We start from the raw sequence: 56,857 nt of genomic DNA on the forward strand, positions 1-56,857 counted from the left end.
GCGCATCTTCGTGCCGATGCTGCGGGTCACCTCGATCGAGCCGAACGCCGTGACGCTCGCCACCGGGTCGGTCAACCTGCGCCAGTTCCACCAGCGCGCCAACGAGGTGCTGGTCGTCGGCGAGCTGCTCGACGCGCGCGTCACGCTCGCCTCCGGCGCGCCGGCGGTGCTGGTCGACGCCGCGATGGAGCCCAGCCGCACCCGGGACTGGCGGATGACGCGGGTCGCGGTCCGGGAGCGCACCGGCCGGCTGGCCCGCCGCGGGCCGGTGCAGGTGCTGCACTGGGAGGACCTGACCGGGCTGTCGGTGACGGAGCTCGCGGGCCAGCCGCAGGGCGCGCAGCACCTGGTCGCGATCTTCGAGACGATGCGGGCGGCGGACGTGGCGCTGGCCCTGCACAGCCTGCCGTTCAAGCGGCGCTACGAGGTGGCCGAGGCGCTGGACGACGAACGGCTCGCCGACGTGATCGAGGAGATGGCCGAGGAGGACCAGAAGGACCTGCTGGCCTACCTCGACGAGGAGCGCGCGGCGGACATCCTGGAGGCGATGGACCCCGACGACGCGGCCGACCTGCTCTCGGAGCTGCCCGAGGGCGAGAAGGACCGGCTGCTGGAGCTGATGGAGCCGGAGGAGTCCGAGCCGGTGCGGCGGCTGCTGGAGTACAGCTTCGACACCGCGGGCGGCCTGATGACGCCGGAGCCGGTGGTGCTCGCGCCGGACGCGACCGTGGCCGAGGCGCTGGCGCACGTGCGCAACCCGGACCTGACGCCCGCGCTGGCCAGCATGGTGTTCGTGTGCCGGGCGCCGACGGCCACGCCGACCGGCCGCTACCTGGGCTGCGTGCACATCCAGCGGCTGCTGCGGGAGCCGCCGTCCGACCTGGTCGCGGGCGTGCTGGACACGGACCTGGCGACGTTGTCGCCGACGGCGTCGCTCAGCGACGTGACCCGCTACTTCGCCGCCTACAACCTGGTGTGCGGGCCGGTGGTGGACGAGAGCGACCACCTGCTCGGCGCGGTCACCGTGGACGACGTGCTCGACCACCTGCTGCCGGCCAACTGGCGCGAAACGGGGCTGTCCCATGCCTGAGCTGCTGCCGCGTCGACGGCTCGACCAGCCGCGCACGGAGGGCCGGTTCCGGCTGTCGCTCGACCCGGAGGCGTTCGGCCGGTTCTCCGAGCGGCTCGCCCGGTTCCTCGGCACCGGCAAGTTCCTGTTCTGGCAGACGCTGCTGGTGATCGTGTGGATCACGCTGAACCTGTTCGCGGTGACGCTGCGCTGGGACCCGTACCCGTTCATCCTGCTCAACCTGGCGTTCTCCACGCAGGCCGCGTACGCCGCGCCGCTGATCCTGCTGGCGCAGAACCGGCAGGACGACCGCGACCGGGTGTCGTTGGAGGAGGACCGGGCGCGCGCCGCGCAGACCAAGGCCGACACCGAGTACCTGGCCCGCGAGCTGGCCGCGCTGCGGCTCGCCGTGGGCGAGGTGGTGACCCGCGACTACCTGCGCAGCGAGCTGGAACGCGTGTTCCGCGAGCGCAAGCGGCCCGGCAAGGACAACCCCGGCAAGGACGGCGCCGGCAGGGACAGCCCTGCCGCGGACGTCAAGGACGACGTGCCGTCCTCGTGACGCTCAGGGCTCGTCGGCGCCCAGCCGGTCGCACGTGCGGCCGAACGCCTCCAGCTCGGCGTGGTCGAACGTCTCCGTGAAGTGGCGCACCACGCCCGTGAGGTGGGTGCCGGACGCCACCCGCAGCCGTTCGAGGCCCTGCGAGGTGAGCACGGCCACCACGCCGCGCCCGTCGCCGTCGGCGCGTTCCCGCAGCACCAGGCCCGCGCGTTCCAGGCGGTCGACGAGTCTGGTGACGCCGGAGCGGGACAGCAGCACGGCCTCGGCCAGCTCGGTCATCCGCAATCGGTACTGCGGCGCCTCGGCGAGCTGGACCAGGACGTCGTAGGCCGCGAGCGACAGGCGTTGCTCGGCGATCAGTTCGGCTTCCAGGATCCGTGTGAGCCTCGCGTGCGCCCGGAGGAAGGATCGCCACACCCCCAGCTCGCTACGGGTGGGCAACCGGGCAGATCCGGTTTCCGGCACGGATACCAATGTTACGGAAAGCACGCAACCGGGTGCGCGCTGCCCCCGGATCCGAGGTGACCAACCGGTAGCTTGGAGGTGCACGGCCCGCCGTAGCATGGCGGTCCCACCACCTCTCGCGAAGGCGTTCCCGTGACTCTTCCTACCGTTGACGACGTGCAGAAGGCGTTGGCCGGTGTCCAGGACCCGGAGATCCGGCGTCCGATCACCGACCTCGGCATGGTCAAGGGCGTCGTGGTCGGCGACGACGGGGTCGTGGACGTGGCGGTCTTCCTCACCGTGTCCGGCTGCCCGCTGCGCGACAAGATCACCGCCGACGTGACCGGCGCCGTGTCCGCGCTCGACGGCGTGACCGGCGTCCGCGTCGAGCTGGACGTGATGAGCGACGCGCAGCGCACCGAGCTGCGCAAGACGCTGCGCGGCGGCGTCGAGGAGCCGGTGATCCCGTTCGCCCAGCCCGGTTCGCTGACGCGGGTCTACTGCGTCGCGTCGGGCAAGGGCGGCGTCGGCAAGTCGTCGGTGACGGTGAACCTGGCCGTCGCGATGGCCGCGCGCGGGCTGTCCGTCGGCGTGGTGGACGCCGACATCTACGGCCACTCCATCCCCCGCATGCTGGGCACGGACGCGCGGCCCACGCAGGTCGAGAAGATGATCATGCCGCCGCAGTCGCACGGCGTGAAGCTGATCTCGATCGGCATGTTCACGCCGGGCAACACGCCGGTCGTGTGGCGCGGCCCGATGCTGCACCGCGCGTTGCAGCAGTTCCTGGCCGACGTGTTCTGGGGCGACCTGGACGTGCTGCTGCTCGACCTGCCCCCGGGCACCGGCGACATCGCCATCTCGGTGGCGCAGCTCGTGCCGAACGCCGAGATCCTGGTCGTGACGACGCCGCAGCAGGCGGCGGCCGAGGTGGCGGAGCGGGCCGGGTCGATCGCGTTGCAGACGCGGCAGCGGATCGCCGGCGTGATCGAGAACATGTCGTGGCTGGAGCTGCCGGACGGCACCCGGATGGACGTGTTCGGCGAGGGCGGCGGGCAGGTCGTGGCCGACTCGCTGACCCAGGCGGTCGGCGCGGACGTGCCGCTGCTGGGCCAGGTCCCGCTCGACCCGCGGCTGCGCGAGCAGGGCGACGCGGGCACGCCGATCGTGCTGGCGCACCCGGAGTCGGCCGCCGGACAGGTGCTGACGACCGTGGCCGGCAAGTTGTCGACGCGGTCGCGCGGGCTCGCCGGCCGCCTGCTGAACGTCTCGCCCGCCGGCCGCTGACGGCCTGAACCCCACGACAGGGGCTCCCGATCCGGGGGCCCCTGTTTCGTGCTGCCCGCGTCCGGTCGGCCGTTGACGAACCGCCGCCCGTCTGAAACCTTTGTACTCAACCCCGCAAGAAATTGACAGTCCCAGCTCAAAATCTCCATATCGACTCGCAACTTAGCGGCAGGCGCTCCGCCGCAGTCTGCCGTCAGCGCACCGTCGTCCCCAACGAAGAGGACACCGATGACACGGAAGCAGCGCAGCCGGCGACTGATCGGCGGCATCCTCGCGGTCGGCTTGACCGCGCTCGGCCTCTCCCCCGCCTCGGGAGCGCCCGGCGACGTCACCGCCATCGCGGTCGACCTGGCCGCGGGCAAGAGCACGTCGGCGAGCGGCTCGCAGGCCGGCTACCCCGCGGCCAACGCCACCGACGGCAACCAGGCCTCCTACTGGGAGAGCGCGAACCACGCGTTCCCGCAGTGGCTCCAGGTCGACCTCGGCGCGACCGCCGGCGTGAGCCGGGTCGTGCTGAAGCTGCCGACCGGCTGGGGCGAGCGCACGCAGACGCTCGCCGTCCAGGGCAGCACGGACGGCGCCACGTTCACCGACCTCTCGCCGTCCGCCGCACGGGTGTTCACCCCGGCGAGCGGCAACACGGCCACCATCGACTTCGCCGCCAGGGCCGCCCGGCACGTGCGGCTGCACGTCACCGGCAACACCGGCTGGCCCGCCGCCCAGGTCTCGGAGTTCGAGGTCTACGGCGCCGCCACCGGCGACGGGCAGGCCCCGACCGCGCCGGGCGGGCTGTCGCTGACCGAGCCCGCCGCCGGGCAGGTCCGGCTGAGCTGGACCGCGTCCACCGACGACACCGGCGTGACCGGGTACACCGTCTTCGCCAACGGCGCGGCGCGCGCCACCGTGCCGGGCACGACGTTGACCTACACCGACAGCCAACCGGCCACCGCCACCGTGACCTACACCGTGCGGGCGCGTGACGCGGCGGGCAACGTGTCCGGCGACAGCAACGCGGTGACGCGCGTCGGCCAGGGCGGCGGCACGAACCTCGCGGCCGGCAAGCTGATCGAGGCGTCGTCGTCGACGTTCGGGTTCGTCGCCACCAACGCCAACGACGGCAACGTCGCCACGTACTGGGAGGCGGGCGGCCAGTCGGCCACCCTGACCGTGAAGCTCGGCGCGAACGCCGACGTGAGCGCGGTCGTGGTCAAGCTCAACCCCGACCCGGTGTGGGGGCCGCGCACGCAGAGCTTCCAGGTGCTGGGCCGCGAGCAGGGCGCGACCGGCTTCACGTCGCTGGCCCCCCGCGCCGAGCACGCGTTCAGCCCGGCCGGCAACCAGAACTCGGTGACGGTCGCGGTCGCCGGCCGGGTCGCGGACGTGCGGCTGGAGTTCTTCGGCAACACCGGCGCGCCCGGCGGGCAGGTGGCCGAGTTCCAGGTCGTCGGCACGCCGGCGCCGAACCCGGACCTGACCGTCGCGGCGGTGTCGTGGACGCCGGCCAGTCCGTCGGAGCTCGACGCCGTCACCCTCACGGCCACGGTCCGCAACACGGGCACGGCCGCCGCCGGCGCGACCTCGGTCGACTTCAGCCTCGGCGGCACGGTCGTCGGCAGCGCGCCGGTCGCCGGGCTGGCCGCGGGCGCGTCGGCCGCGGTGTCGGTGAACGCGGGCAGGCGGGCGACGGGCAGCTACCCGGTGAGGGCGGTGGTCGACCCGACCGACGCCGTCGTCGAGCAGGACAACGGCAACAACGCGCACACCGCGCTGGCACCGCTGGTGGTGGCGCAGGCGCCCGGCCCGGACCTGACCGTCGTCGGCATCACGCCCACCCCGCCGAACCCGGCCGTCGGCGCGCCGGTGTCGTTCACCGTGTCGGTGCACAACCGCGGCACGGCGGTGGTCGGCGCGGGCACCGTCACGCGGGTCGCGGTCGGCGGCGTCACGCTCACCGGGCAGAGCCCGGCCATCGCGGCGGGCGCGACGGTGACCGTGCCGGTCGGCGGCACGTGGACGGCCACCGCGGGCGGCGCGACGATCACCGCCACCGCCGACGCGACCGGCGTCGTCGCCGAGACGAACGAGACCAACAACGCGACGTCGCAGCCGATCGTGGTCGGTCGCGGCGCGGCGGTGCCGTACGTCGAGCACGAGGCGGAAGCCGCCCGGTACCAGGGCACCCTGCTGGAAGCCGACCCGCTGCGGCGGTTCGGGCACACCAACTTCGCCACCGAGTCGTCGGGCCGCAAGTCCGTGCGGCTGGACGGCACCGGCCAGTTCGTGGAGTTCACGTCGACGATCGCGTCGAACTCGATCGTGGTGCGCAACTCGATCCCGGACGCGCCCGGAGGCGGCGGCATCGAGGCGACCATCAGCCTGTACGCCGACGACGTGTTCGTGCGGAAGTTGACGTTGTCGTCCAAGCACAGCTGGCTCTACGGCAACACCGACGACCCCGAAGGGTTGACCAACACGCCGCAGGCCGACGCGCGGCGGCTGTTCGACGAGGCGAACGCCCTGCTGGCGCGGACCTACCCGGCCGGCACCCGGTTCAAGCTGCAACGCGACGCGGGTGACGCGGCGGCGTTCTACGTCATCGACCTGATCGACCTGGAGCAGGTGGCGCCGCCGACCGATCAGCCCGCCGGCTGCACGTCCATCACCGCTTACGGCGCCGTGCCGGGTGACGGCGGCGACGACACGGACGCCATCCAGCGCGCCGTGACCGACGACCAGAACGGCGTGATCGGCTGCGTGTGGATCCCGGCCGGGCAGTGGCGGCAGGAGAGGAAGATCCTGACCGACGACCCGCTCGACCGGGGGCAGCACAACCAGGTGGGCATCCGCGACGTCACCATCCGCGGTGCGGGCATGTGGCACTCACAGCTGTACACGCTCACCGAGCCGCACCTGGCCCAGGGCGGCATCAACCACCCGCACGAGGGCAACTTCGGGTTCGACATCGACGCCAACACGAAGATCTCGGACATCGCGATCTTCGGCTCGGGCCGGATCCGCGGCGGCGCGGGCGGTGCCGAGGGCGGCGTGGGCCTCAACGGGCGGTTCGGCGCCGGGACGAAGATCACGAACGTGTGGATCGAGCACGCCAACGTCGGCGTGTGGGTCGGTCGTGACTACGACAACATCCCGGAGCTGTGGGGTCCCGCCGACGGGGTCGAGTTCAGCGGCATGAGGATCCGCGACACCTACGCCGACGGCATCAACTTCACCAACGGCACGCGCAACTCGCGGGTGTTCAACTCGTCGTTCCGGACGACCGGCGACGACTCGTTGGCGGTGTGGGCCAACCGGTACGTCAAGGACCAGGCGGTCGACGTCGCGCACGACAACGCGTTCGTGAACAACACGATCCAGCTGCCGTGGCGGGCCAACGGCGTCGCGATCTACGGCGGCTACGGCAACAGGGTCGAGAACAACCTGATCCACGACACCATGAACTACCCCGGGGTCATGCTGGCGACCGACCACGACCCGTTGCCGTTCTCCGGGCAGACGTTGATCGCCAACAACGCCCTGTTCCGGACGGGTGGCGCGTTCTGGGGCGAGGCGCAGGAGTTCGGCGCGATCACGTTGTTCGCGCAGAGCCGCGACATCACCGGCGTGACGATCCGCGACACCGAGATCCACGACTCGACCTACGACGGCATCCAGTTCAAGACGGGCGGCGGCAACGTGCCGGGCGTGGTGATCGGCAACGTCCTCATCGACCGCTCGAACAACGGGGCGGGCATCCTGGCCATGGGCGGCGCCCGCGGCAGCGCGACCCTGACCAACGTGCGGATCACCAACTCCGCCGCCGGCGCGGTCGTCGTCGAACCGGGCTCGCAGTTCACCATCACCGGCACCCCGACCACCACCACCCACCGCGGCCGGGGCGTCGCCTGACCGACCCGCTCCCCCTCGAACGCATCGCAGGGGTCCCCGCCAAGGGGACCCCTGCTTTGATTCTGCCGGCCGGGTACGACAATTCCGGGCCGTGACAGTGCGGACAGCCCGTTCGGCACACCGCGGTCAGCGGCGGCCCGGGTGCGTGTCAGGTGGCGTCCGGGTCGTACGGGGGACGCTCGCCGCGCTCCAGGGGACGGTCCCGGCTCGTCGTGTCGCGCACCGGCGGCACGGTGGGGTGGCCGTTCGGCTTCTCGCTCGGCTCGTCCTCCCACAAGTGCTTGGTGATCGCGCGCTTGGGGTCGAAGTTGCGCAGTTCCCGGAGGTCCTCGAGCGGCTTGCGCAGCTGCTCGAACTCCGGTCCCATCTCCTGCTTCAACTGCTCCCGCGCGCCGGTCGCGTAGTCGCGCACCCGGCGGACCGTCTTGCCGACCCACGCGGCCGCGTCGGGCAGTCGTTCCGGGCCCAGGATGAACAGGCCCGCCACGACGATGACGAGGATCTCAAGCCACCCGATGCTGTCGAACACCCTCGTGCCCCACCTTCCGCGCCCCAAGCCCTGACCGCCAGCGTAGCCGTCAGTCGGACCGCAAAGTCACCTGCACGGTCAGCTCGCGACCCTGCCTGGCCAGCACGACCGGCACCGTCTCGCCGATTTCATGGTCCCTTACCGCAACGGTCAGCTCCGCGGCGTTGCGCACCATCCGGTCGCCGACGCGCGTGATCACGTCGCCCTCCTCGATGCCCGCCGCGTCGGCCGCGCCGCCCTCGGGCACGTTCTGCACCTGCGCGCCCTCCGCGGTCTCCGCCGACGCCGACCGCACGTTGATGTTCATGTCCGCGTGCTTGACCTCGCCGTCGCGGATCAACGCCTGCGACACCTTGCGCGCGTAGTTGCCGGAGATCGCGAACCCGAGGCCGACCGAGCCGCCGGTCTCGGTGCGGATCGACGAGTTGATGCCGACCAGCGCGCCGGACGAGTCGACCAGCGCGCCACCGGAGTTGCCGGGGTTGATGGCCGCGTCGGTCTGGATCGCGTCGTAGGTGACCTGCGGCCCGCCGTTCTCGCCCGCCGCCGTCACGGGCCGGTGCAGGGCGCTGACGATGCCCTCGGTCACGGTGTTCGACAGCGACAGCGGCGAGCCGATCGCGAGCACGGTGTCGCCGACCGCCAGCTCGTCGGAGTCGCCGAACTGCAGCACGGTCGGGTTGTCCACCTCGACCTTGATCACCGCGAGGTCGGTCTTGGAGTCGCGGCCGACGACCTGCGCCACGGCCCGCTTGCCGTCGGTGAAGACCACGGTCAGCTTCGCCGACGTGTCCTGCACCGCCGGGGCGACCACGTGGTCGTTGGTCAGCACGTAGCCCTCGCCGTCGATGACCACGCCGGAGCCGACGCCGGCCACGTTCGCGCCCTTGAACTCGATCGACACGACGCTGGGCGTGACGCGCTGGGCGATCTCGGCGACCGACCCGACCGGGCGCTCCTTGCCCGGCTTGACCTCGGCGAGCGTGACGCCGCCGTCGGTGAGCGGGTTGCCGACCCGGCCCAGCAGCCAGCCGACCACGCCGCCGCCCGCGCCGATCACCAGCGCCGCCACCATCAGCAGCACCAGGGCCATCGGCTTGACGCGCCGCCCGAACAGCAGTTCGGGCACGCTGAGCTGCGGCCCGGCCGGCGGCTCCGGCTTGGGTTCGGTGTCGGGCTGCTCCGTGACGGCGGGCGGGCCGATGACGGCCGACGCGCCCGGGTCGCGCCACGAGTCGCCCGCCGGCTTGCCCTCCCAGAAGACGGGCTCCACCTCGGGCTCGCCGTTCAGGTCGACCGGCGGGCGTTGCAGCAGCGTGTCGTCCTCGCCGCGGGGCCGGCCGAACGCCGTGCTCAGCGCTTCCGGTGGCGGCGGCGCGAGTCGCACGGACGAGTTGCCGTTCGGGCTCGGGCGGTCGGCGGAGAACGCGCCCGCCACGCCCCGCGGTCGACCGAACACGGCCTGTTGACCGGGGTCGACGGCCGGGCGGTTCAGCGGACGGGGTGCGAGCCTGCGGTGCGCCCCGTCGTCCACGCCCGACCTGGGGGTCCCGTTGCCCTGCTCTGGCTCGCTCATCGCTCCCCGCACGTCGTCACACCATGGTTGTCGCGGGGCAATCGTGCCGGGTGACCGGTGAAGTTGCCGTCAGCGGGCCGGTCAGCGGCCCGGCAGGCCGGTGTCCGCGGCCGGGCGCAGCACGCCGACGGGCTCGCGGTCGTCGGTCAACGACGGCGCGACCACGGGCGAGGGCTGCGGCGAGTTGCCCTGGGCGGGCGGCGGCGCGTTGTCCTCGCTGCCCGGTGCGACCAGGGCGAGCGCGCCGAGCATGAGACCGGAGACGACGACGCCGGCGCCTTGGCGGGCGCGTCGTCCCCCGAACAGACCGGCTCCGAAGCGGCTACCGCCGCCGGTTCCGAAAGGGCGGCCGGACCCCAGCACGGGACCGCTGCCGAACGCGACCCGGTCGGGCCGCTGGACCGTGACGAGCTGGCCGTCCTCGCTGACCGCGAGGCCGTCCGGCGCGCTGGGCAGCTCCACTTCCTGCGGGATCGCGCCCAGCCTGGCCAGCAGGCTCGCGGGCGCGCACGGCGCGTCGGCGGCGCGCACCGCGGAGCGGGCCTGCTGCTGCGAGTACGCCTCGGCCGCGCAGAACGGGCAGCGCTGCAGGTGCGCGGACGCCCTGTTGTGCGCCGAGGCGGACAGCTCGCCGTCGACGAAGGCGACGACCGCGTCGGGCAGCAGGTGCTGCTCGGGCAGTTGCCAACCTCGCAGGTCGGTCATGCAGAGTCCTCCTGGGCCAGACCCCGACGGCGTTCCAGTGCGACCCGCAGGGCCTGGCGGCCCCGGTGGATCCTGCTTCTCACGGTACCGAGTTTGACGCCGAGGGTGGCGCCGATCTCCTCGTAGGAGAGCCCTTCCACGTCACACAGGACGACGGCGGCGCGGAACTCGGGCGGCAGCTCGTCCAGCGCGGCCTGCAGCTCCGGGTCGAGGTGCGTGTCGTCGTAGATCTCCTCCGGCGTCGGGTCGTCGCCGGGGATGCGGTCGGTCTCCTCGGGCAGGGCCTCCATGCGCACGCGCGAGCGGCGGCGGGCCATGTCGAGGAAGAGGTTCGTGGTGATGCGGTGCAGCCAGCCCTCGAACGTGCCGGGCTTGTACGACGCGAGCGAGCGGAACACCCGGATGAAGGTCTCCTGGGTGAGGTCCTCGGCGTCGTGCTGGTTGCCGGACAGGCGGTAGGCCAGCCGGTACACCCGGTCGGCGTGCTCGCGCACAACTTGGTCCCACGAGGGCGCGATCCAGTCCGCGTCCTCGATGGGCGCGGTCAGTGCGGCGGTCGGCTGCTTTGGCATCGGGCGGTTAAGCACCTCCACTGGGCTGGCTGCCCTGCTGCACGGGTCAACGCTCGGCTCCCCTGACGTGTTCCCGTTGGTCCTGCTCGTCATGCGTTGGAGCCAGTCTGACCTTCTCCCTTATAACCATCGTGAGAGGCGGCTGAGAGCAGGCTGAGAATCCGGGTTGTCGGCGAGATTCACCCGAACCGCCGCCGGCGGCGTTAGCCTTCGTGCTGTGGATGCGCCGACGCGCGAGTACGTGGAGCGCTACCTGCCCGAGGACGCCGTCATCACGGCCGCCAGGGCTCGTGGCGCCGAGTTGGGGTGCGTGCCGATCGGGTCCGGCGGCGGGGCGGCGTTGCGGTTCCTCGCGGCGGCGTTGCAGGCCAAGGCCGTGGTGGAGATCGGCACCGGGGCCGGTGTCGGCGCGTTGTACCTGCTCGGCGGCATGCCCGCGGCGGGGGTGCTGACGTCGATCGACGTGGAGCCGGAGCACCAGCGCGCGGCGCGGGTGGCGTTCGCGGAGGCGGGCATCGCGGTGTCGCGGACCCGGTTGATCATGGGTCGGGCGCTGGACGTGCTGCCCAGGCTCACCGACGGCGCGTACGACCTGGTGTTCGTGGACGCGGCGAAGTCGGAGTACCCGAAGTACCTGGCGGAGGGCGTGCGGCTGCTGCGGCCGGGTGGCGTGATCGCGTTCGACAACGTGCTGTGGCACGGCCGGGTGGTCGACCCGTCGCACCGCGACCCGGACACGGTCGCGATGCGGGAGGTGGCGCGCTCGGTCCGCGAGGACGACCGCCTGGTGCCGGTGATCCTGCCGCTGGGCGACGGCCTGCTGGTCGCCGCGAAGGTCGGCTGAGGCTTCGCAGGGGTCCTCGCCGAGGGGACCCCTGCTTTGATCTTGCCACCGGGGTACGACGATGTGGAGCGCGCGGAACCGGGCTGTGGACAACTCCGCAACCTCACCCGGCCGGGGTCACCCGTGTGGGTGAAAGCGGGGACCGTCGCGAGGACGGTCCCCGACCGGGTCAGTGCGCCGTGACGCCCTTCCCGAGCACCGTCACCCCGCCGGACGACACGGTGTAGCGCTGCCGGTCCGTCGCCGGGTCCACGCCGATCAGCGCACCGTCGGGCACGACGACGTTCTTGTCGAGGATCGCCCGCCGCACGACCGCGCCGCGCCCGATCCGCACGCCGGGCAGCAGCACGCTCCCCTGCACCACCGACCCGGACTCCACGACCACGTCCGAGCTGATCACCGACCCGTGGATGGTGCCGGAGATGATCGAACCCGGCCCCACCATCGAGTCCTCCGCGCTGCCTCCCGCGATGAACTTCGCGGGCGGCAGCGGCGGGGTCGCCGTCCGGATCGGCCACGCCTGGTTGTAGAGGTTGAACACCGGCCGCACCGACACCAGGTCCATGTGCGCCTCGTAGTAGGCGTCGATGGTCCCCACGTCGCGCCAGTAGCCCCGGTCGCGGTCGGTCTCGCCCGGCACCTTGTTGTCGGCGAAGTCGTAGACGTGCGCCTGCCCCTGGTCGACGAGCATCGGGATGATGTCGCCGCCCATGTCGTGGTCGGAGTCGGGGTTCGACGCGTCCGCCCGCAACGCGTCGATCAGCGCCTCGGTGGTGAACACGTAGTTGCCCATCGACGCGAAGGTGACCTCCGGGTCGTCCGGCACGTGCGGCGGCTCGGCCGGCTTCTCCAGGAAACGGGTGATCAGCCCGGTCGCGTCGGAGTCGATGCAGCCGAACGCCTTGGCCTCCGCCCGCGGCACCCGGATGCCCGCCACCGTGACGCCCGCGCCGGTCTCCACGTGCTGCTCCACCATCTGGCCGGGGTCCATCCGGTAGACGTGGTCGGCGCCGAAGATGATCACGTGCTCGGGTTTCTCGTCGTTGACGAGGTTCAGCGACTGGAAGATGGCGTCGGCGCTGCCGGTGTACCAGCGCGGCCCGAGCCGCTGCTGCGCCGGGACCGGCGTGACGTACTGGCCGAGCACATTGGACAGTCGCCACGTCGTGGAGATGTGCCGGTCCAGGGAATGGGATTTGTACTGGGTGAGCACGCAGAGCTTGACGAAACCCGCGTTCACCAGGTTGGACAGGACGAAGTCCACCAGCCGGTAGTTACCGCCGAAGGGCACCGCCGGCTTTGCCCGGTCGGCGGTCAACGGCCACAACCGTTTGCCTTCGCCACCGGCGAGGACAATTCCTAGAACGTGCGGTTGCCCTTTCACGACAACGACCCTAACCGGGTGAGCACCGCCCCACCAACGGCGAAGTAACGCAAACTCCGCTCGTTCACCCGGCTGACCCCGGCAACCGGGTTACGGTGAGCGTCGTGCGAATTGGACTGCTCACACGGGAGTACCCGCCGGAGGTCTACGGCGGCGCTGGGGTGCACGTCGGCTTCCTCGTGCCGAGGTTGCGCGAGCTGGTGGACGTGGACGTGCACGCCTTCGGCGGGCCGCGCGCGGACGCCAGGGCGCACAACCCGGCGCACGGCCTGGAGCAGGCGAACGCCGCGCTGGCCACCTTGTCGGTCGACCTGGAGATGGCCGCCGCGCTGGGCGACGTGCAGCTGGCGCACTCGCACACCTGGTACGCCAACATGGCCGGTCACCTGGCGAAACTGCTGCACGGCATCCCGCACGTGGTGACCGCGCACTCGCTGGAGCCGCGCCGGCCGTGGAAGGCCGAGCAGCTCGGCGGCGGCTACCGGGTGTCCTCCTGGGTGGAGCGGACCGCGTACGAGGCGGCGGACGCGGTGATCGCGGTCAGCGAGGGCATGCGCGCCGACGTGCTGGACTGCTACCCGGCGCTGGACCCGGCCCGCGTGCACGTGGTGCGCAACGGGATCGACACGTCGGCCTACCACCCCGTGCCCGAGACCGACGCCCTGCTCCGGCACGGCATCGACCCCGCGCGGCCCATCGTGACGTTCGTCGGGCGGATCACCCGGCAGAAGGGCGTCGGGCACCTGGTCGCCGCCGCGCACCGGATCTCGCCGGACGCGCAGGTCGTGCTGTGCGCGGGCGCGCCGGACACGCCGGAGATCGCCGAGGAGACGCGCCTGGCGGTGGCGGAGCTGGCGGCGTCGCGGCCGGGGGTGTTCTGGATCCAGCAGATGCTCCAGCCGGCCGAGGTGCGGCAGATCCTGAGCCACTCGACGGTGTTCGTGTGCCCGTCGGTGTACGAGCCGCTGGGCATCGTGAACCTGGAGGCGATGGCGTGCGGCACGGCGGTGGTGGCCTCCGACGTGGGCGGCATCCCGGAGGTCGTGGACCACGGGAGGACCGGGCTGCTGGTGCACTACGACGAGAAGGACGTCGAGGCGTACCGGGTGGCGCTGGCCGACGCGGTGAACGAGGTGCTCGGGGACCCGGCGCGGGCGGCGGCGTTCGGCGAGGCCGGGCGGGCGCGGGCGATCGAGGAGTTCTCGTGGGCGACGGTGGCCGAGCAGACCGTGGCGGTGTACTCGGCGGCGCTCAACGGCTCCCGGTGATCACCTGACCGCACGGTGTGATGTGCGCCACTCGATCGTGATGCAACGGTATGGGGTGCCGACCGCCTTTAACCAGTAGGGGCGACTACTGGGAGCGGTATGCGGTGGCTTGTGCTCCTGCTCGCGCTGGTGGCCGGTGGGTGCGCCACGCCCGCGTTCAGCGCGGAGCAGGTCAGGTTGACGATCGAGGGAGAGGCGGTGCTGGACGCGCCCGCCCTGCAGGCGCGAGCCGAGGCGGAGCTGAGCTACACGCTGTCGTTCGGGTACGTCGCCCGGACCGGTCTGGACGCGGTGAGCTGCTGGTTCGCGCGCACCGGTGAGGCGTTCGAGGTCGACACGCGGTTGTGGTGCGGTCCCGTGCAGGTGCCCGGCACGGCCGCGGCCACCGACTGGGTGCCGGTGCCGTTGAAGCAGGTCGAGCGCAGCGCGGCCGGGATCCGGCTCGAGGTCCAGCCGCCGCAGGTGCCCGCGCAGGGCGCCCGGAGCACGCCGGTGGGGAAGTTGGTGCGCACCGACGGGCGGGAGGCCGACGCCGACCAGGGCGTCGGGCAGGCGGGGCCGGACTTCCTGGCCGTGCTGCCCGACGACGGGCAGGTGCTCGACGCGGCGTCCGCGATGGTGCGCGACGACCAGCTCGAAGTGCACGTGACGGGGTACGCGTCACCGTCGGTGTGGCCGACCGCGGAGGGTGACCTGCGGGCCGAGCACGGGGTGGCGCTGCGGGTGCTGCGGGTGCGGGTGACGCGGCACAGCGAGGTCGACTCGGCGTTCGGGCAGACGCCGTGGCGCGGGTGGCTGCCGCAGCCGCCGGAGCTGTCGCTGGACGTGCCGGGTCGGCGGCACCGCCTGCCGGCCGACCGGCTGCCGGACAACGGGTCGGCGCTGATCGTCTACACCGTGCCGGTGGCGGGCGGGCAGGAGTCGCTGGTGCTCGACACCGTGGGGGCCAAGTCGCTGCAGCAGCGGGTCGAGGTGCCGACCGGGGTGGTCGTCGGCGAGGCGCCGAAGGTGCTGCGGCGCGCGCCGGGGCCGGAGGCGATCTCGGTGTCGACGCCCATGGCGGTGGGCGCGTCCGCCGGGTCGGTGGAGGTCGTGCGGGCGAAGGTGGGTCGGCAGCGGCCGGTGTCGGCGGGCGGGCAGTACGAGCTGGCGACGGCCGGCGCCGGGATGGCGCTGGTGGAGCTGCGGATGGTCGGGCACGGCCTGCCGAGCGTGGTCGGCGCGGGGCAGACGTCGCCGCTGCTGACCTTGACGGTGCCGGGCGGGCAGGCGGCGCGGCAGGTCGGCGCGCGTTACGGCGGCGACACGGTGCCGGTGGCGGTCGTGTACGAGGTGCCGGAGGACGTGCGGTCGGCGACGTTCTCGGTCACGCCGGGGACGGTGTCGTTGCCGCAGTTGGGCGAGGTGGCGGTGACCGGTGGGACCGGGGTCGAGGTGCCGCTGGACTTCTGACCGGCCTGGACTTTGTGCGCCGTCACGACCGCGACGGCCGCGAGCGCCAGCCACAGCGCGACCAGGGCGGTCAACCCCGGCCAGCCGCGGGCCTGGTAGGCGGCGCTGCCCGCGGTGCCGCCGGTGCTGCTGCCGACGTAGAACGCGAACAGGTAGACGCCCGAGGCCTGGCCGCGGACGTGCTCGGGCGCGTGGGCGCCGACCCAGCCGCTCGCGACCGCGTGCGCGGCGAAGAAGCCGCCGGTGAACAGGGTGAGGCCGACCGCGATCGCGGCCACGTGGTCGGGGAGGGTGATCGCGGCCCCGGCGGCGGCCAGCGCCAGGCCGGCGAGGGCGACGCGGGCGCGGCCGTGGCGGTCGGCCAGGCGGCCCGCGGCGGCGGACGTGCCGCCGCCCGCCGCGTAGGCGAGGTAGACCAGGGTGGCCACGCCGGTGGGCAGGCCCAGGTCGGTGGTGAGGCGGAAGCCGATGACGTTGAAGACGGAGATGAACGCCGCCACGGCGAGGATCGCGATCGCGTACTGGCAGAGCAGGACGCGGTCGGTGAGGGCGTCTTTGAGGGCGCTCGGGCGGCGTTCGGCGTGGTGGCCGCGGGGCAGCAGGAGGGCGGCGGTGATCGCGCAGGCCGCGCCGAACGCGCCGGCGAGGGCCAGGGCGGTGCGCCACGACGTGCCGTCGGTGGTGAAGCCGGTGATGAGGCGGCCGAGCATGCCACCCGCGCTGTTGCCCGCGACGAGGGCGCCGATGGCCGCGCCGACGTGCGCCTTGCGTGCTTCCTGGGCGAGGAAGGCCATCGCGGTGGCCGGGACGCCCGCGGTGGCGACGCCTTGCAGGGCGCGGGCGGCGAGGAGGGTTTCGTAGGTCGGGGCGAGCGGGAGGAGCAGGCCGAGGGCGGCGGCGGTGAGGACGGACCAGACGATGACGCGGCGTCGGCCGACGCGGTCGGCGAGGGCGGCCATCGGGATGATCGCGAGGGCCAGGGCGCCGGTCGCGGCGCTGATGGCGAGGGACGCTTCGGCCGGCGTGAGGTGGAAGTCGCGGGCGATGTCGGGCAGGACCGATTGCGGCGCGTAGAGCAGCGCGAACGTGGCCAGGCCGGTGGCGGCGACGGCGGTGGTGAGGCGGCTGGGCACGTCTTCGACGCTAATCGATGCGTCCAATGCGCCGGTTTGCCAGAATCCATGCGGTGATGGATGAATTGGTCCAGCGTCTGGCCGTCCTCCGCGCGCTGGCCGCGGACGAGCACGTGACCCACGCCGCCGAGGCGGCCGGCGTGCCGCAGCCGACCGTGAGCCGCTGGCTGGCCGCGCTCGGCACGTCGCTGGGCGCGCCGGTGGTCATCCGATCGGGGCGACGGGTCCGCCTGACCAGGGCAGGCCGCCTGCTCTGCGAAGCCGCCGACCGCGCGCTGACCGTCCTGGAAGCGGGCCACCGCGCCGCGGCGGAGGAGGTGTCACCCGAACGTGGCCAGGTGGCGCTGGGCTTCCTCCACCTCCTGGGCAGGTCGGTGGTCCCGGCCCTGGTCAGCAGCTTCCGCGAACGTCACCCGTCCGTGCGATTCCGCCTGGTCCAGAACTCGCGGCAGGACATCCTCGCCCACCTGGCCGACGGCGTCGTCGACCTAGCCCTCGTCTCGCCGCCGCCGACCGACCCCGCGTTCGCGCACGCCGTCGTCCGCGAGGAGGAGCTGATCCTCGTCGTCCCACCGGGCCACCGCCTGGCCGGTCGGCCGTCGGTGCGGGTGGCCGAGCTGGCGGGCGAGGAGTTCGTCGGCCTCGAACCGGGCTACGGCCTGCGGCAGATCACCGACGACCTGTGCGCGGCGGCCGGCTTCGTGCCCACGCCGGCCTTCGAGGGCCAGGAGACCGAGACCGTCCGGGGCCTGGTCGCCGCGGGCCTGGGCGTCGCCCTGCTGCCGCACGCCGACTCGCCGTCGGGCCTGCCGGAGATCCCGCTCAGCCCGCGTGCGGCGCGGGAGATCGCGCTGGTCTGGCCGGCCGACGCACCCCTGCCGCCCGCCGTCCAAGCCTTCCGCGACCACGCGCTGGCGACCTGATCGCGTTTCCCGACCCGACTCGGCCCGACCAGGTGTCCGCGCCCACGGCTCGCCGCTTGGACACCACCCGCGTCCGGTCCGGCTGCCGTACTGGCCCCGGGTCCGACTCCCGCACTGGCCCCGGGCTCCGGGTTCGGGTGCCGTCTGGCTTCCGCGCCTGCGCTCGCCCGGGCATCTGCGCCCGCTGTCCGCGCCCGCCGTCCGCGCCCACCGCTCGCACCCCGCCTTCCCGTGTCCGCCGCGCCGGCCCGCCATCCGTGTGAGGCCGTGGTTGGGGGTGGTTGCGGTTCCTCGATTCAACCGAGGGACGGTAACGGTGTTTCCGTACATTTTCGGGCCATGATCACCCGATCGTGTTCGACGGCGCGTAGGTCTCGGCCAGTTCGATGAGGGTCCGGGCGGCGAAGCCGGTGGCGCCCGCCACCACCTCGTCGTAGACCTTGTCGGCGCGCGCGGGACCGGCGATGTCCAGGTGGGCCCACGGGACGTCGCCCGTGAACTCCTTGAGGAACAGCGCCGCGGTGATGCCGCCGGGTCCCGGCGGGCACTGGCGGACGTCGGCGATGTCGCTGCGGACGTCCTCGACCAAGTCCTCCAGCAGTGGCATCCGCCACCACGACTCGCCGACGCGGGCGCCGGCCTCGGCCACGCGTGCCGCCAAGTCGTCGTCGGTGGCGAAGAGGCCACCGGTGCGCAGCCCCAGGCTGACCTTCATCGCACCGGTCAGGGTCGCCACGTCCACGAGCACGTCCGGCCGCAGGTTCCGCACCGCGTAGGCCAGCGCGTCGGCCAGGACCAGCCTGCCCTCGGCATCCGTGTTCGTCACCTCGGTCGTCGTGCCCCCGTAGTGGGTGATCACGTCACCCGGCCGGTACGCCGAGCCCGACACGTGGTTCTCCGCCGCCGGCACCAGCCCCGTCACCCGGACGGGCAGGCTCTGCCGGGCGATCCCCACCAGGGCCGCCACCACCGCCGCACCGCCGGACATGTCCGTGCGCATGAGGTGCATGCCCTCGGCCGGCTTGATCGAGATGCCGCCGGTGTCGAACGTGATGCCCTTGCCGACCAGGACCAGGTGCGGCTGCCCGGCGCCGGTGCCCGGCCACGTCAGCTCGATGAACCGCGGCGGCCGGGCCGAGCCGCCGCCGACCGCCAGCACACCGCCGAACCGCTGCTCGGCCAGCCACTTCTCGTCCCGCACGTCGACGCGCAGCCCCGGCACGGCCCGCGCGGCCTTCACCGCCGCGGCGGCCAGCCACGACGGATCCTTCACATTTGACGGCGTGTTCGCCAGGTCGCGCCCCAACGACGTCGCGGCGGCCAGCGTGTTCGCCTTCCGCACCGCGTCCGCCAGCCCGGCGCCCCCGGTGACCAGGCGCAACGACTTCACCCGCGGCGGCGGTTCCTCGGCGGTCACCTTGAACCGGTAGCCGCCGACCGCCGCCCCCAGCGTGAACGCCGCCACCGCCTCGGCCGTCACGTCGGCGGGCAGCCGCACGTCGAACGTGGTCCCGCCCTTCTTCTCGGCGTCCGCGTGCAGCGCCCGCACCAGCGACGCGCCCGCCTTGCGCCAGTCACCCGCCCCGCCGTCGCCGACGCCGACGACCCAGGTCCGCCCCTGCCTGGACGTCGCGCCGGCCGTGCCGCTCACGTCACCGAGGTCGTCCACGTCCTCCGCGCCCGGCCCCAGCCGCACCGGGTCGCCGGGGAACGCGACGAGCACCGCGGGCACACCTCGCCGGAGGGTGTCGGCCACCTCGACGGTGACCAGCGGGGTGGGCAGGGGTGCTCGCACGGGGGGACCTCCGATAGGGCCGGGCAGGGGGTGGAACTGGAGAAACCGCAGATCAGCGCCTACGGGCGAGTGCGCACGTCACCGGCGCGGCACGACGTAGCGATGCCCCGGTTCCACAGTGGAAACCGGGGCGTCGACGCTTTCTCTTGTCCGGCTGGTCAGCCGGCGGCTGCCTTGAGGGCGTCGCCCAGGGCGTTGGCCTCGTCCGCCGACATCTCGACGACGAGGCGCCCACCACCCTCGAGCGGAACGCGCATCACGATGCCGCGCCCCTCCTTGGTCACCTCGAGGGGACCGTCGCCGGTCCGGGGCTTCATGGCCGCCATCGCGTGCTCCCTCCGTCAACATCTTCCCCGTCCGACCAGGGCCGGATACTCCGGCCATTCTCCCCTATGCGGACTCGGCAGCGAAACCGAACCGATCTTTCCGGCCCGCCGGCGACGGTCAGGCGATCTTCGCCAAGCCGCAGATCACGGCCAGGATCGCCGTGCGCCAACGACTTCCGCGACGACCGCCGACCGTCACCTGGTCGTGACCGTGCACCGCTTTGTGGCGTGTCGCGGGGTGGCCCTGACAGACTCGGCTCTCGTGCGAGCCCGTTCCGCGCTCTTCGACGTCTACGGCGGCCACCTCCGCGAGCGGGGTGGCGCGGCGACGATCGCCGCGCTGGTCCGGTTGCTGGAGCCGCTGGACTTCGCCGCGCCCGCCGTGCGCACGGCCGTGTCGCGCACCGTGCGGCAGGGCTGGCTGGAACCGGTCCGCCTGCCGGACGGCCCCGGCTACGCGATGACACCTCGCGCGGAACGTCGGCTGGACGAGGCGGCGGCCCGCATCTACCGCACCCGGCCGTCCACCTGGGACGGTCGGTGGCACGTGGTGGTGCTGGAGGAGCTGCCGGCCCGCGAGGCGCGCGACCGGCTTGCTTCCTCGCTGCAGTTGCTCGGCTACGGCGCGCTCGGCCCCGTGACGTGGATCGCACCGCGCCCGTCGCCGGAGCTGGCGGACGTGCTCACCGCGGAGAACGTGGTGGGCAGCACGTTCCACGGCGAGCACGAGGGCGACCCGGCGGAGCTGGCGGCCCGCGCGTGGGACCTGGCCACGCTGGGGCGCGACTACGCGCGGTTCGTGGCCGAGTGGGAGCCGGTGATGTCCGCTGTGGACGGTACGTCGCCCGCGGCGGCGTTCGCGGCTTCGCAGCGGTTCCTGCACGCCTGGCGCAAGTTCCTGTTCCGCGACCCCGGCCTGCCGCGCGAGCTGCTGCCCGCCGGCTGGCCGGGCGCGGAGGCGGCCGAGTTCTTCGACCGGCACACCAACCGCCTCGCGCCGGCGGTCGCCAAGTTCGTCGACGACTGCCTCGCACACCACTAACCGGAGGTCACCCCGTGTCCGAACTCCTCATCGACGACGCTGACGGCGTTCGCACCTTCACGCTGAACCGGCCCGAGTCGTTCAACTCGTTCACGGTGGCGTTGAAGGAGCGGTTCCTCGAGGCCGTGGTCGAGACCGCCGCGGACGACGCCGTGCGGGCGGTGGTCGTCACCGGCGCGGGGAAGGCGTTCTGCGCCGGTCAGGACCTCAAGGAGCACGTCGCGCTGCTGGAGGCGGGCGACCCGGCGCCGTTGACCACGGTGGAGAAGCACTACAACCCGCTGATCAAGGCGATCGTGGGCATGCCGAAGCCGGTCATCGCCGCGGTGAACGGGATGGCGGCGGGCGCGGGGGCGTCGCTGGCGTACGCGTGCGACCTGCGGGTGGCCGGGGCGGGGGCGAAGTTCCTGATGGCGTTCGCGAACGTGGGGCTGACCGCGGACTCGGGCGCGTCGTGGACGTTGCCGCGGCTGATCGGGCACGGCCGGGCGATGGAGATGATGCTGCTCGCGCAGCCGGTCGGCGCGGAGGAGGCGTTGCGGATCGGCATGGTGGGCCAGGTCGTGCCGGACGGCGAGGTGCTGTCGACGGCGCAGGCGCTGGCCCGTCAGCTCGCGGCGGGGCCGACCACGGCGTACGCCAAGATCAAGGAGGCGATGGCGTTCTCCGGCGAGCTGGCGGCGGCGCTGGACGTGGAGGCGCGCACGCAGGCGGAGGCGGGCGCGACGGCCGACCACCGGGAGGCGGTGGCCGCGTTCGTGGCGAAGCGGAAGCCGGCGTTCACCGGGCGCTGACGGCTCGACCGGCCAGGGCGGATCACTCGTGCGGGTGGTCGGCCCCCTTCCTGAGCGGACGGCCGGGGGGCTAGGGCGCGGCGCGGAAGCAGGCCGCGATGTGGTCGTCGACCATGCCGGTGGCCTGCATCAGCGCGTAGCAGGTGGTGGGGCCGAGGAACGCGAAGCCGCGGCGCTTGAGCTCCTTGGCCATCGCCTTCGACTCGGGTGTGACGGCGGGCACGTCGGCGCTCGTGGCCGGGCGCTCGTGCCGCTCGGGGGCGAACGACCACAGCAGGTCGTCCAGCGGCACGTCGAGCTCTCCGACGGCGCGGGCGTTGGCGATCGTGGCGTTGATCTTGGCGCGGTTGCGGACGATGCCCGCGTCGGCCATGAGCCGGTCGAAGTCGGCGGCGTCGAACTGCGCGACCAGCTCGGGCTTGAACCCCTCGAAGGCCGCCCGGAAGTTCTCGCGCTTGCGCAGGATGGTGATCCAGGACAGACCCGACTGGAACGACTCGAGCGACATCCGCTCGAACAGGGCCGCCTCGCCGTGCAGCTCGACGCCCCACTCGGTGTCGTGGTAGGCGACGTAGTCGGGCGTGCTGTCGCCCCACGGGCAGCGGACGAGGTCGGTCATGCGGAGTACTCCCGGGCGAAGGCGGCGAAGCGGCGCAGCGACCATTTCACACCCGGCGCGAAGGCCAGGTTGAGCGGTAGCGCGATGTCCTCGGACCAGACGAGCTCGCTGCGCGCGTCACCGCGGGGGACGACGACGAACTCGCCGGTACCGCGCACGAGCCGGCCGGTGTGCTCCACGGCGCAGCGCACCGGCGGCTCCCACGCGGTGATGCGCATGGTGTCGGTGAACCCGAGCGGGCCGAGGCCGGTGAACGCCGCCAGCCCGCTGCCCTCGCTCGCGCCGTCGCCGCTGGTCACGCGGACGGTGGTGCCGAGCATCCACTCGCCCTGCCGCGCCCAGTCGGTCAGCGCGGCCCAGGTGGTCGCGGCCGGTGCCTCGACCTCGACGCGCAGGTCAAGCCGGGTCATGCTCCGGCTCCCGCTCGGGGTCGGCCGCCACCTGGTCGGGGTCGGCCGCCGCCCGGTGGTCGACGCCCAGCTCGGCCTCCAGTTCCGCGACGCGGTCCCGCAGCCGTTCGACCTCGCCGGCCAGGCGGTCCAGCGCCCAGTCCACCTCGGTCATCTTGTAGCCGCGCAGGACCTGCTGGAACTTCAGGTCGCGCACGTCGTCCGGGGTCACGTCGTCGGACGGCAGGCGGGTCGGCGACGCACCCGGCGGCAGCGGCGCCAGTTCCTCGCCGCGCCCGAACACCAACGCGGCCAGCAGGAAGACCACGGCCGCGACGAGCGCCATGACGACGATGTAGATGAGCGCTGAGGTCACGTGACGATCGTGACACATGCCCCGCCGGTCAGACCGAGGAGAACACCACACAGCGCCGGGCGAGCACGGCCAGCCGCAGCGCGATCGCGAACGAGAACGCGGTCGCGGCGGCCACCGGGGGCGACATGAGCAGCCTCGTCGCGTCCAGGTAGGCGGTCGCGGCCAGGATCGCCACGTTGCCGAGCAGGGACACGCCGACCGCGACGACGGCCACCACGCCGGCGAGCCGGGCCAGGGTGAGGGTGCTGACCGTCGTGCGGGCCAGGCGCCGCCCGACGAGCAGCGCGAGCACCGCGACGCCCGCCACGAGCCACGCCGACGTGTCGTTGAACCGGGCGACCACGAGGTACCAGTCGGGCGGCGGGGCGTCGAAGTCGTTCCAGGCCCCGATCCAGAACCGGCGGTTGAGCTCCCACATCACGTACGCGAGGGGGATCACCAGCATCACCGAGCGCAGCGTGCGGGCGCCGTAGGCGAGGCCGAGCAGGCCCTGGTACTCGCGGGCGATGGCGGTGACCGGGCCGAACTCGGCGACGGCGCGGCGTTGCGCGTCCTCCTCCGCCAAGCCCTGGTCGCGGTGCGCGGCGGCGGCGTCGTGGAGGCTGTCCCTGGCCTCGGCGAGCAGGTCGTCCTTGACCGGGTCCGGTCCGCGCAGCCGCCGGTCCAGGGCGGTCACGTAGTCGTCGATCACGCCTGGGCCGGCCACGGCCCACCTCCCAGCACGCCCTCGATGGCGGTGGTGAACTCGCGCCACGCGGTGCGCTCGGCGGCCAGGGCACGCTGGCCCGCCTTGGTGAGCCGGTAGGTGCGGCGCTGCCGGCCGCCGACGGTGCTCCACTCGCTGGTCACCAGGCCGGCGGTCTCCAGCCGGCGCAGGGCCGGGTAGACGGTGCCGGTGGGCAGGTCGAGGGCGCCGCCGCTGCGCCGCTGCAGCGCCTCGATGATGGCGTAGCCGTGCAGCCGGCCGCCGTCGAGCGTGGCCAGCAGGAGCGCGTCCAGATGCCCCCGCAACGCGTCGGACTTCATGGGTAGGCACTCTACTGATCCAGGGCCGGGGTCGGAATCCGGGACATCCCCGATGTTGGGTTGTCTGCCTACATATACCGTCCCTACTCATGGATGCTCTCGGACTGGCCCGGCTCCAGTTCGCCACCACGACGTCGTTCCACTTCCTGTTCGTGCTGCTGACGCTCGGACTGGTGACGTCGGTGGCGGTGATGCAGACCCGGGCCACGCTCTCCGCCGACCCCGTGCACGCCCGGATGACGCGCTTCTGGGGTCGGCTCTACGTGGTGAACTACGCGCTCGGCATCGCGACCGGCATCGTCATGGAGTTCCAGTTCGGGCTGAACTGGTCGGGCCTGTCGACCGTCGCGGGCGACGTGTTCGGCGCGCCGCTGGCGCTGGAGACGCTGGTGGCGTTCTTCCTGGAGTCGACGTTCCTCGGCCTGTGGATCTTCGGCTGGGACCGGCTGAACAAGTGGGCGCACCTGGCGCTGATCTGGCTGGTCGCGCTGACCGCGTTCGCCTCGGCGTTCTGGATCATGATGGCGAACGCGTTCCTGCAGCACCCGGCGGGGCACGAGGCGCGGGACGGCGTGCTGCGGCTGGTCGACTTCTCGGCGCTGGTGGCCAACCCGACGTTCGGCACGGCGTTCCTGCACGTGTGCTTCGCGTCGTTGACCGTCGGCGGCGTGTTCCTGACCGGCGTGAGCGCCTACCACTTCCTGCGGCGCACGACGGAGGTCGACTTCTTCCGCCGGTCGCTGCGGCTGGGCGTGGTGCTCACGGCGCTCGCCACGCCGATGCTGATCGGGTTCGGGTTCGGGCAGTTCCCGATCGTGGAGCGCTACCAGCCGGACAAGCTCGACACGGTCGGCGCGCTGGACGGGACCGGGCTCGGGTTCATGATCCAGATCGGGTTCGTGCTGCTGCTGGTGAGCTGGGCGACCGTGCCGCTGCTGGTCCGCGACTGGGTGGTGCGGCTGCGGTTCCCGCTGTACCTGATGGTGCTCGGCATCCCCCTGCCGTTCGTGGCGGCGATCGGCGGGTGGCTGTTCCGCGAGGTCGGGCGGCAGCCGTGGCTGATCCAGGGGGTGCTGACCACGCAGGACGCGATGTCGCACGTGAGCGCGGAGCAGATGCTCGTGTCGTTCATCGCGTTCACGTCCGTGTTCGCGGTGCTCGCGGTCGCCGACTGGGTGCTGATCGCCCGGCTGGCGCGCCGTGGACCCGTTTCCTCGGACGAGGCGCCGGTGTCGCCGCTCGTCCCGGCTCTGTGAGGGGTGTGTCGTGGAAGGTGTCTGGGTTGCCCTGCTGGCGTTCCTGACCTGCGGTTACTTCGCGTTGGCCGGGTTCGACTACGGGGTCGGGGTGTTGTTGCGGCTGGTCGGGCGGGACGAGCCGGCGCGACGGGCGGTGCTGCGCGCGGTGACGCCGTTCTTCCTCGGCAACGAGGTGTGGCTGGTCGCGGCCGTGGGCGTGCTGTTCGGCGCGTTCCCCCGGTTGGAGGGCGAGCTGCTGTCGTCGCAGCACACGGTGTTCGCGGTGCTGCTGGCCGGGCTGGTGTGCTTCACGGTGGCGGTGCAGTTGCGGTCACCCGGTTGGGACGTCCCGCTGGTGGGCGGCGCGCTGGTGGTCGCCGTGGGGTGGGGCGTGCTGCTGGGGCGGGTGCTCGGCGGGCCGGTGTGGTTGTGGGGCGCGGGGATGCTGGTGCTGTTCTCGTTGCACGGGGCGGTTTTCCTGGCTTGGCGGTTGTCGGGCGGGTTGCGGGCGCGGGCGGTGCGGATCGCGGGGTTCCTGGTGCTGCCGGGTGCGGGTTTCGCGGTGGCGGCGGTGGCCACGGCCGGGTCGGTGCCCGTGCCCGCGTTCGGGGTGGCGGCGGTGGTCGCGCTGGGGTTGTTGGGCGGGGTGTGGGCGGCGTTGCGGGCGGGGCGGTACCGGGTGGCTTTCGGGTGCGGCGCGGTGCTGTGCGCGGTGCCCGTGGTGGGGGTGTTCGGGGCGCGGTCGGTGGTGACGGTGTCGGTGATGGCGGAGGTGTCGACGTTGCGGGTGCTGACCTGGGCGGCGGTCGTGGTGGTGCCGTTGGTGCTCGGGTTCCAGTGGGCGACTTGGCGGATGTCCCGTGCGGCACGTTGACCGGGGGTACGTCGTCGTCTTGGTGGTGCTGGCGGTGCTGACGGCGGCGGTGGTGTTGGCGCAGGCCGAGGTGGTGGCGGCGGTGGTGGCGGGTGGGTTGTCGGCGTGGTGGGTGATGGCGGTGGTCCTGGTGCGCGGGGGTTTGGTGTGGGGCGGGCGGGTGGTGACGCAGCGCTGCGCGAGTTCGATGAAGGTTGCGTTGCGGAAGCGGGTGTTGCGTGAGTTTTCGGGGTCTTGCATTTCTTCCGGGGCGGAGGGGTCGTTCGGGGCGGAGGGGGCGTCCGGGGCGGAGGGGGCGTCCGGGGCTTCGAAGGCGTCCGGGGCGGAGGGGTCGTCCGGGGCGGTCACCACGTTGGTGGTGAAGGGGGTGGACGCGGTCGAGCCGTACTTCGCCGGGTACCTGCCGCAGGTGGTGGCGGCGGCGGTGGTGCCGTTCGCGGTGGTGGTGCGGTTGGCGTTCGCGGACCTGACGTCGGCGGTGGTGGTGCTGGTGACGTTGCCGCTGGTGCCGGTGTTCGCCGCGCTGGTCGGCCTGCACACCCGTGATCGGACGCGCGCGCAGTGGGCCGGGTTGGCGGTGGTGGGCGGGCACTTCCTGGACGTGGTGCGCGGGCTGGGGACGTTGAAGGTGTTCGGGCGGGCGACGGCGCAGGCGGCGACCGTGCGGGCGATGGCGGGCGCGCACGCGGCGGCGACGATGCGGACGCTGCGGGTGGCGTTCCTGTCGGCGTTGGTGCTGGAACTGGTGGCGACGTTGTCGGTGGCGCTGGTGGCGGTGCCGGTGGGGTTGCGCCTGCTGCACGGCGGGGTGACGTTGCAGGTGGCGCTGCTGGTGCTGCTGCTGGCGCCGGAGGCCTACCTGCCGCTGCGGGCGGCGGGTTCGCAGTTCCACGCCTCCGCCGAGGGCCAGGCGGTGCTGGAGGCCGTGCCGCGGGCCACGCCGCAGGCCTCCGCAGGTGCGCAAGCCACGTCGCGGGCGAGCACGGTGGTGGTCGGTGGGTTGCGTGCGCCCGACCTGCGGACGGCCGAGATCGTGGTCGAACGGGTCGTGGTCCGGTACCCGGGCAGGGAGGCGTTGGGCGAGGTGTCGTTGCGGATCGCGGCCGGTGAGCGGGTCGGGCTGGTGGGGCCCAGCGGGGTCGGGAAGAGCACGTTGCTGGCCGTGCTGATGGGGGTCGTGACGCCCGCGTCGGGACGGGTGCTGGTCGGCGGGGTGGACCTGCGGGAGATCGACCGCGAGTCGTGGTTGCGGCAGGTGGCGTGGGTGCCGCAGCGGCCGACGCTGTTCCCCGGCACGGTCGGCGAGAACATCGCGCTGGGGTCGTCGGGAGACGTGCGGACCGCGGCGGCCGAGATGGGGTTGGCGCACCTGGTCGACGCCGAGCACCCGTTGTCCTCCGGTGAGCGGCAGCGGGTGGCGTTGGCGCGGGCGCTGGTGCGCGACGACGCGCGGATGCTGCTGCTGGACGAGCCGACGTCCCGGTTGGACGGCGGGACGGAGGACGCGGTGCTGCGGGCGACGCGGCGGCTCGCGGCCGGGCGGACGGCGGTCGTCGTGGCGCACCGGCCCGTGATGCTCGGCGAGGTGGACCGGGTGGTGGCGTTCGGATGAGGCGACTGGCGCTCGCGGTGGTCGCCGGCGTGGCCGCCGAACTGGCCGGGATCGGGCTGATGACCACCGCCGTGTGGCTCGTGGTGCGCGCGGCCGGGCAGCCGCCGCTGTCGGCGTTGACGGTGGCGATCGTGGCGGTGCGGGCGCTGGCCCTGGCGCGCGGCGGCCTGCGGTACGCCGAGCGGCTGGCCGGGCACTCGGCCGTGCTGCGGCACCTGGCGGAGGTGCGCGGCCGGGTGTACGACGCGCTGCTGCGCCGTCCGCTCGCCGACGGCGACGCGCTCACCCGACTGGTGTCCGATGTGGACGGTGTGCAGGACGCGCTGCTGCGGTGCGCGTTGCCCGGCGCGGTGGCGGTCGTGGTGGGTGCGGTGGCGTTGGTCGCGACGGGCTTCGCGTGGCCGTTGGCGATCGGGTTGGTGGTGACGGTATTCCTCGTGCCGTGGGCCGCGTACGGGCTCGCGGTGCGGCACTTGAGGGCGCTGGCGCCGTTGCGGTCGGAGTTGGCGGAGCGGACCGTCGTGCTGCTGGACGGCGCCGCGGAGCTGACGGCGTTCGGCGCCCTGGACCGCGAGCTGGACGCGACCGGCCGGGTGGTCGACGCGGTGGCCGAACGGGAGCGGCGGGGCGGGTTCGGCGCGGCGGCGTTGGCGGCGGTGGCCGTGGTCGTGCAGTTCGGGGTGGCGGTGGCGTTCCTGCGGTCCGGCGCGCCGGCGCACGTCGTGCTCGGCTCGGTCGCGGTGCTGGAGGTGGCGGTGCCGCTGGCGGCGGCGGCCCAGCGGTGGGCCGAGGTGCGCGGGTCGGTCGGGCGGGTGCGGGAGGCGGTGCGGGCGGTGCCGGCGCCCGTGCCGGACGTGGCGTTGCCCGTGGGCCGGGTCGGGGTGGTGGGCGCCAGCGGGGCCGGGAAGAGCACGTTCCTGCGGGCGTTGGCCGCCGCGCACCCCGGCGTCGCCAAGGGCGTGCTGGACGACGCGCACGTCTTCCACGCGACCGTGGAGGCGAACGTGCGGCTCGCCCGGCCCGAGGCGTCGCGGGAGGAGCTGGAGCGGGTCGCCCGGGTGGTGGACCTGGACGTCCCGTGGGACACCGTCGTGGGTGAGGACGGGGACGCGTTGTCCGGCGGTCAGCGGCAACGCCTGCTGCTGGCGCGGGCGTTGTTGGCCGACCCGGACGTGCTGCTGCTGGACGAACCGGTCGAGGGCCTGGCCGTCGACCACGGTGACGCCGTGCTGCGTCGGGTGCTCGATCGTGTCGGCGCCGTCGTGCTGGTCACGCACCGGCTGGCGCCGTTGGTCGACTTCGACCGGATCGTGGTGTTCGAGGGCGGTCGGGTGGTGCAGGAGGGTTCGCACGAGGAGTTGGTCGCCGTTGACGGGTACTACCGCGACCGCTGGAGCACCGAGCGCATGGCGGGCCGGTCCTCGGCGGGCACGTCCACCGGCGACGGCAGCCACTCGCCGTCGAACGGCACGAACTGCGTCAGCGTCGACGACGCCACCGGCACGCCGCAGCGGCGCAGCGCGGTGACCGCGATCTGAGCCGCCATCGGCCCGAGCTGGCGCAGGTCGCGGTTGCGGTGCTTGCGCACGCCCAGGTTGACCTGCGCGATCCCGTCCAGGCCGTACCGGGTGTGCGCGTCGAGCAGCAGGCCGATCTCGACGCCGTAGCCGGGCGCGAACGGCACCGACTCCAGGAAGTCGCGCGTGCCCGCGTACTCGCCGCCCAGCGGCTGCACGACACCCGCCAGCTCGGGCCGCAGGGCGTTGAGCAGCGGCCGTGCCGCCAGTTCGGTGACCCGGCCGCCGCCGGTGCTCTCCAGCCGCAGCGGCCGGCGGTAGAAGCCCTTCACCAGGTGCACGTCGTCGCGGGTGAGCAGCGGGCCGAGCAGGGCGGGCACGAACTCCGGGTCGGGGTCGACCAGGTCGGAGTCGAGGAACACGACCAGGTCGCCGGTGGTGGCGGCCAACGAGCGCCAGAGGACCTCGCCCTTGCCGGGGCGCGGTTCCAGGTCGGGCAGCACGTCGGTCCGGTGCACGACCCGCGCGCCGGCGGCGGCCGCGACTTCGGCGGTGTTGTCGGTGGAGCCGGAGTCGATGACGACGAGCTCGTCCACGAGGCCGCCGAGCAGCGGGCGCACGATGGCCACCACGTCACCGACCGTGCCCTCCTCGTCGAGCGCGGGCAGGACCACGCTGACCGTGCGACTCCCCTTGTGCGCCAGGAGTTCTTGAACAGTCCACTGTGGATGCTGCCAGGTGTTCGCCGCGAACCAGTCCGCCATCAGGCCAGCGCCCTCAGCACGCGCGCCGGCGGACGCGTGCCCGCGATGCTCGCCACCATCTCCACCACGCGCCTGGTCTGGCGCACCTGGTGCGCCCGGAACACCTTCGCGCCCGCCCACGCGGCCACGGAGGTGGCGGCCAGCGTGCCGTCGACCCGGTCGTCGACGTCGGCGCCCAGGGTCTCGCCGACGAAGTCCTTGTTCGACAACGCCATCAGCACCGGCCAGCCGGTGGCCACGAGCTCGTCCAGCCGGCGGAGCAGTTCCAGGCCGTGCCAGGTGTTCTTGCCGAAGTCGTGGGTCGGGTCGATCAGCACGCCCTCGGCGGGCACGCCCAGCGCCACCATCCGCTCGGCCCGCTCGACCAGTTCCGCCACCACGGACGCGACCACGTCGGCGTAGCGGACGCGGTGCGGGTCGGTGCGCGGCGGGAGGCCGCCGGTGTGGGAGCAGACGATGCCGACGCCGAACTCGGCCGCCACCTCGGCCAGCGCCGGGTCCGCGCCCGCCCACGTGTCGTTGATCAGGTCCGCGCCCACCTCGCACACCGCGCGGCCCACCTCGTGCCGCCACGTGTCGACGCTGATGACCAGGTCCGGGTGCCGTTCGCGGACCGCGGCGACGAACGGCACGACGCGGCGCGCCTCCTCGGCGGCGTCGACCACCTCGCCCTTGGAGCCCGCCTTGACCCCGCCGATGTCGACGATGTCCGCGCCCTCGGCGACGACCCGGTCCACCGCGGCCATCGCGGCGTCGTCGGAGAACGTGGCGCCGCGGTCGTAGAACGAGTCGCGCGTCCGGTTGACGATCGCCATCACCAGGGCGCGATCTCCGGGGACTTCTCGTGAGCCGAACCGCATGAGCGGCATCGTGCCATGTCGGGTGGTGGCGTGATCCGTGTCACAGTGTGCCGCTACTGGTGAGTAGGGTTCGTGTTTACTCGCCGGTAGCGTGGTGCGTGATCCCGGTCACGGTCACGGTCCTGATGCGGGTGCCGGTTTTGGTTCCGGTGCCGGTGCCGGTGCCGGTGCGGGTGCGGGTGCGGGGTGGTCAGTCAAGGGCAAGGTCAAGGAGGACCTCGTGCGCCGATCATTTTCCCTGGTGTTCGCCGCTGTGGTGGCGCTCGTGGTGGCGCCGCCGGTCCGGGCGGTGGAGCCCGGGTTCGCGGTCGCGTACGAGACCGTTCCCGGTGAGGGTGGCACGCCGTTGAAGGCGTTCGTCGTCACGCCGACCGGGCGGGGCAGCGGGCCGTTCCCGTTGATCGTGCTGCCGTCGAGTTGGGGCGTGAACAACATCGAGTACGTCGGGGCGGCGGCGAAGCTGGCGTACGAGTCCGGGTACTCGGTGATCAGCTACACGTCGCGCGGCTTCCACGACTCGGCGGGTGAGATCGACGTGGCCGGGCCGGACACGGTGGCCGACGTCAGCCGGGTGATCGACTGGGGCTTGGCGCACGCGGGCGGCGACCCGGCGCGGATCGGCGTCGGGGGGATCTCGTACGGGGCGGGGCAGTCGTTGTTGGCCGCGGCGCGCGACCCCCGGATCAAGGCGGTGGCGGCGCTGAGCACGTGGACCGACCTCGGGCGCTCGCTGTACCCGAACGAGACGGTCAGCGCGCAGGCGGTGGAGTTGCTGCTGGCGGCCGGGAAGCTGACCGGACGGCCGGGGCCGGTGCTGCGCGAGGCCGAAGCCGCTTATCGGGACGACCGGTTCGCCGACGTGCTGCCGATCTCGCCGCCGCGGTCACCCGCTTCGCACGTGTCGTCGATCAAGGCGGCGGTGATGATCGGCAACGCGTGGAACGACGGGCTGTTCCCGCCGAGCCAGATCACGGACTTCTTCGGCGCGTTGACCGGCCCGAAGCGGTTGATGCTGTCGCCGGGTGACCACGCGACGGCGGAGCTGTTCGGGGCGGCCGGGTTGCCGAACGAGATCTGGACGTCGGTGGGGCGTTGGTTCGACCACCACTTGAAAGGTGCGGCGAACGGGGTCGAGCGGGAGCTGCCCGTGCACGTGAAGCCGAGCAACGGTGGTGGTTGGCGATCGTTCGCGTCGTGGGCGGCGGTGACGGCTCGGACGGACGCGGTGGCGTTGGCGGCGGATCGGTTCGGAGCTGGTGATCGGATCGCGGCTGGGTGGCCGACGCTCGCGGAGAGCGGGGTGGTGCTGGTGTCGGGGGCGTTGCAGGGGTTCTTGCGGGTGCCGGTCGGGGTGGCCACGCCGTTGATCGACCGGGGTGCGGCGGCGGTGTGGCGGGGGCCGGTGGAGTGGCGCGGGACGACGGTCAGCGGGACGCCTCGGGTGCGCTTGACGGTGACGCCCAGTGCGGCTCGGACGACGTTGTACGCGTACCTGTACGAGGTGAACGCGCTGGGGTTGGGTGCGTTGGTCACGCACAAGCCGGTGACGGTGGCGGGGAGCGGGGCGCGGGTGGTGGACGTGGAGTTGGAGCCGGTGGTGTGGGACGTGGCGGCCGGGAACCGGTTGGTGCTGGTCGTGGACACCGTGGATGCCCGGTACGAGGGGTACAGCGTGCTGGGGTCGTCGGTGACGTTCGGGGCGGAGTCGTGGTTGACGGTGCCGCGAGGGTGAGTGTTCGCGAGCGGGTGAGGTCCGAAGGGTTGAGGGCCGAAAAGCTGAAAGCTAAAGAGTCCTCGCCGGACGGGCAGATCAGCAGGATGACGGCCGGTGGGTGGGGATGTGCCGGGTCCGTTGTTGGTCGGGTTTCGTGTCATCCCACCGACCTCCCTACGGGCTACCACACGTATCAAGGGGGGCGACATCAGTGGACGGTGCGGGCATCGGTGAACAGCGCCCCCCTTGACACGCGCGGTAGGGCGGAGCCAGGTCGGCGGGATGACACGAAGCCCTTCCTTTGGGGAAGGGTGTGGGCAACGCGCGTCAGTGGACGGGGGTAGCTGACAGCGGGTGACAGGATTTCCTGCGAGGATCACCCGCATGGAAGCGAAGGCGACGTTCAAGATCACCCGATGGGACCAGACCGTCTACGACGAGGCGGAGCCGCAGCTGGGCCGGGCGCTCGTGGACAAGGCGTACAGCGGCGCGATGGAGGGCACCAGCACCGCCGAGTTGACGATGTGCCAGCCGTCGGACGGCGCCGCCGGGTACGTGGGCACCGAGAGGTTCACCGGGACGGTTGAGGGGAAGGCTGGGACGTTCGTGCTCCAGCACGGCGCGATCATGTCGCCGGACGGGGCGCAGTTCTGGGGGCACATCGTGCCCGGGTCGGGGACCGGTGAGCTCGCCGGCATCTCCGGGACGGCCCGGTTGGAGCACGAGCTCATCATCCTGGACGCCGACCTTGGCTGACCGCGAACGGGTGATCGCGTACCGGGTCGCGGCGCACCAGTTCGACCGGTCCGTCACCGACGCGTCCCGGTTGCGGGTGTTCGACCTCGGGCTCCAGGACTCCGAGCGGTCGGCGGTGGTGGGGTTGGCGGCGCGGTTGGCGACGGTGCCGGAGTTGGACGCGTTCACCCTCACGTGGAGCGTGCGGGGTGCGCCGCACTGGCACCGGACCGACGAGGTGGCGGCGTTGGCGGCTCGGTTGTGGCCGTTGAGCGACGCCGACGCGGTGACCCGGATGAACCGGCCGCCGGTGGCGGACGGGCTGGAGGTGCTGCACGAGGTCGCGGCGGCGTTGCGCGAGGTGGTGAGCGGGCCGATGACGAAGGGTGAGGCGTCGTCCCGGCTCACCGCGAAGGTGCGGCCGGAGGTCACCGCCTGGTGCCGTGGGTGCGACGCCACGCACGTGCTGGACCCGGTCTTTCGCCTCGCCGTGCTGCCCGCCGGCCTGCGGTTCGACCCGGCGGAGAGGACGGTGACGTTCGTGCCGCTGGAGGGCCGCCGCGAGGTGCCCCGGGCGAACGAGGGCTTCGAGGCGCTGATCGCGGACTACCTGCGGCTGCACGGTCCCGCCGGGCCGTCCGAGGTGGCGCACTACTTCGGCGCGCCGGTGCGCGAGGTGAAGGACGTGTGGCCGGACGACCTGGTGGCGGTGTCCAAGCGGGCGTGGTTGCCGGCCGATCGGATGGCGGCCTTCGAGAACCCGCCGGAGCCCGAGGTGGTGCGGTTGCTGCCGCCGTTGGACCCCTACCTGAACGCGCGCGACCGCGACCTGCTCGTGCCGGACAAGGCGCACCAGAAGCAGGTGTGGCGCATCCTGGGCCGCCGTGGCGCGCTGCTCGTGGACGGCGAGATCCTGGGCACCTGGCAGGCCAGGGCGACGGGCGCGCGGCTGGACGTCAAGGTGTCGCCGTTCGTGCCGCTGGACGTGGGGATGTTCGCGGAGGAGGCGACGCGGTTGGCCGCCGCACGAGGCCTGGAGGAGGCGCGCGTCAGCTGACGGGACGCGCGCGACCCCACCAGGTCAGTGCGCGTCCGCCCACGCCTTGTGCGCGTCGTTCACCACGCGCACCGCGTCGTCGATGTCGTCGGTCAGGTACAGCAGGTCGAGGTCCTTCTCGCCGACCTTGCCGCTGGCGAGCACCGAGTCGCGGACCCAGTCGTAGAGGCCCTGCCAGTAGGCCTTGCCGAACAGGACCACCGGGAACTTGGTGACCTTCTTCGTCTGCACGAGCGTCAACGCCTCGAACAGCTCGTCGAGCGTGCCGAACCCGCCCGGCAGGCAGATGAACGCCTGCGAGTACTTGATGAACATGGTCTTGCGCACGAAGAAGTAGCGGAAGTTCACGCCGAGGTCGACCCACGGGTTCAGGCCCTGCTCGAACGGCAGCTCGATGCCGAGGCCGATGGAGAACCCGCCCGCCTCCGAGCAGCCCCGGTTGACCGCCTCCATCGCGCCCGGCCCGCCGCCGGTGATCACCGCGAACCCGGCCTCGGCCAGCGCGCCGCCCAGCTTGCGGCCCGTCTCGTACTCGGGGTGGTCGCGGCCGGTGCGGGCGGAGCCGAACACGGTCACCGCGCTGGGCACCTCGGCCAGCGCGCCGAAGCCCTCGACGAACTCCGCCTGGATGCGCAGCACGCGCCACGGGTCGGTGTGCACCCAGTCGCTCGGGCCGCGCGAGTCCAGCAGCCGTTGGTCCGTGGTGGTCAGCTCGTCGCGGCGTTCGCGCCGCAGGACGACCGGTCCGCGCTGCTTCTCCTTGGGGTGCTCGTCCACGCTGTCCGTCATTGGCCGGAGTCTAGCCGCGCGCCGGGCCGAGGAAGCGGCGCAGCACGTCGGCGCACTGCCGGATCTGGTGCACCGGGACGTTCTCCTGCTGCGTGTGCGCGAGCGTCGGGTCGCCCGGCCCGAAGTTCACCGCCGGCATGCCGAGGGCGGCGAAGCGGGCCACGTCGGTCCAGCCGAGCTTGGCGACGGGGGTGCCGCCGGCGGCGTCGACCAGCTCCTTCGTGGTCGGCGCGTTCAGGCCGGGCAGCGCGCCCGGCGAGCTGTCGGTGACCGTGAGGTCGTAGCCCTCGAACACCTCGCGCAGGTGCTGTTCGGCCTGCTCGGGGGTGCGGTCGGGGGCGAAGCGGTGGTTGACCGTGAGCACGGCCTCGTCCGGCACGACGTTGCCCGCGACGCCGCCGCTGATCTTCACGGCCTGCAGGCCCTCGCGGTACAGGCAGCCGTCGATCTCGACCTGGCGCGGCTCGTACGCGGCCAGGCGGTTCAGGGCGTCGCCGATGGCGTGGATGGCGTTCACGCCCATCCAGCCGCGCGCGGTGTGGGCGCGGACGCCCTTCGTGCGGAGCTCGACGCGGATCGTGCCCTGGCAGCCGGCCTCGATCACGCCGTTGGACGGCTCGCACACGATCGCGAGGTCGCCGTGCAGCCACTCGGGCAGCTCGCGCTCGATGCGGCCGAGGCCGTTGCGGACGGCCTCGATCTCCTCGCAGTCGTAGAAGATGAAGGTGAGGTCGTGGCGGGGGTCGGCGACCGTGGCGGCGAGGTGCAGCATGACCGCGTCGCCGCCCTTCATGTCGACGGTGCCGCAGCCGTGCAGGATGCCGTTCTCCAGGCGGGACGGCAGGTTGTCGTTGATCGGCACGGTGTCGAGGTGGCCGGCGAGCACGACGCGGGACGGGCGGCCGAGGTTCGTGCGGGCCAGCACGGCGTTGCCGGACCTGGTGACTTCGAGGGCGGTCTGGTCCTTGAGGGACCGTTCGACGAGGTCGGCGATCCGCGCTTCGTCCTCGGAGACGCTGGGCGTGTCGACCAGCGCGGCGGTCAGCTCGACGGGATCGGCGGCGAGGTGCAAGGTGTCGGCCACGCGGCGCACGTTACCGTTGACACCCGTGAGCACCGCAAACCCCACCGGCGCGTACGGCGTCGGACTCGCCACCGTCACCCCTACCGGCGCTGTGCTGGACACGTGGTTCCCGTCGCCGTCCCTCGGGGACGCGGAGCCCGGTGTGGCGCTGCTGTCGTCCGCGGAGGTCTCGGCCGCGCTCGGTGAGGCCGCCGCCAAGCAGCTCGGCGCGGACGCCGAGCGCGACGTCGAGGTCGTCGGCGTCCGGGTCGGCATCGGCTCGCTGGCCGACGCGCCCACCTCGACCTACGACGTGTGGCTCCGGCTGCACCTGCTGTCGTCGCGGCTCGTGCGGCCGCACGGCGCGAACCTGGACGGGCTGTTCGGGCTGCTCAACAACGTGGTGTGGACGAACTTCGGCCCGTGCGCGGTGGAGGGGTTCGAGCAGACCCGGCTGCGGCTGCGGGCGCGTGGTCCGGTGACCGTGTACGGGGTCGACAAGTTCCCCCGGATGGTGGACTACGTCGTGCCGTCCGGGGTGCGGATCGCGGACGCGGACCGCGTGCGCATGGGCGCGCACCTGGCGTCGGGCACGACCGTGATGCACGAGGGCTTCGTGAACTTCAACGCCGGCACGCTCGGCACGTCCATGGTGGAGGGCCGCATCTCGGCCGGTGTGGTCGTCGGTGACGGCTCGGACGTGGGCGGCGGCGCGTCGATCATGGGCACGTTGTCCGGTGGCGGCAAGCAGGTCATCTCGGTCGGGGAACGGTGCCTGATCGGCGCGAACGGCGGCGTGGGCATCTCGTTGGGCGACGACTGCGTGGTGGAGGCCGGCCTCTACATCACGGCGGGCACGAAGGTCACCGGCGCGGACGGCGCGGTCGTCAAGGCCGGTGAGCTGTCGGGCATGTCGAACCTGCTGTTCCTCCGCGACTCGACCACCGGCGTCGTCAAGGTCCTGCCCCGCAAGGGCACGGGCATCGAGCTGAACGCCGCCCTGCACGCCAACGACTGACCCCGCGCGCCGAACCCCCGAGTTCGCGTTCAGGCGACCTGAGCGTCGAACTCGGGGGTCCTGAGCGTTCGACACGCGGTCAGTCGTCGGTGTGGAAGGCGACGAGTTTGACGTCCGAGAGGCGGACGTCCATGGTCTCGGTCACCTTCCGCAGCACGCGGCCCAGCAGCGGTGACGACCACAGCAGCCGTTGGACCCGCAGGCCGAGAGGCGTGAACTGCCAGCCGACAATCCTGGCGATCAACGGCGCCGACTGCTCGTCGATCAGGGGAACGACCCGCGCGATCGACGTCGACCCGCGCGCCACCCGCTCCAACCACGTGCGGGCCTCCTCGTAGCCGCGGCGGGCCAGGACCAGCACGGCCACGTGGTCGGCGCAGTGGTGGTGCCCCTGCTTGAACGCGCGCCTGAAGTGCTTCTCGGCCTCATCCAAGCGGCCGGTGACCTCGTAGAGGCGGGCGAGGTCGTGCGTCGACCGCAGGTCGTCGCCCCCCGCCAGCTCGACCAGCCACCGCTCCGCCTCGGCCCAGTCACGGCGGCGCACCGCTTCGCGCGCGAGCACCCGCTTGGCCTTGCGCGACCCGGCCGCCGCCTCGCCCTGGAGGATGTCCCAGGCCTCCCCCGCCTCGCCCGGCCGCTTGAGCAGGAGCATCGCCAGGTCCACCCGGGCGGCTTCGACGCCCCGCGCGACGGCCAGCCGGTACCACTCCAGCGCCTTCGCAGTGCTGCCCGTGCCGGCGTGGATCCGCCCGATGAACATCGCGTGCCGCTGGTAGGCCTCGTCGTCCGACGGCAGGTCGCGCAGCAGGGCGCGGGACGCGCGCCGGCGTCCCTCGTGCATCAGGATCTCGGCGAACGCCAACCTGCTGAACGGGTCGCCGTCACGCGCCGCTTCCTCGATCCGGGTCCGGGCGGTCGGCGACGCGCCCAGCTCGGCTTCGATGTCCACCAGGTGCCGCAGGCAGTCGCGGTTGCCCTGGTCGGCCGCGCGCGCCAACCAAAGCCGGGCCCGGGGCATGTCGTTCCGGCGCATCGCGTGGTGCCCCATCATGGACGCGACGTCCCGGTCGCCGAGCTTGAAGGCCTTCTCCGCGAGCCGGTCGGCCTTCCGCCAGTGCTTCGCCCGCAGCTCCCACACGGCCTCCCGGTGGTAGGCGAACGGGAAGTCGAGCGCCTGGCTCTCGCGCAGCAGCCGCAGGGCCTCCGCCCGGTCACCGCCGCGGCGCTCGTGGATCGCCAGGTTGTACAGGGCGTTGCCGGCGAGCGTCGGGTCGGGGCTGGTCGCCAGCCGGCGGCACAGCGGCACGAGGACGTCCACCCGCTCGTAGGCGATGGCGGCCCGCAGGACGTCGACCCGCTCGGCTTCCCCGGTCACAGCCCCCGCGAACTCCCACGCCTCGTCGCGGACGTCCTGGCGGCGGGCGTCCACCTCGTCGACCAGGTAGTCGAAGACCCGCAGACCCGTGTCCGCCGACCGCACCAGCGCGCTGGTGCCGTAGACCGCCTCGCACGCCCAGCGCAGCGCCTCGTGCAGGTCGTCGTCGGACCACTCGGGCTCGGTGGCGGGCCGGATCGCCCGGGCCACCGCGAACACGTCGGCGGTCGTGGGGACGCGGAGCCCGCAGCGCATCAGGTCGACCGCAGCCAGCACCAGGTGGTGCCCGCAAGGGTTGGCGGAGGCAGCGTCGTCGAAGCGGTCGACCAAGTCACGCGCCGCGGACAGGTACTCCGCCAGTCCCCGGTCCGCCAGCGCGGACGGTGGGACGTGGGGCAGCACCGCGGCCATCCGGTCGAGTTCGCCCTCGGTGAGCACCCGCTCCAGCGACCGGGACTCGGCCTGCCGGATGACCCGCCACTCCGGGCCGTCCTGCCCGTTGACCGGCGCGTAGACCCTCTTGGCGTTGTTGCGCATGGTGGCCACGACGCGGCAGGTGCCGGCGGTCAGGGCGGTGATGGTCTGCAACGAGACGCCACCGGCGCCCAGGTAGCGGTCCAGGTCGTCCAGCCACACCACGCAGTCGCCGAAGTCGACCCCCAAGGAGATCAGCTCGTCCAGCGAGCCCGGGGTGCGCGGCACGACCAGCGCCCGATCGGGGTGCGCGGCCCGGACCGCCTCGAACGCCGTCCGCGTCTTGCCCGCCTTCGACTCCCCGAGCAGCAGCGTGAAAGCGGACTCCTTCAGCAGCGCGACCAGCTTCTCATCCAGGTCACGCGGCACGTAAGCGGCCGCGCCACCGGCACCGGGCAGGTCGAGCGACCTGGTCACGCCCACCGCGGCGTGGTCGGTCACCTCGCGCACCGTCGGGCAGCGGCCGTCCACGAACAGGTGGATGTGCTCGCGCAAGCTCGTCCACTCGGCGCTCTCCCGCGCCCGCCGCTCGCGCCGCTCTTTGCGGGTCTCCCGCACCTGCACGCAGACGAACGTGAGCAGCGCGACGACCATGGCGCACGTGGCCGCGGCGGCGCTGACCTGGGGAGCCGACCCCGTCCACCCGTTGCCGAGGTCGGCCGGCGGCGCCTGCGTGAGCACGACGGCGGCGCCCGCCACGAACACCGCGGCGGCGGACCAGCGCCAGACGTGCTTGCCCGACCGCTCGTCACGGCGTAATCGGAGGCCCTGCTCCGTCGTTCTGCGTGCCACGCCCGTCCCGCCGTTCCGGTGACCCGCGGCACCGTTGTGCCGAGCGCCATCGACCTCACCATCGGGTGAGGCGGCGGGACGTTACGGCCGGGCGGAGGAGGCGGTCAGTCGCTCAGGCGGGCGATGGCCGTGGTGATGGCGGAGTCGGTGGCGGTCAGCGCGATGCGGACGTGCCGGTCGCCCGTCGGGCCGTAGAACGTGCCCGGGGCGGCCAGGACGCCGCGGTCCGCGAGCCAGCCGATGGTGTCCCAGGCGTTCTCGCCGTCACGGGTTGACCACAGGTAGAGGCCGGCCTCCGAGTGGTCGACGGTGAAGCCGGCCGCGGTCAGCGCGGGCAGCAGCACGGCACGCCGCGCCCGGTACCGCTCGCGCTGCTCGGCCACGTGCGCGTCATCGTTCATCGCCGCCGTGATCGCCGCCTGCACGGGCCGCGGCACGATCATCCCCGCGTGCTTGCGCACCTCGAGCAACGACGCCACCAGGGCCGGGTCGCCCGTCACGAACCCCGCCCGGTACCCGGCCAGGCTGGACGACTTCGACAACGAGTGCACGGCCAGCACGCCGTCCAACGATCCGCCGTTGACCGACGGCAGCAGCACGGACACCGGCTGCGCGTCCCACGCGAGCGCCAAGTAGCACTCGTCGGACGCGACGAGGGCCCCGACCGCCCGCGCGTCGGCCACGGCCTGCGCCAACTGGGCCTCCGACAGCACCCGACCGGTCGGGTTGGACGGCGAGTTCAGCCACACCAGCGACGTCCCGGGCGGCGGCGGCTCGCCGTCGGCCAGCCGCACGGGGGTGGCGCCCGCCAGCCGCGCGCCCACCTCGTAGGTCGGGTACGCCAACGCCGGGATGGCCACCACGTCGCCCGGCCCCAGGCCCAGCAACGTCGGCAGCCACGCCACCAGCTCCTTCGACCCGATGGTCGGCAGCACCGCCGCCGGGTCGAGCCCGACGACGCCGTGCCGCCGCGCCAGCGCGCCGACGACCGCCTCGCGCAACGCGGGCGTGCCGTGCGTGGTCGGGTAGCCCGGCTCGTCGGCCACCGTGCCGAGGGCGTGCCGGATCAGCTCCGGGACCGGGTCCACCGGGGTGCCGATGGACAGGTCGACCACGCCGCCGGGGTGCGTGCGCGCCTTGGCGGCGTGGTCGGCCAGCGAGTCCCAGGGGAAGTCCGGGAGCCTCCTGCTGGACGTCACTCGTGCGACGCCTGCGGGGGGAGAGCCTTGATGAACGCGGGGTCGGCGCTGACCTTGCCGACCTTGGAGGCGCCGCCGGGTGAGCCCAGCTCGTCGAAGAAGTCCACGTTCGCCTTCGTGTACTCCTTCCACTCGTCCGGCACGTCGTCCTCGTAGTAGATGGCCTCGACGGGGCACACCGGCTCGCAAGCACCACAGTCGACGCACTCATCCGGGTGGATGTAGAGCATCCGGTCGCCTTCGTAGATGCAGTCGACGGGGCACTCTTCGATGCACGCCTTGTCGAGCACGTCCACGCACGGCTGGGCGATCACATAGGTCACTGCGCTCTCCTGCTCTTGTTCTGGTCCACACCGCGCAAGCCGGAGAGTACGCGGCGGAGTCGATTGTCCAACGCGCAGGCTTGCCTTATCAGCACCGTGCTCCACCTCACAGACCGCCGCTCACCTGCGCGGTGCACGATGCGGGGGTGCAGCACGTCACCGAGTTGGAGCAACGGTGTGCCGACGCGTGGCCGGCGCTGGTCGACCGGCCGCTCGGGCAGTGGCGGCTCAGGGCCGCGGGCGGCTTCACCGGACGTGCCAACAGCGCCCTGACCACGGGTGATCCGGGGATCCCGGTCGCCGACGCGCTCGCCGAGGTGATCGACTTCGCGACCGCCAACGGCATCAAGCCGGCCGCCCACGTGGTGATCGGCGCACCCGCCGAGGCGGGCGTCGAAGCGGCCGGATGGCGGATCGACGTCGATCACCCGGGCGGCGCGGAATCGCTGGTGATGACCGGCTCGACGGCTGGGTTCGCCACCCCGAAGGAAGCCGACGTGGTCATTTCGGACTTCCCGTCTCCCGGATGGTGGGAGCTGGCCGCGCAACCCGACCCGACCCCCGCGCAACGGCACGTGCTCGCGTCCGGCGGGCAGGTCGGTTTCGGCGCGGTCGTCGGGGACGGTCGGGTGCTCGCCGCCGTGCGCGGCGCCGTCGTCGGCGACCTGCTCCACGTGGCGCGGCTCGCCGTCCGCCCCGAGGCGCGCCGGCTCGGCCTGGCACGGCGGCTGATGGGCGGCCTGGCGGCGTGGGGCGTCGACCGCGGCGCGACGACGTGCGCGCTCCAGGTGGCCGAGCACAACAAGCCCGCGATCACGCTCTACGAGTCGCTGGGCTGCGTCGAGCACCACCGCTACCGCTACTGGGTGTCGAACCACGCGTAGGCGGCCTTGCGGACCCGTTTCAACGCCGAGCGCTCGCCGAAGTAGTCGCCCACCACGCCGACGACCGGCAGCATGCCCAGCGCCTGGTGGTACAGCCGGCCCTGCGGGCGCTTGTCCAGCTCGTCCTCCAGCTTCCAGAGGACCTTGGCGAGCTTCCAGATCGTCGCGCCGATCGCCCGGAACGTGGACCGCTCCCGCAGCTCCTCGGTCAGCACGGCGGTCTGCTCGTCCTCCTTGGCCGAGTCGACCGGCAGCCCGTCGACCTCCCGCTGGAACAGCACGTGCGCGAGCAGCCGCACGCGGTCCTCGGTCGAGGTGAACCCGTGCTCGCCCGCGATCGCCGACAGCAGCAGCCCCTGCCCCGCCGCGCCCAGCGCCGACTGGATCGGCAGCCGGTCGGCCAGCACGCCGCCGATGCCGGGCAGCGCGGCCACCAGCGACACCACCCGGCCGACCCGGTTGAGCCAGAACTCGTCGCGCTGGAGCACGTCCATGCGCGTCCACGCGGCCGTGCCCGGCACCTTCACCGCGGCCAGCTGGTCCCAGAGCTTGTCGACGAGCTTGCGGTCGGCGTCGCGCTCCGCCTCGCGGTCGCGCAGGCCGAGCAGGTTCGCGTCGCGCAGGGTGTCCAGCAGCGGACCGGTGGCCCGCACGAACGGGCGCAGGGCCCGCACCACGTCCCGGTCAGTGATCGTCTCCGGCACCGGCCGTCCTCCCCATGTGCGCGCCCACCGCGATGGCGCCCGGCAGCGCGCCCCCGGCGAACAGCACCAGGGTGCGCCAGTCGTCGAGGAGTACCACGTCGCCGCCCGGGCCGAACAGGCCGAACAGCAGCAACGTGCCGATCCACACCAGCAGCGGCGACACGGCGGCCAACGTGCGGTGCGCGTGCCGCGAGGCGGCGACGACCAGCATCGGCGTGGTCACGATCGCGAGCACCACCGTGATCGGGAACGGCAGGTCGTCCACCCGCGGCAGCAGCGTGCCGTCCAACCGCATCGGCAGGAAGAACAGCTCGAGCACCGCGAGCGCGAACGCCGCGAGCGCGATCCCGACGAGAGCCAGGCGATCGGTCAATCGAGCCCTCCGAACAGGTCGGCCTCCGCGCCCTCCGCGGGCCCCTTGGCCAGCACGTAGTGCTCGGCCTGCACTACGGGCTGCGCGATGCCGTTGGACAGCGCGTAGGCGGCCCGGCCCGAGCCGTCCTGCCACACGCTGATCTGCGTGGAGTGCGCGCGCAACGCCCTGAGCTTCGCGACCAGGTGCTCGGAGATGTCGATCGTGGTGGTGATCGCGGCGTCGTCGGTGACCGCCAGCTCGCCCTCGGCGGGCAGCCGCCACGGCAGGTCGGGGATCTCCGCCAGCGCCGCCGCGCCCGCCTCGGTCGCCGCCCGGGAGGTCACCGCGTGGAAGACCCGGTCGACGTCCGTCGCCGCCGCCATGGTGATCTCGTGCGCCCGGATGTGGTCGGGGTGCCCGTAGCCGCCGAAGGCGTCGTAGGTGACGACGACCTGCGGCTTCACCGACGCGATGATCTCCGCCAGGGCGGCGGCCTGCTCGTCGGGGGAGCCGTTGACGAACGCGCGCGGGTGCCCGTTCGCCTCGACGCCCGCCATCCCGGAGTCCCGCCAGCGGCCGATGCCGCCGAGGAACCGGTGGTCGGTCACGCCGAGCGCCGCGCAGGCGGATCTCAGTTCCGCGACCCGGTACCCGCCGAGCTGATCGGCGGCGTCCGCGGTCAGCTCCTGGAGCGCCGGCGGGATGATCTCGCCCTCCTCGCCGAGGGTGCAGGTGACCACGGTGACGTGCACGCCCATCGCCGAGTAGCGGGCGATGGTGCCCCCCGTCCACAGGCTCTCGTCGTCGGGGTGTGCGTGTACCAGCAGCAACCGTGGTGGAGCGGTGAGCGTCACCGGAAGAGAGTAATCGGTGGGGAACCGCCGCTGCTCCGCAGGCGGCGGAGCAGCGGCGGGGACCTCTGGCTCAGCCGCCGAAGGCGGGCGCCACCTCGGCGAAGTGGCACGCCGAGAGCGTGCCCTCGGCGTCGCCGCGCCGTTCCAGCTTGGGCTCCTCGACGGCGCAGATGTCCTGCGCCTTCCAGCACCGGGTGCGGAAGCGGCAGCCCGACGGCGGGTTCACCGGCGACGGCACGTCACCGGTGAGCACGATCCGCTGACGCCCGCGTTCCAGCTTCGGGTTCGGCACCGGCACCGCGGACAGCAGCGCCTGCGTGTACGGGTGCATCGGCCGGGCGTAGATGTCCTCCCGGTCGCCGATCTCGATGATCTTGCCGAGGTACATCACGGCGACCCGGTCGGAGATGTGCCGCACGACCGACAGGTCGTGCGCCACGAACAGGTACGCCAGGCCCAGGCGCTCCTGCAGCTCCTCCAGCAGGTTCACCACGCCCGCCTGCACCGACACGTCCAGCGCGGACACCGGCTCGTCCAGCACCACGAGCTTCGGGTTGAGCGCGAGCGCCCGGGCGATGCCGATGCGCTGGCGCTGGCCGCCGGAGAACTCGTGCGCGTACCGGTTGCGGTGCTCCGGGTTCAGGCCCACCAGCTCCATGAGCTCGTTGACCCGGCCCTGCACGTCCGTGCCGCTGCCCTCGGGCATGCCGTGGATCTTGAACGGCTCGGAGATCAGCTCGTTGATCTGCCAGCGCGGGTTCAGCGACGCGTACGGGTCCTGGAACACGATCTGCATGTCCCGGCGCACGGACCGCAGGCCCTTGCCCCGCAACGTGGTCAGCTCGCGGCCCTCGAACTTCACCGAGCCCGACGTCGGCTTGTGCAGCTGCAGGATCGCCCGACCGGTGGTGGACTTGCCGCAGCCGGACTCGCCGACCAGGCCGAGCGTCTCGCCCTGGTGCAGCGCGAAGCTGACGCCGGACACCGCCTGGACCTGCCCCACCGTGCGCGGGATGATGCCGCCGCCGCGCACCGGGAACGACTTGACCAGGTCCTTGACCTCCAGCAGCGGTGACTCGCCCGGACGTGCGCCGGACTCGAGGCCACCGGCCTGGGCGTTGATCTCTGTCGAGGTCATGAGGTCGGCTTCTCCTCTTCGTGCAACCGAGCTTCGACCACGTCGACGTCCTCGCTCACCGGGATGTCCGGGTTCGCCATGGTCAGCGACGCGGGGTTCTCGACCACGCCGATCTCGTCGTGGGCGAACAGCCGCTGCGGGTTCTCGATGGTCGCCAGGTGCGCGGAGCGGTGGCACCGCGCGAAGTGGCCGGCCCGGTCGGTCTCCAGCAGCAGCGGCTCGGTCTCGCGGCACTCGTCGATCGCCAACGGGCAGCGCGGCGAGAACGAGCAGCCGCGCGGCAGGTTCATCAGCGACGGCGGGGCGCCCTTGATCGGCGTGAGCCGCTTGCCCAGCATGTTCGGGTTCGGGATCGAGCCGAGCAGGCCGACGGTGTACGGCATCCGCTGGGCCTCGAAGACCTCGTCCACGGCGCCCTGCTCGACGACCGTGCCGCCGTACATGACCTGCACGCGGTCCACCATGCCCGCCACCACGCCCAGGTCGTGCGTGATGACCATGATGCCCGCGCTCGTCTCGTCCCGGATGCGCAGCAGCGTGTCCAGGATCTGCGCCTGCACGGTCACGTCCAGCGCCGTGGTCGGCTCGTCCGCGATGATCACGTCCGGGTCGTTGATGATCGCCATCGCGATCATCGCGCGCTGCCGCATGCCGCCGGAGAACTCGTGCGGGTACTGCGCGGCGCGGCGGTCCGGCTGCGGGATGCCCACGAGCTCCAGCGCCTCGACGGCCTTGGCCCAGGCGGCCTTCTTCGACACGTCGTGGTGCGCCCGGTGCGCCTCGGCGAGCTGCCAGCCCACCGTGTAGACCGGGTTCATCGAGGTCATCGGGTCCTGGAAGATCATCGAGACGCCGTTGCCGCGTACCGGCTGCATCTCCTTGTAGTTCAGGCCGACGAGCTCGCGGTCCTTGAACTTGATCGACCCGCCGATCTTCGCGGTCTTGGGCAGCAGGCCCATGATCGCCATCGACGACACCGACTTGCCGGAACCCGACTCGCCCACGATGCCCAGCACCTCGCCGGGGCCGAGGGTGAACGACACGTCGCGCACGGCGTGCACGGTGCCGTCGTCGGTCGGGAAGTCCACCGACAGGTTCTCGACTCGCAGCAGCTTCTCACCGCTCCCGGCGGTGCTTTGCCACGCCGAGGACTCCGGTGCGCCCATCACGTCCACCTCACTCATGCCTTCACCCTCTTCTGCCTCGGGTCGAAGGCGTCCCGGAGCCCGTCGCCGATGAAGTTCACCGACAGCGAGATGAGCACGATGAAGGCGAACGGGATGAAGAACAACCACGGGTGCAGCGTCAGCTCGTTCTTGTTCAGGCTGATCATCAGCCCGAGCGAGGTGTCCGGCGGCTGCACGCCGAGGCCGATGAACGACAGCGCGGCCTCCAGCAGCACCGCCTGGGCCACCGCCAGCGTGGCGTTCACGATGATCACGTCGACGGTGTTGGGCAGGATGTGCCGGAAGACGATCCGCGAGGTGGACGCGCCCAGCGCGCGGGCCGCCTCGACGAACTCCTTCTCCCGCAACGACAGCACCATGCCGCGGATCACCCGGGCGATCGACAGCCAGCCGATCAGGCCGAGGTACAGCGCCACGATGAGCCAGTTGCTGCCGCTGCCGCCCGCGACGGAGAGCACGAAGCTGTTGCGCACCAGCACGGCCGCGATCACGAACGCGGGGATGACCAGCAGCAGGTCGATGAACCGGCTGATCAGGCTGTCGACCCAGCCGCGCATGTACCCGGCGAGCGCGCCGAGCACGACGCCGATCACCGTGGACACCAGGGCGACGACGATCGCGATCTGCAACGAGAACTGCGAGCCGCGGATGATCAGCGCGACCATGTCGCCGCCAAGCCGGTCGGTGCCGAACGGGTGGTCGCCGCTGGGCGGCAGGTACCGCTGGAAGCCCAGGTCGGTGTAGGAGTACTTCCAGATCAGCCCGCCCAGGAAGGCGAACAGCACGAGCACGACGAACAACGCGAGGCCGACGACGGCGGCGCGGTGTCGCAGGAAGCGGCGCAGGATGACCTGCCACTGCTTGCGGGCCGAGGTGGTGTCGAACTGACTTGCCTCGGCCGAGGTGGGCGTTGGAGCCTGCGCCACAGGCGAACCGATCTCAGTCAAGGCGAATCCTCGGGTCCAGGTAGGCGTAAAGGACATCCGCGATCAGGTTGAACACGATGATGAACACCGCGGTCACCATCATGAAGCCGAGCACCTGGTATGGCTCTTTCTTCGTGATCGCGTCGATCAGGAACTTGCCCATGCCGGACCAGCCGAACACGGTCTCGGTGATCACCGCGCCGCCGAAGCCGGCGCCGATGTTCAGCGACGAGACGGTGATGATCGGGATCAGGGCGTTGCGGAACGCGTGCCGGAAGATCGACCGCCCCTGCGAGATGCCCTTCGCCTGCGCGGTGCGCACGTAGTCGGCGTTCAGCGTCTCCAGCATGGACGCGCGCTGGAACCGGCTGTACAGCGCGAACTGGATCACCACGAGGCAGATCGTCGGCAGGATGTAGGCGCCGCTGTACTGGAACACCTGCTCGCCGAAGCTGCCCTTGAAGCCGTCACCCGGCGGTCCCGCGGTGATGATCCACCGGTCCCCGCCGATCGACTCCAGCCAGTTGTTGAGCTGGATGCCGCCCGCCTTCAGGATGAGGGCGACGCAGAAGAGCGGCATCGAGAACATCGCGAACGCTATTCCGGTCGCCGTGTAGTCGAATATCGAGTACTGTCTGACCGCGCCGATCACGCCGATCGCCATGCCGAGGATCAACGCGATCAACTCGGCCGCGACGATCAGGCGCAGGGTGACGGTGAAGGCCTTGAACAGGTCGTCCTTGACCGGCTTGCCGGCGTTGCCGGGGACGACGGACTCGCCCCAGTCGCCGGTGACGAACTTGCCGGCCCAGTCGACGTAGCGCTCGACGAACGGCTTGTTGTAGCCCGTGCGCTCGTAGGCGAGGGCGATTTCAGCCGGGGTCCGCGGCTTCTGGAGCTTCCACTCGTCCAGGGGATCGCCCATCGCGGCGGTGAGTCCGAAGCAGAGGAACGAGGCGGCGATCAGCAGCGGAATCGCGATCAACAACCGCCGGATTATGTAACGGAACATGACAAGTCTCTTGTCTTCCCAGGCAGGCCAGCCGCCTGCGACAGCCGGCGATCCCACCCACCGGAACGCGGACACCGTCCGGGGGGTCGGTGCGGTCTGCACCGACCCCCCGGGCCGGACTCATCTTCTACAACTCAAGCGAACCGCGCCGAACCTACTTCTTCTGCCACGCGAACAGGTTCCACGTGACACCGCCGCCGACGCCGACGTAGGCGATCGGGCCGATGTTCGCGTCACTCGCCGCGAAGTCCGGCAGCTGGAACAGCGGGATGCTGTGCAGGTCGTCCCGCATCAGCTTGTCGACCTCGTTCATCATGGTGAGGCGCTTGGCGTAGTCGAGCTCGCCGTTGGCGGCCTTCCACTTCTCGTCGACCTGCTTGTTCGAGTAGAGGTTGTAGTTGCCCGAGCCGCCCGCGTCCTTCGACGCGTAGTTGCCGTAGGCGCCGGCCTTCAAGGGCTGGCCGACCCACGCGAACAGCGCCGCGTCGAACTCGCTCGCGGTGAGCCGCTTGGAGTTGAAGTCGTCAGCCTGGTCCTGGATGATCTCGATACCGGCCTGCTTGCACTTGTCCTGCAGGATGCGGACCGTGTCGGCACGACGCTGGACGATCTTGTGGCCCAGCTTGAACGACGCGCGGAACTCGCCCTTGGCGTAGATGCCGTCGGCGCCCTGCTTCCAGCCGGCGTCCTCGAGGGTCTTCTTGGCCGCGGCCACGTCACCCTTGCCGAGGTCGCTGTAGTGGTCCTCGTAGCCGACCTCGTTGGGCATCATCACGAGGCTGCCCAGCGGGGTGGCGTTCGGGTCGACGTCCTTGATCAGCTTGTCGACCAGGCCCTGGTTGTCGAAGCACTGCCCGATCGCCAGCCGCAGTTCCTTGTTGTTCTTGAACAAGGGCAGCGACATGTTGAAGTCGACGTGCTCGAAGGTCTGGCCACCGGCCGCGAAGACGGTGAACGCGCTGTCGCCGCGCAGCTGCTGGGCGACCGCCGGGTCGGCCTGCGGCGCGATCACGGCGACTTCCTTGTTCTGCAGCTGCTGGGTCGCCGACTGCGAGTCGGTGTTGGTCTTCAGGATGACCCGCGCCGGGCCACCGGGGTTGCCCCACCACTTCGGGTTGCGGACGAGGACCGTCTGGTCCTTCAGGTCCGTCGACTCGATCATGTAGGCGCTGCCGGACAGCGACAGGTCCTTGTTAAAGCCGCGCCAGCCCTTGGTGAAGAACTCGGCCGCCTTCTTGACCTGGTCGTCGTTCTGCTCCGGCGTGACCTTCATGATGTCGGCGATGCCGGTCTGCTTCTCCAGGACGTGCGCCGGGAGGAGCCCGTCGCTACCGGGGGTGGAGAAGATGCCGCGGTAGTCGGCGTACGGCTTGTCCTTGAAGAAGGAGGTCTTGACGGTCTTGTCGTTGTCCGAGCACTCGATCTTCTCGATGTTCTCGTACCCGGTCGGCGTGGCGTCCCAGATCGAGACCTCGGTGCCGTCGTCGCCCTTGATGGTGGCCTTGCTCGTCGCGGCCAGCCACTTCAGGTAGAAGTCGTCGCAGTCGATCTGCTCGCCGTCGGACCAGACCGCCTCCTTCCGCACCTTCCACTCGATGACCTGCGGGTCGCTCGAGACGACCTTGATCGACTCCATCAGGTCGCCGTCGACCTTGATGACCAGCTTGCCGTCGACGAAGTCGGTGAAGTAGGGCGAGGGGATCACATTCGACAACGCGATCGTGTTGGCGAAGCTGTTCGACGCACCGATGTAGTTCTGGTAGTCGTCGAAGCCCTCTTCGACGGCGATGGCGATCTCGCCGATGTCGTCAACCTTCGGGCGCTGGAACACCTCGTCCTGCGCGCCGATCTTGCCTGGGTCGGCGTTCTGCTGGCCGCCCTGATCGCCGCTCGTCCCGCCGCCACCGCACGCGCTCAGCGCGAGCGTGGCCGAGGTCAGCAGCGCGAGCGCCGAGACAGCCTTTGATCTCCTCATCGACACGTGCCCTCCTAGCACTGGGTTGGAGCGACCGTTTGGGCCGACTTCCACCCATAACCGTGATGTGCCAAACGCGCCCCGAACCGACACACCGTTGCAGCACGATAAGAACCAGTGCGCGGCACGGTCACTGCCCATCGGCCGATCGTGACCAAAGGGTGACACGTTGGTCGCAGCACGCGACTCCGTCGTTACCGGGCGGGAGCGTTCGTTAACCGGACGACGGGAATACTGTCAATACTGCACCGCGAACGCATCTTGAAGCCAGTGTTTCGTCCGGGTCAACGGTCAACGGCCTTGCCGTCGCCAGGTCCGCGCGGTGCTCAGCGGACCGGCGAACGGAGCACCGGCGGTGACGCCTTCGGCCTCCGGCAGGACCACCAGCAGGTCTGCTACCTGGAACAACGGCAGCGAGACCGCCTGCTGCCAGAGCACCGGCTCGATGGTCTTGAGGGCGTCGGCGAGCAGCACCTGCCCGCTGAGGGCCTGTTCGATCACCGGCTGGACCGCCTGGTCGCAGAAACCGGACAGATTCGCCGGAATGGGTGTACCGCCGTCCTCGGGTGACGGACGGCACCCGAATGTGGATGCCAGAACGGCCGCGGAATCGCCGGCGTCGACCTGGGGCACGACGGCAATGTCGACGGGCTCATTGGAAGCGGCGGTATCCGACAGATCTTGGCCGAACAACTGATTGGGCGGCGTTGTCAGGACGCGTGCGGCGATTCCGGACAATGACAGTTGACGTTGAACCCGGTTGGCGACGGTCACGTACGGCTCGATCCCGGCCGGTGCAGCGATGGTCAACTCGAAGGGCTTGCCGTCACGCCCCCACTGCCCACCCTCCGGTCGGGTGTAACCCGCTTCGGTGAGCAGTAGCGCCGGGTCACCGGCCTTGGCGGGCATGGTCGGGGTGTAGCCGGGCTTGCTCGGCGGGATCACCTGGGCGTCCGTGCGGAGGTTCGCGCTGGGCCCGCTGCGGGTGCCGGCGGCGATCAGGTCGTCGCGGTCGAGCAGGTTCATCACCGCGGTGCGGACGCGGAGGTCCTGCATTCGTGGCGAGGCGGGTCGGAAGAGGAGTTGGACGACTTCCGGGCGCGGGACGACGACGCTCGCGAGTGACGTGGTCTTGGCCAGTTCGTCGATGTCCTTGACCGCGATGGCGTCCGCGCGGATGAGGGCGACCTGGTCGTCGCCGGTGTTCAACGCCTCGACCGTGTCGTGCTGGGTGGCGCGGCGCAGGATCACCCGGTCGAGGGCGGGCGGCGCCTCCCAGAAGCGGTCGCTGCGCTCGAGGATGATCTCGCCGCGCGGCTGGTCCAGCGTGCGGACCGCGAACGGCCCCGCGGTGGCCGGGAAGCTGTCCGCGAGCGCCGCGCTCCACCCGCCGGGCGCGTCTTTCAGCAGGTGGGCGGGCAGCAGGTTGCGGAACAGGCTGCGCCAGCCGGGGTAGGGCTTGGTGAACACGACCTCGACGACCTTGCCGCCCTCACGGCTGGCGATGTCGTCGATGAGCCGGTACCCGGCGGGGTCGATCACCCCGGGCTCCTCCCGCATGCGCTGCCAGAGGTACACGAAGTCCTCGGCCGCGATGGGCGCCGAGTCCGACCAGCTGGCATCACGGCGCAACGTGTAGGTGACCGTGTACGGCTCCGCGCTGGTCACCTCGGCGCTCACCACGAGGTCCAGGTCGAGCCGCGGGCTGCCGTCCGCGTCGGTTCGGAAGGTCGAGGGCAGCAGCAACGCGGCCAGCGCCGTCGTGACCGTGCTCTGGCCCGCCAGCGTGTGCGGGTTGTAGCCGCCCTTGACGTCGTCCATGCCGACGACGACCTCGTTCTGCTTCTCCTTCGGGACCACCGTCATGCCGGGCGTCGACGGCACCAGGGGCGGCGGCGGTGTAGCCGTGCAACCCGTCGCGACCAGCGCGAGCGCAGCCAGAACCGCAAGAACCCTCCGCGTCCCCATGGGTACGAGCGTGCCAGACGACGCTGACAGTTGACGCCCAACCCCACCACTCCCCGACCGCGATCTCCCCCACTCCCACTCCCAGCCCTCGCCCCTCCACCGCGCTCACTCGCCACGCCCCGCCGCACCCGAGCCAGATCCGCCGCGCCGGCCCCCGGCAGCGAGGCGGCCAAGGCCCGCAACCAGGCGGGTCGGCAGTCACGGGCCATTCCGCCGCCGGCCCGGGCGGCCAGCCGCGGGCTGTCCGGCCGGCGCGCTCGGCAGCCCCGATGGCTCGGCGTGCCGATGGCTGGCGATCTGGCAGCTGGCGGGTCTGCGGGCCGGGCGGTCCGGCAAGTCCGACGGTCCGGTAGGTCCGACGGTCCGGTAGGTCCGACGGTCCGGTAGGTCCGACGGTCCGGTAGGTCCGGCGGTCCGACGGTCCGGCAAGTCCGGCGGTCCGGCGGTCCGGCAAGTCCGGGGCCCGGTGGGCCGGTGGGGCCCGGCGGCGGGCGGGCTGTGGGGGTGGCAGGTGGGGGTGGGGGAAGCCGGTGGGTTTGGGAGGCGGGGTGGGTGGGGTGGTCGGGGTCGGGGCGGTCGGTCGGTTTCCTCATGTTCCAACCGAGGGGCGGTAACGGTGTTACCGTACATTTCTGGCCTATGTTCACCCGATCGTGTTTGGTGGCCACGGGTGGACGTTGGGGAATGCAGACGGGCACCCCTGGCCGAAGCCGGAGGTGCCCGTCGAGCAGACCCTATATATAAGGTGTAGCGGTCAGCCCCGCAACTTGTTGCGGCTGCGCTCGCGGCCCCGCTGGTTCGCGTCCAGGATCACCTTGCGCACCCGCACGACCTCCGGCGCGACCTCGACGCACTCGTCGGGGGCGCAGAACTCGAGCGCCTCCTCCAACGACAGCTTCCGCGGCCGGGCCAGGGTCTCCATCACGTCGGCGGTCGACGTGCGCATGTTCGTCAGCTTCTTCTCACGGCAGACGTTGACGTCCAAGTCCTCCGCCCGCGGGTTCTCGCCGACGACCATGCCCTCGTACGCCTCGGCGCCGGGCTCGACGAAGAACGTGCCCCGGTCCGCCAGCTGGATCATCGCGTACGCGGTGATCTGGCCCGACCGGTCGGCGACGAGCGAGCCGTTGTGCCTGGTCCGGATCTCGCCGGCCCACGGCGCGTAGCCCTCGGACACCGCGTTCGCGATGCCGGTGCCGCGCGTCTCGGTGAGGAACTCGGTGCGGAAGCCGATCAAGCCGCGCGACGGCACGACGTACTCCAGCTTGATCCGCCCGGAACCGTGGCCGGACATGTTCTCCATCCGGCCCTTGCGGTTGGCCAGCAGCTGGGTGATGGCGCCCAGGTGCTCCTCCGGCGCGTCGATCGTCAACCGCTCGAACGGCTCGTGCAGCTTGCCGTCGACGGTCTTGGTGACCACCTGCGGCTTGCCGACGGTCAGCTCGAAGCCTTCCCGCTTCATCTGCTCGACGAGGATGGCCAGCGCCAGCTCACCGCGGCCCTGCACCTCCCACGTGTCCGGGCGCTCGGTGGGCAGCACGCGCACCGACACGTTGCCGACCAGCTCCGAGTCCAACCGGGCCTTGAGCACCCGCGCGGTCAGCTTGGTGCCGCCGCCGCGGCCGGCCAGCGGCGAGGTGTTGACGCCGATGGTCATCGAGATCGCGGGCTCGTCCACCGTGATGCGCGGCAGCGGCTCGGGGTTGTCCACGTCGGCGAGCGTGTCGCCGATGGTGATGTCCGGGATGCCGGCGATGGCGACCAGGTCACCGGCCCGCGCCTGCTCGGCGGGCACGCGGTCGAGCGCCTCGGTGATCAGCAGCTCGGTGATGCGGACCTTCTGGATCGTGCCGTCCTCGCGGCACCAGGCCACCGTCTCGCCCTTGCGGATGGTGCCCGCCTCGATCCGGCACAGCGCGATGCGGCCGAGGAACGACGACGCGTCGAGGTTCGTCACCAGCGCGCGCAGCGGCGCGTCGGAGTCGCCCAGCGGGGCCGGGATGTGCTTGAACAGGACCTCGAACAGCACGTCGAGGTTCTCCTCGTCGGGCAGGCCGCCGTCCTCGGGCTGGTTGAGCGAGGCCCGGCCGGCGCGCGCCGAGGCGTAGACGACCGGCAGGTCGAGCACCGAGTCGTCGGCGCCGACCTCGCTGGCCAGGTCGAGCAGCAGGTCGTGGGCTTCCTCGACGACCTCGGAGATCCGGGCGTCGGGGCGGTCGACCTTGTTGACCACCAGGATCACCGGAAGACCGGCGGCCAGCGTCTTGCGCAGCACGAACCGGGTCTGCGGCAGCGGGCCTTCGGAGGCGTCGACGAGCAGCACGACGCCGTCGACCATGGAGAGGCCGCGCTCGACCTCGCCGCCGAAGTCGGCGTGCCCCGGGGTGTCGACCACGTTGATGGTGACGGGACCGTCGGGCGTGTGGCGGCGCACGGCGGTGTTCTTGGCCAGGATCGTGATGCCCTTCTCACGCTCCAGCTCGCCGGAGTCCATGACCCGGTCGACGAGCTCGGCACGTTCGGAGAAGGCCCCGGACTGGCGGAGCATGGCGTCGACGAGGGTCGTCTTGCCGTGGTCAACGTGCGCGACGATCGCGACGTTGCGCAGGTCGTTGCGGACCAGCGTTTCCTTGATCGACGCGGTGGCCGTGGGCACGCGGAACTCCTAGAGCTGTCTGTGCGAGGGAAGCCAGGCGCCGGACGTTGGATCGCGCGCAGCCTGAGTACAGCTTACCGGGCGCAGTGCCCTTACCACACACGGACGGCAGGTGAGGTCAGCCTCACCTACTCTGAGGACACCCGGATGAGTGGAGCACGCCGCGTGGGCAAGGTCAAGGTGAAGAAGAAGTGCTGCCGTTCGACGCCGAGGTGCAAGAGCTGTCCGGTCGTGGTGCTGCTCAAGGCGCGGGAGAAGGCCGCGAAGAAGGCCGCCAAGCAGGAGCGCAAGGAGCGCAAGAAGGCCGGCAAGGCGGATGGGGCGAAGGCGGGGAAGAAGGCCGGCAAGAAGAAGGTGGCCGCGTGAGGGCCACCGCCCGGCCGACGCCGGGTGGGACGGGGCCGCCCGCGGGCTAGCCCATCACCGCTTCGTTGATCCTGGCCAGCTCCGGCGCGGTCCGGGTGGCCTGGAACTCCACCACCTGGTACTTCGCCAGCTTGGCGGTCGCGAACGGGTCGGTCGCCAGCAGCGCGTCCAGCTTCCCGCGCGACATCGGCCGCGCGATGATCACGCCGCCCACGCGGGGCACCTGACGGCCCGAGGCCAGGAAGTGCCCGGCCTCGTACTGCTTCTTCAGCCACTCCACGTGGTCCGGGAGCGCGTAGTCGACCTCGTCCAGCGGTGCGGTGTACTCCAGCAGCACGACGTACATAGAAGAAATGTAGACCCGTGACACACCCGGGTAACACGCTAGGATCGCGGCTATGCGCACTCTTTACCCGTTCTGGTGGTCCGCCTTCCGGCGGCCCTGAGAACTGCGCGTCAGACGAACGCAGGCCGCCCGCCGGGGCGGCCTTCGTGCTTTCGGGGGTCACGTCGAGCGGGCACACCCCGAAGGGATCACCATGATCAGGCTGTCCGCGATCACCCCGTCCGGTCCCGTCCAGCTGGGCAACTACCTCGGCGCGATCAGGCGGTGGGCCGCCGAGGGCACCGAAGAGGACGTCTACTTCATCAGCGACCTGCACGCGATGACGACGTCGCACAACCCGTCACGACTGCGATCGCTGACCCGGGAGCAGTTGGCGGTGCTCATCGCCGCCGGCGTCGATCCGCGGTCGGTGGCCGTGCAGTCCGACCTGGTCCGCGAGCTGGGCGCGTTGACGTGGGTGCTGGAGTGCACCTGCACGTACGGCGAGGCGGCCCGGATGATCCAGTTCAAGGAGAAGTCGGCGGGCCGGTCGTCGGTCCGGTTGAGCCTGCTCACGTACCCGGTGCTGATGGCGGCCGACATCCTGCTGCAGGGCGCGCACGAGGTGCCGGTCGGTGACGACCAGCGGCAGCACGTGGAGCTGGCGCGGGTGCTGGCGCGCCGGTTCAACGGCACGTACGGCGAGGTGTTCGTGATGCCGCGCTCGGTCGTGCCGCCGACCGCGTCACGGGTCCGCGACCTGGCCGATCCGTCGCGGAAGATGGCCAAGACGGCGAAGGACGCGGCGGGCACGGTCTTCGTGCTCGACCCGCCTGACCTGGTGCGGCGCAAGATCCGGCGGGCGGTGACCGACGACCGGGGCGAGGTGCGCTACGCGCCGGAGGAGCAGCCGGGCGTGGCGAACCTGCTGGAGATCCTGGCGGCGTGCACGCGGAAGGACCCGGAGGAGCTGGCGGGTTCGCTGAAGGACTACTCGGAGCTGAAGGAGGCGACGGCGGACGCGGTGGTCGAGGAGCTGCGGCCCGTGCGCGAGGCGACGCAGGGGCTGCTCGACGACCCGG

Annotated in this window: 51 protein-coding genes and 1 pseudogene (2 of these 52 cut by a window edge); 20 read left to right on the forward strand and 32 right to left on the reverse strand. The window is 72.0% G+C overall.

Going from position 1 to position 56,857, the window contains the following annotated elements; genetic code table 11:
• Positions 1 to 1,090, forward strand: partial view of a magnesium transporter MgtE N-terminal domain-containing protein gene (locus ABTZ99_RS10385; RefSeq protein ID WP_498774380.1) — the 3' portion only. It extends 164 nt beyond the left edge of the window; 1,090 of the gene's 1,254 nt are visible here — the last part of the coding sequence; its start codon lies beyond the left edge, outside the window; it ends in the stop codon at positions 1,088 to 1,090.
• Complete coding sequence (locus ABTZ99_RS10390; RefSeq protein WP_499610199.1) at positions 1,083 to 1,631, forward strand: DUF1003 domain-containing protein; 549 nt, start codon at positions 1,083 to 1,085, stop codon at positions 1,629 to 1,631. The genes ABTZ99_RS10385 and ABTZ99_RS10390 overlap by 8 nt, the downstream gene beginning before the upstream one ends.
• A 3-nt stretch (positions 1,632 to 1,634) precedes the next feature.
• Here the strand turns inward: ABTZ99_RS10390 and ABTZ99_RS10395 are convergent, their stop codons facing one another.
• Positions 1,635 to 2,096 carry a MarR family winged helix-turn-helix transcriptional regulator gene (locus ABTZ99_RS10395; RefSeq protein WP_499610201.1) on the reverse strand — a complete coding sequence of 154 codons (462 nt, stop codon included), beginning with the start codon at positions 2,094 to 2,096 and terminating at the stop codon, positions 1,635 to 1,637.
• A 132-nt stretch (positions 2,097 to 2,228) separates the two neighbouring features.
• Between ABTZ99_RS10395 and ABTZ99_RS10400 the strand changes: the two genes are divergently transcribed.
• Together ABTZ99_RS10400 and ABTZ99_RS10405 are read left to right on the forward strand one after the other, a co-directional pair.
• The gene (locus ABTZ99_RS10400; RefSeq protein ID WP_498774374.1) at positions 2,229 to 3,362 is read left to right on the forward strand and encodes an Mrp/NBP35 family ATP-binding protein; all 1,134 of its coding nucleotides are present in this window, start codon (positions 2,229 to 2,231) and stop codon (positions 3,360 to 3,362) included.
• A 228-nt stretch (positions 3,363 to 3,590) separates the two neighbouring features.
• Positions 3,591 to 7,268, forward strand: coding sequence for a CARDB domain-containing protein (locus tag ABTZ99_RS10405; RefSeq protein ID WP_499610204.1), 3,678 nt, complete (start codon positions 3,591 to 3,593; stop codon positions 7,266 to 7,268).
• 148 nt (positions 7,269 to 7,416) lie between these two features.
• On the opposite strand, the gene tatB is transcribed toward ABTZ99_RS10405, so the two are convergent.
• From tatB to sigE, 4 genes are all read right to left on the reverse strand, one after another.
• Positions 7,417 to 7,797: a Sec-independent protein translocase protein TatB gene (gene tatB / locus ABTZ99_RS10410; protein WP_498774370.1), complete on the reverse strand. Its 381-nt coding sequence runs from the start codon at positions 7,795 to 7,797 to the stop codon at positions 7,417 to 7,419.
• Between the two features lie 49 nt (positions 7,798 to 7,846).
• Positions 7,847 to 9,373: a S1C family serine protease gene (locus tag ABTZ99_RS10415; RefSeq protein ID WP_498774368.1), complete on the reverse strand. Its 1,527-nt coding sequence runs from the start codon at positions 9,371 to 9,373 to the stop codon at positions 7,847 to 7,849.
• 81 nt (positions 9,374 to 9,454) lie between these two features.
• Positions 9,455 to 10,078, reverse strand: coding sequence for an anti-sigma factor family protein (locus ABTZ99_RS10420; protein ID WP_498774366.1), 624 nt, complete (start codon positions 10,076 to 10,078; stop codon positions 9,455 to 9,457).
• Positions 10,075 to 10,650, reverse strand: coding sequence for an RNA polymerase sigma factor SigE (sigE, locus tag ABTZ99_RS10425; protein WP_498774364.1), 576 nt, complete (start codon positions 10,648 to 10,650; stop codon positions 10,075 to 10,077). Before sigE ends, ABTZ99_RS10420 begins: the two co-directional genes overlap by 4 nt.
• A 217-nt stretch (positions 10,651 to 10,867) precedes the next feature.
• Here sigE and ABTZ99_RS10430 point away from each other — a divergent pair, with 217 nt between their 5' ends.
• Positions 10,868 to 11,494 carry an O-methyltransferase gene (locus ABTZ99_RS10430; RefSeq protein WP_498774362.1) on the forward strand — a complete coding sequence of 209 codons (627 nt, stop codon included), beginning with the start codon at positions 10,868 to 10,870 and terminating at the stop codon, positions 11,492 to 11,494.
• A 169-nt stretch (positions 11,495 to 11,663) separates the two neighbouring features.
• On the opposite strand, the gene glgC is transcribed toward ABTZ99_RS10430, so the two are convergent.
• Positions 11,664 to 12,878 carry a glucose-1-phosphate adenylyltransferase gene (gene glgC / locus ABTZ99_RS10435; RefSeq protein WP_053716266.1) on the reverse strand — a complete coding sequence of 405 codons (1,215 nt, stop codon included), beginning with the start codon at positions 12,876 to 12,878 and terminating at the stop codon, positions 11,664 to 11,666.
• A gap of 104 nt (positions 12,879 to 12,982) precedes the next feature.
• Here glgC and glgA point away from each other — a divergent pair, with 104 nt between their 5' ends.
• On the forward strand, positions 12,983 to 14,146 hold the full coding sequence (glgA, locus tag ABTZ99_RS10440) for a glycogen synthase (RefSeq protein ID WP_498774360.1): 1,164 nt from the start codon (positions 12,983 to 12,985) through the stop codon (positions 14,144 to 14,146).
• 1,292 nt (positions 14,147 to 15,438) lie between these two features.
• Here glgA and ABTZ99_RS10445 read toward each other — a convergent pair.
• Positions 15,439 to 16,731, reverse strand: coding sequence for an MFS transporter (locus ABTZ99_RS10445; protein ID WP_499610209.1), 1,293 nt, complete (start codon positions 16,729 to 16,731; stop codon positions 15,439 to 15,441).
• A gap of 56 nt (positions 16,732 to 16,787) precedes the next feature.
• Between ABTZ99_RS10445 and ABTZ99_RS10450 the strand changes: the two genes are divergently transcribed.
• Positions 16,788 to 17,654 (forward strand): LysR family transcriptional regulator, encoded by an 867-nt coding sequence (locus tag ABTZ99_RS10450; protein ID WP_499610264.1) that lies wholly within the window; start codon positions 16,788 to 16,790, stop codon positions 17,652 to 17,654.
• A gap of 343 nt (positions 17,655 to 17,997) precedes the next feature.
• Here the strand turns inward: ABTZ99_RS10450 and ABTZ99_RS10455 are convergent, their stop codons facing one another.
• Entirely contained in the window at positions 17,998 to 19,449 is a 1,452-nt protein-coding gene (locus ABTZ99_RS10455) for a leucyl aminopeptidase family protein (RefSeq protein WP_498774356.1), read from the reverse strand.
• Between the two features lie 158 nt (positions 19,450 to 19,607).
• Positions 19,608 to 19,775 carry a DUF3117 domain-containing protein gene (locus ABTZ99_RS10460; RefSeq protein WP_012783412.1) on the reverse strand — a complete coding sequence of 56 codons (168 nt, stop codon included), beginning with the start codon at positions 19,773 to 19,775 and terminating at the stop codon, positions 19,608 to 19,610.
• A gap of 262 nt (positions 19,776 to 20,037) precedes the next feature.
• Here ABTZ99_RS10460 and ABTZ99_RS10465 point away from each other — a divergent pair, with 262 nt between their 5' ends.
• Positions 20,038 to 20,817 carry a PaaX family transcriptional regulator gene (locus ABTZ99_RS10465; protein WP_498774354.1) on the forward strand — a complete coding sequence of 260 codons (780 nt, stop codon included), beginning with the start codon at positions 20,038 to 20,040 and terminating at the stop codon, positions 20,815 to 20,817.
• Between the two features lie 14 nt (positions 20,818 to 20,831).
• The gene (locus tag ABTZ99_RS10470; RefSeq protein WP_498774352.1) at positions 20,832 to 21,611 is read left to right on the forward strand and encodes an enoyl-CoA hydratase-related protein; all 780 of its coding nucleotides are present in this window, start codon (positions 20,832 to 20,834) and stop codon (positions 21,609 to 21,611) included.
• Positions 21,612 to 21,681: 70 nt separating this feature from the next.
• Here the strand turns inward: ABTZ99_RS10470 and ABTZ99_RS10475 are convergent, their stop codons facing one another.
• From ABTZ99_RS10475 to ABTZ99_RS10495, 5 genes are read right to left on the reverse strand one after another with little or no spacing between them, the layout of a single operon-like run.
• Positions 21,682 to 22,230, reverse strand: coding sequence for a DNA-3-methyladenine glycosylase I (locus tag ABTZ99_RS10475; protein ID WP_499610214.1), 549 nt, complete (start codon positions 22,228 to 22,230; stop codon positions 21,682 to 21,684).
• On the reverse strand, positions 22,227 to 22,640 hold the full coding sequence (locus ABTZ99_RS10480; protein ID WP_498774348.1) for an SRPBCC family protein: 414 nt from the start codon (positions 22,638 to 22,640) through the stop codon (positions 22,227 to 22,229). Before ABTZ99_RS10480 ends, ABTZ99_RS10475 begins: the two co-directional genes overlap by 4 nt.
• Positions 22,627 to 22,995: a DivIVA domain-containing protein gene (locus tag ABTZ99_RS10485; protein ID WP_498774346.1), complete on the reverse strand. Its 369-nt coding sequence runs from the start codon at positions 22,993 to 22,995 to the stop codon at positions 22,627 to 22,629. The genes ABTZ99_RS10480 and ABTZ99_RS10485 overlap by 14 nt, the downstream gene beginning before the upstream one ends.
• A gap of 28 nt (positions 22,996 to 23,023) precedes the next feature.
• Positions 23,024 to 23,701: a permease prefix domain 1-containing protein gene (locus tag ABTZ99_RS10490; RefSeq protein ID WP_499610218.1), complete on the reverse strand. Its 678-nt coding sequence runs from the start codon at positions 23,699 to 23,701 to the stop codon at positions 23,024 to 23,026.
• On the reverse strand, positions 23,683 to 24,021 hold the full coding sequence (locus tag ABTZ99_RS10495; protein ID WP_053716277.1) for a PadR family transcriptional regulator: 339 nt from the start codon (positions 24,019 to 24,021) through the stop codon (positions 23,683 to 23,685). Before ABTZ99_RS10495 ends, ABTZ99_RS10490 begins: the two co-directional genes overlap by 19 nt.
• A gap of 89 nt (positions 24,022 to 24,110) precedes the next feature.
• Between ABTZ99_RS10495 and ABTZ99_RS10500 the strand changes: the two genes are divergently transcribed.
• The 4 genes and pseudogenes from ABTZ99_RS10500 to ABTZ99_RS10515 form a co-directional block, all read left to right on the forward strand.
• Positions 24,111 to 25,277: a cytochrome ubiquinol oxidase subunit I gene (locus ABTZ99_RS10500; RefSeq protein WP_499610221.1), complete on the forward strand. Its 1,167-nt coding sequence runs from the start codon at positions 24,111 to 24,113 to the stop codon at positions 25,275 to 25,277.
• Between the two features lie 10 nt (positions 25,278 to 25,287).
• Positions 25,288 to 26,133: a cytochrome d ubiquinol oxidase subunit II gene (locus ABTZ99_RS10505; RefSeq protein ID WP_499610223.1), complete on the forward strand. Its 846-nt coding sequence runs from the start codon at positions 25,288 to 25,290 to the stop codon at positions 26,131 to 26,133.
• Positions 26,120 to 27,745 carry a thiol reductant ABC exporter subunit CydD gene (gene cydD / locus ABTZ99_RS10510; protein ID WP_499610226.1) on the forward strand — a complete coding sequence of 542 codons (1,626 nt, stop codon included), beginning with the start codon at positions 26,120 to 26,122 and terminating at the stop codon, positions 27,743 to 27,745. Before ABTZ99_RS10505 ends, cydD begins: the two co-directional genes overlap by 14 nt.
• Positions 27,746 to 27,804: 59 nt before the next feature.
• Positions 27,805 to 28,929, forward strand: a pseudogene (locus ABTZ99_RS10515) (ATP-binding cassette domain-containing protein); the annotation flags it as partial.
• 194 nt (positions 28,930 to 29,123) lie between these two features.
• Here the strand turns inward: ABTZ99_RS10515 and ABTZ99_RS10520 are convergent.
• Together ABTZ99_RS10520 and folP are read right to left on the reverse strand one after the other, a co-directional pair.
• Complete coding sequence (locus ABTZ99_RS10520; protein WP_499610229.1) at positions 29,124 to 30,026, reverse strand: glucosyl-3-phosphoglycerate synthase; 903 nt, start codon at positions 30,024 to 30,026, stop codon at positions 29,124 to 29,126.
• Positions 30,026 to 30,895 (reverse strand): dihydropteroate synthase, encoded by an 870-nt coding sequence (gene folP / locus ABTZ99_RS10525; protein WP_499610231.1) that lies wholly within the window; start codon positions 30,893 to 30,895, stop codon positions 30,026 to 30,028. Before folP ends, ABTZ99_RS10520 begins: the two co-directional genes overlap by 1 nt.
• A 211-nt stretch (positions 30,896 to 31,106) precedes the next feature.
• Between folP and ABTZ99_RS10530 the strand changes: the two genes are divergently transcribed.
• The 3 genes from ABTZ99_RS10530 (at position 31,107) to ABTZ99_RS10540 (ending at position 34,392) form a co-directional block, all read left to right on the forward strand.
• Positions 31,107 to 32,618 carry a CocE/NonD family hydrolase gene (locus tag ABTZ99_RS10530; RefSeq protein WP_499610233.1) on the forward strand — a complete coding sequence of 504 codons (1,512 nt, stop codon included), beginning with the start codon at positions 31,107 to 31,109 and terminating at the stop codon, positions 32,616 to 32,618.
• A gap of 366 nt (positions 32,619 to 32,984) precedes the next feature.
• Positions 32,985 to 33,356: a DUF3224 domain-containing protein gene (locus ABTZ99_RS10535; protein ID WP_498774328.1), complete on the forward strand. Its 372-nt coding sequence runs from the start codon at positions 32,985 to 32,987 to the stop codon at positions 33,354 to 33,356.
• Positions 33,349 to 34,392 (forward strand): DNA glycosylase AlkZ-like family protein, encoded by a 1,044-nt coding sequence (locus ABTZ99_RS10540; protein ID WP_499610236.1) that lies wholly within the window; start codon positions 33,349 to 33,351, stop codon positions 34,390 to 34,392. Before ABTZ99_RS10535 ends, ABTZ99_RS10540 begins: the two co-directional genes overlap by 8 nt.
• Positions 34,393 to 34,416: 24 nt before the next feature.
• On the opposite strand, the gene ABTZ99_RS10545 is transcribed toward ABTZ99_RS10540, so the two are convergent.
• Together ABTZ99_RS10545 and dapE are read right to left on the reverse strand one after the other, a co-directional pair.
• Positions 34,417 to 35,181, reverse strand: coding sequence for an LOG family protein (locus ABTZ99_RS10545; protein ID WP_498774324.1), 765 nt, complete (start codon positions 35,179 to 35,181; stop codon positions 34,417 to 34,419).
• A gap of 10 nt (positions 35,182 to 35,191) precedes the next feature.
• Positions 35,192 to 36,265 (reverse strand): succinyl-diaminopimelate desuccinylase, encoded by a 1,074-nt coding sequence (gene dapE, locus ABTZ99_RS10550; RefSeq protein WP_498774322.1) that lies wholly within the window; start codon positions 36,263 to 36,265, stop codon positions 35,192 to 35,194.
• Positions 36,266 to 36,290: 25 nt separating this feature from the next.
• Between dapE and dapD the strand changes: the two genes are divergently transcribed.
• On the forward strand, positions 36,291 to 37,262 hold the full coding sequence (dapD, locus tag ABTZ99_RS10555) for a 2,3,4,5-tetrahydropyridine-2,6-dicarboxylate N-succinyltransferase (RefSeq protein ID WP_499610239.1): 972 nt from the start codon (positions 36,291 to 36,293) through the stop codon (positions 37,260 to 37,262).
• A 79-nt stretch (positions 37,263 to 37,341) separates the two neighbouring features.
• Here the strand turns inward: dapD and ABTZ99_RS10560 are convergent, their stop codons facing one another.
• From ABTZ99_RS10560 to fdxA, 3 genes are all read right to left on the reverse strand, one after another.
• On the reverse strand, positions 37,342 to 39,903 hold the full coding sequence (locus tag ABTZ99_RS10560; RefSeq protein WP_499610241.1) for a tetratricopeptide repeat protein: 2,562 nt from the start codon (positions 39,901 to 39,903) through the stop codon (positions 37,342 to 37,344).
• A gap of 104 nt (positions 39,904 to 40,007) precedes the next feature.
• Positions 40,008 to 41,102, reverse strand: a complete 1,095-nt coding sequence (dapC, locus tag ABTZ99_RS10565; protein ID WP_498774316.1) for a succinyldiaminopimelate transaminase — start codon at positions 41,100 to 41,102, stop codon at positions 40,008 to 40,010.
• On the reverse strand, positions 41,099 to 41,425 hold the full coding sequence (gene fdxA, locus ABTZ99_RS10570) for a ferredoxin (protein ID WP_053716290.1): 327 nt from the start codon (positions 41,423 to 41,425) through the stop codon (positions 41,099 to 41,101). The genes dapC and fdxA overlap by 4 nt, the downstream gene beginning before the upstream one ends.
• 146 nt (positions 41,426 to 41,571) lie before the next feature.
• Between fdxA and ABTZ99_RS10575 the strand changes: the two genes are divergently transcribed.
• Positions 41,572 to 42,309 carry a GNAT family N-acetyltransferase gene (locus tag ABTZ99_RS10575; protein ID WP_498774314.1) on the forward strand — a complete coding sequence of 246 codons (738 nt, stop codon included), beginning with the start codon at positions 41,572 to 41,574 and terminating at the stop codon, positions 42,307 to 42,309.
• Here ABTZ99_RS10575 and ABTZ99_RS10580 read toward each other — a convergent pair.
• From ABTZ99_RS10580 to typA, 10 genes are all read right to left on the reverse strand, one after another.
• Complete coding sequence (locus ABTZ99_RS10580; RefSeq protein WP_498774312.1) at positions 42,285 to 43,013, reverse strand: hypothetical protein; 729 nt, start codon at positions 43,011 to 43,013, stop codon at positions 42,285 to 42,287. The two genes, ABTZ99_RS10575 and ABTZ99_RS10580, sit on opposite strands and share 25 nt — an antisense overlap.
• Positions 42,994 to 43,386: a hypothetical protein gene (locus tag ABTZ99_RS10585; RefSeq protein ID WP_499610245.1), complete on the reverse strand. Its 393-nt coding sequence runs from the start codon at positions 43,384 to 43,386 to the stop codon at positions 42,994 to 42,996. The genes ABTZ99_RS10580 and ABTZ99_RS10585 overlap by 20 nt, the downstream gene beginning before the upstream one ends.
• Positions 43,383 to 44,222: an N-acetyl-1-D-myo-inositol-2-amino-2-deoxy-alpha-D-glucopyranoside deacetylase gene (gene mshB, locus ABTZ99_RS10590; protein WP_498774308.1), complete on the reverse strand. Its 840-nt coding sequence runs from the start codon at positions 44,220 to 44,222 to the stop codon at positions 43,383 to 43,385. The genes ABTZ99_RS10585 and mshB overlap by 4 nt, the downstream gene beginning before the upstream one ends.
• A 70-nt stretch (positions 44,223 to 44,292) precedes the next feature.
• Positions 44,293 to 45,360, reverse strand: coding sequence for an ABC transporter ATP-binding protein (locus tag ABTZ99_RS10595; protein ID WP_498774306.1), 1,068 nt, complete (start codon positions 45,358 to 45,360; stop codon positions 44,293 to 44,295).
• Positions 45,357 to 46,544 carry an ABC transporter ATP-binding protein gene (locus ABTZ99_RS10600; RefSeq protein ID WP_498774304.1) on the reverse strand — a complete coding sequence of 396 codons (1,188 nt, stop codon included), beginning with the start codon at positions 46,542 to 46,544 and terminating at the stop codon, positions 45,357 to 45,359. Before ABTZ99_RS10600 ends, ABTZ99_RS10595 begins: the two co-directional genes overlap by 4 nt.
• Positions 46,541 to 47,494, reverse strand: a complete 954-nt coding sequence (locus tag ABTZ99_RS10605; RefSeq protein WP_498774302.1) for an ABC transporter permease — start codon at positions 47,492 to 47,494, stop codon at positions 46,541 to 46,543. Before ABTZ99_RS10605 ends, ABTZ99_RS10600 begins: the two co-directional genes overlap by 4 nt.
• Positions 47,487 to 48,485, reverse strand: coding sequence for an ABC transporter permease (locus tag ABTZ99_RS10610; protein ID WP_498774644.1), 999 nt, complete (start codon positions 48,483 to 48,485; stop codon positions 47,487 to 47,489). Before ABTZ99_RS10610 ends, ABTZ99_RS10605 begins: the two co-directional genes overlap by 8 nt.
• A 154-nt stretch (positions 48,486 to 48,639) precedes the next feature.
• Positions 48,640 to 50,460 carry an ABC transporter family substrate-binding protein gene (locus ABTZ99_RS10615; RefSeq protein ID WP_499610250.1) on the reverse strand — a complete coding sequence of 607 codons (1,821 nt, stop codon included), beginning with the start codon at positions 50,458 to 50,460 and terminating at the stop codon, positions 48,640 to 48,642.
• A gap of 291 nt (positions 50,461 to 50,751) precedes the next feature.
• On the reverse strand, positions 50,752 to 52,326 hold the full coding sequence (locus ABTZ99_RS10620; RefSeq protein ID WP_499610253.1) for an ABC transporter family substrate-binding protein: 1,575 nt from the start codon (positions 52,324 to 52,326) through the stop codon (positions 50,752 to 50,754).
• Between the two features lie 856 nt (positions 52,327 to 53,182).
• Positions 53,183 to 55,084: a translational GTPase TypA gene (typA, locus tag ABTZ99_RS10625; RefSeq protein ID WP_498774296.1), complete on the reverse strand. Its 1,902-nt coding sequence runs from the start codon at positions 55,082 to 55,084 to the stop codon at positions 53,183 to 53,185.
• A 147-nt stretch (positions 55,085 to 55,231) separates the two neighbouring features.
• Between typA and ABTZ99_RS10630 the strand changes: the two genes are divergently transcribed.
• Positions 55,232 to 55,450 carry a hypothetical protein gene (locus tag ABTZ99_RS10630; protein ID WP_498774294.1) on the forward strand — a complete coding sequence of 73 codons (219 nt, stop codon included), beginning with the start codon at positions 55,232 to 55,234 and terminating at the stop codon, positions 55,448 to 55,450.
• Between the two features lie 46 nt (positions 55,451 to 55,496).
• On the opposite strand, the gene ABTZ99_RS10635 is transcribed toward ABTZ99_RS10630, so the two are convergent.
• Entirely contained in the window at positions 55,497 to 55,796 is a 300-nt protein-coding gene (locus ABTZ99_RS10635) for a YciI family protein (protein WP_498774292.1), read from the reverse strand.
• A gap of 193 nt (positions 55,797 to 55,989) precedes the next feature.
• Here ABTZ99_RS10635 and trpS point away from each other — a divergent pair, with 193 nt between their 5' ends.
• Positions 55,990 to 56,857 carry the 5' portion of a tryptophan--tRNA ligase gene (trpS, locus tag ABTZ99_RS10640; RefSeq protein WP_499610257.1) on the forward strand. The gene runs 98 nt beyond the window's last position, so 868 of the gene's 966 nt are visible here — the first part of the coding sequence; its start codon is at positions 55,990 to 55,992; the stop codon falls past the right edge of the window.

Origin of the sequence: Actinosynnema sp. NPDC002837 (assembly GCF_040295345.1) — a bacterium.
Lineage (GTDB): Bacteria > Actinomycetota > Actinomycetes > Mycobacteriales > Pseudonocardiaceae > Actinosynnema.

Bases quoted from the DNA above. Each gene is read 5' to 3' on its own strand.
- ABTZ99_RS10390 (WP_499610199.1), top strand. From the start codon at position 1,083: ATGCCTGAGCTGCTGCCGCGTCGACGGCTCGACCAGCCGCGCACGGAG.
- ABTZ99_RS10405 (WP_499610204.1), top strand. From the start codon at position 3,591: ATGACACGGAAGCAGCGCAGCCGGCGACTGATCGGCGGCATCCTCGCG.
- ABTZ99_RS10415 (WP_498774368.1), bottom strand. From the start codon at position 9,373: ATGAGCGAGCCAGAGCAGGGCAACGGGACCCCCAGGTCGGGCGTGGAC.
- ABTZ99_RS10420 (WP_498774366.1), bottom strand. From the start codon at position 10,078: ATGACCGACCTGCGAGGTTGGCAACTGCCCGAGCAGCACCTGCTGCCC.
- sigE (WP_498774364.1), bottom strand. From the start codon at position 10,650: ATGCCAAAGCAGCCGACCGCCGCACTGACCGCGCCCATCGAGGACGCG.
- ABTZ99_RS10450 (WP_499610264.1), top strand. From the start codon at position 16,788: ATGGATGAATTGGTCCAGCGTCTGGCCGTCCTCCGCGCGCTGGCCGCG.
- ABTZ99_RS10460 (WP_012783412.1), bottom strand. From the start codon at position 19,775: ATGGCGGCCATGAAGCCCCGGACCGGCGACGGTCCCCTCGAGGTGACC.
- ABTZ99_RS10475 (WP_499610214.1), bottom strand. From the start codon at position 22,230: ATGACCGACCTCGTCCGCTGCCCGTGGGGCGACAGCACGCCCGACTAC.
- ABTZ99_RS10480 (WP_498774348.1), bottom strand. From the start codon at position 22,640: ATGACCCGGCTTGACCTGCGCGTCGAGGTCGAGGCACCGGCCGCGACC.
- ABTZ99_RS10495 (WP_053716277.1), bottom strand. From the start codon at position 24,021: ATGAAGTCCGACGCGTTGCGGGGGCATCTGGACGCGCTCCTGCTGGCC.
- ABTZ99_RS10500 (WP_499610221.1), top strand. From the start codon at position 24,111: ATGGATGCTCTCGGACTGGCCCGGCTCCAGTTCGCCACCACGACGTCG.
- ABTZ99_RS10520 (WP_499610229.1), bottom strand. From the start codon at position 30,026: ATGGCGGACTGGTTCGCGGCGAACACCTGGCAGCATCCACAGTGGACT.
- folP (WP_499610231.1), bottom strand. From the start codon at position 30,895: ATGCCGCTCATGCGGTTCGGCTCACGAGAAGTCCCCGGAGATCGCGCC.
- ABTZ99_RS10535 (WP_498774328.1), top strand. From the start codon at position 32,985: ATGGAAGCGAAGGCGACGTTCAAGATCACCCGATGGGACCAGACCGTC.
- ABTZ99_RS10545 (WP_498774324.1), bottom strand. From the start codon at position 35,181: ATGACGGACAGCGTGGACGAGCACCCCAAGGAGAAGCAGCGCGGACCG.
- ABTZ99_RS10595 (WP_498774306.1), bottom strand. From the start codon at position 45,360: ATGACCTCGACAGAGATCAACGCCCAGGCCGGTGGCCTCGAGTCCGGC.
- ABTZ99_RS10600 (WP_498774304.1), bottom strand. From the start codon at position 46,544: ATGAGTGAGGTGGACGTGATGGGCGCACCGGAGTCCTCGGCGTGGCAA.
- ABTZ99_RS10610 (WP_498774644.1), bottom strand. From the start codon at position 48,485: ATGTTCCGTTACATAATCCGGCGGTTGTTGATCGCGATTCCGCTGCTG.
- ABTZ99_RS10615 (WP_499610250.1), bottom strand. From the start codon at position 50,460: ATGAGGAGATCAAAGGCTGTCTCGGCGCTCGCGCTGCTGACCTCGGCC.
- ABTZ99_RS10620 (WP_499610253.1), bottom strand. From the start codon at position 52,326: ATGACGGTGGTCCCGAAGGAGAAGCAGAACGAGGTCGTCGTCGGCATG.
- ABTZ99_RS10630 (WP_498774294.1), top strand. From the start codon at position 55,232: ATGAGTGGAGCACGCCGCGTGGGCAAGGTCAAGGTGAAGAAGAAGTGC.
- ABTZ99_RS10635 (WP_498774292.1), bottom strand. From the start codon at position 55,796: ATGTACGTCGTGCTGCTGGAGTACACCGCACCGCTGGACGAGGTCGAC.